Annotated in this window: 56 protein-coding genes, 2 riboswitches and 1 other annotated feature (2 of these 59 cut by a window edge); of the genes, 37 read left to right on the forward strand and 19 right to left on the reverse strand. The window is 38.6% G+C overall.

Annotated features, from left to right (window positions below; all coding sequences use genetic code 11):
- The 12 genes from NST76_RS02170 to NST76_RS02225 all read left to right on the forward strand — a co-directional run.
- Positions 1-903, forward strand: partial view of an AMP-binding protein gene (locus NST76_RS02170; protein ID WP_340810262.1) — the 3' portion only. Its footprint begins 732 nt before the window's first position; the window shows 903 of its 1,635 coding nt (coding positions 733-1,635); its start codon lies beyond the left edge, outside the window; it ends in the stop codon at positions 901-903.
- Positions 904-918: 15 nt separating this feature from the next.
- Positions 919-2,277 carry an acetyl-CoA carboxylase biotin carboxylase subunit gene (locus tag NST76_RS02175; protein ID WP_036117487.1) on the forward strand — a complete coding sequence of 453 codons (1,359 nt, stop codon included), beginning with the start codon at positions 919-921 and terminating at the stop codon, positions 2,275-2,277.
- A 65-nt stretch (positions 2,278-2,342) separates the two neighbouring features.
- Positions 2,343-2,555 (forward strand): acetyl-CoA carboxylase biotin carboxyl carrier protein subunit, encoded by a 213-nt coding sequence (locus NST76_RS02180; RefSeq protein WP_004225532.1) that lies wholly within the window; start codon positions 2,343-2,345, stop codon positions 2,553-2,555.
- Between the two features lie 15 nt (positions 2,556-2,570).
- The gene (locus tag NST76_RS02185; protein ID WP_036117483.1) at positions 2,571-3,488 is read left to right on the forward strand and encodes a hydroxymethylglutaryl-CoA lyase; all 918 of its coding nucleotides are present in this window, start codon (positions 2,571-2,573) and stop codon (positions 3,486-3,488) included.
- On the forward strand, positions 3,485-4,267 hold the full coding sequence (locus NST76_RS02190; RefSeq protein ID WP_058843612.1) for an enoyl-CoA hydratase: 783 nt from the start codon (positions 3,485-3,487) through the stop codon (positions 4,265-4,267). Before NST76_RS02185 ends, NST76_RS02190 begins: the two co-directional genes overlap by 4 nt.
- A 52-nt stretch (positions 4,268-4,319) precedes the next feature.
- Positions 4,320-5,858: an acyl-CoA carboxylase subunit beta gene (locus tag NST76_RS02195; RefSeq protein ID WP_058843613.1), complete on the forward strand. Its 1,539-nt coding sequence runs from the start codon at positions 4,320-4,322 to the stop codon at positions 5,856-5,858.
- A 123-nt stretch (positions 5,859-5,981) separates the two neighbouring features.
- Complete coding sequence (locus NST76_RS02200) at positions 5,982-6,557, forward strand: VanZ family protein (RefSeq protein ID WP_271913514.1); 576 nt, start codon at positions 5,982-5,984, stop codon at positions 6,555-6,557.
- Positions 6,558-6,854: 297 nt separating this feature from the next.
- Positions 6,855-7,580, forward strand: a complete 726-nt coding sequence (locus tag NST76_RS02205; RefSeq protein ID WP_330493608.1) for a hypothetical protein — start codon at positions 6,855-6,857, stop codon at positions 7,578-7,580.
- Between the two features lie 24 nt (positions 7,581-7,604).
- On the forward strand, positions 7,605-8,099 hold the full coding sequence (ybaK, locus tag NST76_RS02210; RefSeq protein ID WP_141903935.1) for a Cys-tRNA(Pro) deacylase: 495 nt from the start codon (positions 7,605-7,607) through the stop codon (positions 8,097-8,099).
- Between the two features lie 118 nt (positions 8,100-8,217).
- A complete protein-coding gene (locus tag NST76_RS02215) occupies positions 8,218-8,853 on the forward strand; it encodes a YitT family protein (protein ID WP_036117471.1) in 636 nt (211 codons plus the stop codon).
- Between the two features lie 101 nt (positions 8,854-8,954).
- Positions 8,955-10,031, forward strand: a complete 1,077-nt coding sequence (locus NST76_RS02220) for a nucleotide kinase (RefSeq protein WP_036117469.1) — start codon at positions 8,955-8,957, stop codon at positions 10,029-10,031.
- 58 nt (positions 10,032-10,089) lie between these two features.
- Positions 10,090-11,289 carry a glycine C-acetyltransferase gene (locus NST76_RS02225; protein WP_170829839.1) on the forward strand — a complete coding sequence of 400 codons (1,200 nt, stop codon included), beginning with the start codon at positions 10,090-10,092 and terminating at the stop codon, positions 11,287-11,289.
- Between the two features lie 130 nt (positions 11,290-11,419).
- Here the strand turns inward: NST76_RS02225 and NST76_RS02230 are convergent, their stop codons facing one another.
- The 6 genes from NST76_RS02230 to NST76_RS02255 all read right to left on the reverse strand — a co-directional run bounded on the left by NST76_RS02230 (position 11,420) and on the right by NST76_RS02255 (position 17,206).
- Entirely contained in the window at positions 11,420-12,616 is a 1,197-nt protein-coding gene (locus tag NST76_RS02230) for a CoA transferase (protein WP_058843615.1), read from the reverse strand.
- Positions 12,613-13,773 carry an alpha-hydroxy acid oxidase gene (locus NST76_RS02235; protein ID WP_342544567.1) on the reverse strand — a complete coding sequence of 387 codons (1,161 nt, stop codon included), beginning with the start codon at positions 13,771-13,773 and terminating at the stop codon, positions 12,613-12,615. Before NST76_RS02235 ends, NST76_RS02230 begins: the two co-directional genes overlap by 4 nt.
- A 14-nt stretch (positions 13,774-13,787) precedes the next feature.
- Positions 13,788-14,567 carry an enoyl-CoA hydratase-related protein gene (locus NST76_RS02240; RefSeq protein ID WP_058843617.1) on the reverse strand — a complete coding sequence of 260 codons (780 nt, stop codon included), beginning with the start codon at positions 14,565-14,567 and terminating at the stop codon, positions 13,788-13,790.
- Positions 14,568-14,580: 13 nt separating this feature from the next.
- The gene (locus NST76_RS02245) at positions 14,581-15,252 is read right to left on the reverse strand and encodes a methionine ABC transporter permease (protein WP_036117459.1); all 672 of its coding nucleotides are present in this window, start codon (positions 15,250-15,252) and stop codon (positions 14,581-14,583) included.
- The gene (locus tag NST76_RS02250) at positions 15,245-16,270 is read right to left on the reverse strand and encodes an ATP-binding cassette domain-containing protein (RefSeq protein ID WP_342544569.1); all 1,026 of its coding nucleotides are present in this window, start codon (positions 16,268-16,270) and stop codon (positions 15,245-15,247) included. Before NST76_RS02250 ends, NST76_RS02245 begins: the two co-directional genes overlap by 8 nt.
- Positions 16,271-16,375: 105 nt before the next feature.
- The gene (locus tag NST76_RS02255; protein WP_058843618.1) at positions 16,376-17,206 is read right to left on the reverse strand and encodes a MetQ/NlpA family ABC transporter substrate-binding protein; all 831 of its coding nucleotides are present in this window, start codon (positions 17,204-17,206) and stop codon (positions 16,376-16,378) included.
- 88 nt (positions 17,207-17,294) lie between these two features.
- Positions 17,295-17,399, reverse strand: a riboswitch (SAM riboswitch).
- Between the two features lie 122 nt (positions 17,400-17,521).
- Here NST76_RS02255 and NST76_RS02260 point away from each other — a divergent pair.
- Complete coding sequence (locus tag NST76_RS02260) at positions 17,522-18,025, forward strand: PPC domain-containing DNA-binding protein (RefSeq protein WP_058843619.1); 504 nt, start codon at positions 17,522-17,524, stop codon at positions 18,023-18,025.
- A gap of 120 nt (positions 18,026-18,145) precedes the next feature.
- Here NST76_RS02260 and NST76_RS02265 read toward each other — a convergent pair whose 3' ends face one another.
- Positions 18,146-19,315 carry a pyridoxal phosphate-dependent aminotransferase gene (locus NST76_RS02265; protein WP_271912301.1) on the reverse strand — a complete coding sequence of 390 codons (1,170 nt, stop codon included), beginning with the start codon at positions 19,313-19,315 and terminating at the stop codon, positions 18,146-18,148.
- Positions 19,316-19,411: 96 nt separating this feature from the next.
- Here NST76_RS02265 and NST76_RS02270 point away from each other — a divergent pair, with 96 nt between their 5' ends.
- Positions 19,412-20,206: a carbon-nitrogen family hydrolase gene (locus NST76_RS02270; RefSeq protein WP_342544573.1), complete on the forward strand. Its 795-nt coding sequence runs from the start codon at positions 19,412-19,414 to the stop codon at positions 20,204-20,206.
- 51 nt (positions 20,207-20,257) lie between these two features.
- Here the strand turns inward: NST76_RS02270 and NST76_RS02275 are convergent, their stop codons facing one another.
- A complete protein-coding gene (locus NST76_RS02275) occupies positions 20,258-21,826 on the reverse strand; it encodes a PucR family transcriptional regulator ligand-binding domain-containing protein (protein ID WP_342544575.1) in 1,569 nt (522 codons plus the stop codon).
- Between the two features lie 222 nt (positions 21,827-22,048).
- On the opposite strand from NST76_RS02275, the gene NST76_RS02280 reads away from it, so the two are divergent.
- The 8 genes from NST76_RS02280 to tnpA all read left to right on the forward strand — a co-directional run bounded on the left by NST76_RS02280 (position 22,049) and on the right by tnpA (position 31,698).
- On the forward strand, positions 22,049-23,461 hold the full coding sequence (locus tag NST76_RS02280) for an amino acid permease (protein ID WP_342544576.1): 1,413 nt from the start codon (positions 22,049-22,051) through the stop codon (positions 23,459-23,461).
- Positions 23,462-23,484: 23 nt separating this feature from the next.
- Positions 23,485-25,014, forward strand: a complete 1,530-nt coding sequence (locus NST76_RS02285; RefSeq protein WP_340833690.1) for a CoA-acylating methylmalonate-semialdehyde dehydrogenase — start codon at positions 23,485-23,487, stop codon at positions 25,012-25,014.
- Between the two features lie 21 nt (positions 25,015-25,035).
- On the forward strand, positions 25,036-26,388 hold the full coding sequence (locus NST76_RS02290) for an aspartate aminotransferase family protein (RefSeq protein ID WP_342545233.1): 1,353 nt from the start codon (positions 25,036-25,038) through the stop codon (positions 26,386-26,388).
- A 63-nt stretch (positions 26,389-26,451) separates the two neighbouring features.
- Positions 26,452-26,577, forward strand: a complete 126-nt coding sequence (locus NST76_RS02295; protein WP_268987977.1) for a hypothetical protein — start codon at positions 26,452-26,454, stop codon at positions 26,575-26,577.
- 12 nt (positions 26,578-26,589) lie between these two features.
- Positions 26,590-27,570: a BadF/BadG/BcrA/BcrD ATPase family protein gene (locus tag NST76_RS02300; RefSeq protein ID WP_342544578.1), complete on the forward strand. Its 981-nt coding sequence runs from the start codon at positions 26,590-26,592 to the stop codon at positions 27,568-27,570.
- Positions 27,571-28,070: 500 nt separating this feature from the next.
- Positions 28,071-29,741: a methyl-accepting chemotaxis protein gene (locus tag NST76_RS02305; protein ID WP_271912321.1), complete on the forward strand. Its 1,671-nt coding sequence runs from the start codon at positions 28,071-28,073 to the stop codon at positions 29,739-29,741.
- A 351-nt stretch (positions 29,742-30,092) separates the two neighbouring features.
- Positions 30,093-31,046, forward strand: a complete 954-nt coding sequence (locus NST76_RS02310) for an L-threonine 3-dehydrogenase (protein WP_141903905.1) — start codon at positions 30,093-30,095, stop codon at positions 31,044-31,046.
- Between the two features lie 178 nt (positions 31,047-31,224).
- Positions 31,225-31,698 carry an IS200/IS605 family transposase gene (gene tnpA / locus NST76_RS02315; RefSeq protein ID WP_271912593.1) on the forward strand — a complete coding sequence of 158 codons (474 nt, stop codon included), beginning with the start codon at positions 31,225-31,227 and terminating at the stop codon, positions 31,696-31,698.
- Between the two features lie 317 nt (positions 31,699-32,015).
- On the opposite strand, the gene trpB is transcribed toward tnpA, so the two are convergent.
- Complete coding sequence (trpB, locus tag NST76_RS02320; RefSeq protein WP_036117429.1) at positions 32,016-33,179, reverse strand: tryptophan synthase subunit beta; 1,164 nt, start codon at positions 33,177-33,179, stop codon at positions 32,016-32,018.
- 58 nt (positions 33,180-33,237) lie between these two features.
- Positions 33,238-33,437, reverse strand: a binding site (T-box leader).
- A gap of 71 nt (positions 33,438-33,508) precedes the next feature.
- Complete coding sequence (locus tag NST76_RS02325; RefSeq protein WP_141903903.1) at positions 33,509-33,991, reverse strand: QueT transporter family protein; 483 nt, start codon at positions 33,989-33,991, stop codon at positions 33,509-33,511.
- A 6-nt stretch (positions 33,992-33,997) separates the two neighbouring features.
- Positions 33,998-34,042: riboswitch (PreQ1 riboswitch) on the reverse strand.
- A gap of 320 nt (positions 34,043-34,362) precedes the next feature.
- On the opposite strand from NST76_RS02325, the gene NST76_RS02330 reads away from it, so the two are divergent.
- The 3 genes from NST76_RS02330 (at position 34,363) to NST76_RS02340 (ending at position 37,285) form a co-directional block, all read left to right on the forward strand.
- Positions 34,363-35,385, forward strand: a complete 1,023-nt coding sequence (locus NST76_RS02330; protein ID WP_089933040.1) for an ABC transporter substrate-binding protein — start codon at positions 34,363-34,365, stop codon at positions 35,383-35,385.
- 84 nt (positions 35,386-35,469) lie between these two features.
- Positions 35,470-36,498 (forward strand): ABC transporter permease, encoded by a 1,029-nt coding sequence (locus NST76_RS02335; protein WP_036117424.1) that lies wholly within the window; start codon positions 35,470-35,472, stop codon positions 36,496-36,498.
- A complete protein-coding gene (locus NST76_RS02340; protein WP_036117422.1) occupies positions 36,491-37,285 on the forward strand; it encodes an ABC transporter ATP-binding protein in 795 nt (264 codons plus the stop codon). The genes NST76_RS02335 and NST76_RS02340 overlap by 8 nt, the downstream gene beginning before the upstream one ends.
- Before the next feature lie 521 nt (positions 37,286-37,806).
- Here the strand turns inward: NST76_RS02340 and ilvA are convergent.
- The gene (ilvA, locus tag NST76_RS02345; RefSeq protein WP_058843265.1) at positions 37,807-39,069 is read right to left on the reverse strand and encodes a threonine ammonia-lyase IlvA; all 1,263 of its coding nucleotides are present in this window, start codon (positions 39,067-39,069) and stop codon (positions 37,807-37,809) included.
- Positions 39,070-39,336: 267 nt separating this feature from the next.
- Between ilvA and NST76_RS02350 the strand changes: the two genes are divergently transcribed.
- Positions 39,337-40,080, forward strand: a complete 744-nt coding sequence (locus tag NST76_RS02350) for a TerC family protein (RefSeq protein ID WP_036117400.1) — start codon at positions 39,337-39,339, stop codon at positions 40,078-40,080.
- 447 nt (positions 40,081-40,527) lie between these two features.
- Here the strand turns inward: NST76_RS02350 and bshB2 are convergent, their stop codons facing one another.
- From bshB2 to thiD, 4 genes are all read right to left on the reverse strand, one after another.
- Positions 40,528-41,217, reverse strand: a complete 690-nt coding sequence (gene bshB2, locus NST76_RS02355; RefSeq protein ID WP_036117397.1) for a bacillithiol biosynthesis deacetylase BshB2 — start codon at positions 41,215-41,217, stop codon at positions 40,528-40,530.
- Between the two features lie 13 nt (positions 41,218-41,230).
- Positions 41,231-41,581 carry a YojF family protein gene (locus NST76_RS02360; protein WP_036117395.1) on the reverse strand — a complete coding sequence of 117 codons (351 nt, stop codon included), beginning with the start codon at positions 41,579-41,581 and terminating at the stop codon, positions 41,231-41,233.
- Positions 41,582-42,130: 549 nt separating this feature from the next.
- Positions 42,131-42,412: a hypothetical protein gene (locus tag NST76_RS02365; RefSeq protein ID WP_036117393.1), complete on the reverse strand. Its 282-nt coding sequence runs from the start codon at positions 42,410-42,412 to the stop codon at positions 42,131-42,133.
- Positions 42,413-42,574: 162 nt separating this feature from the next.
- Complete coding sequence (gene thiD / locus NST76_RS02370; protein ID WP_036117391.1) at positions 42,575-43,405, reverse strand: bifunctional hydroxymethylpyrimidine kinase/phosphomethylpyrimidine kinase; 831 nt, start codon at positions 43,403-43,405, stop codon at positions 42,575-42,577.
- 175 nt (positions 43,406-43,580) lie between these two features.
- On the opposite strand from thiD, the gene NST76_RS02375 reads away from it, so the two are divergent.
- From NST76_RS02375 to NST76_RS02395, 5 genes are all read left to right on the forward strand, one after another.
- Entirely contained in the window at positions 43,581-44,258 is a 678-nt protein-coding gene (locus tag NST76_RS02375) for a uracil-DNA glycosylase (RefSeq protein ID WP_036117389.1), read from the forward strand.
- Positions 44,259-44,333: 75 nt separating this feature from the next.
- Positions 44,334-44,513 (forward strand): uracil-DNA glycosylase, encoded by a 180-nt coding sequence (locus tag NST76_RS02380; RefSeq protein ID WP_342504147.1) that lies wholly within the window; start codon positions 44,334-44,336, stop codon positions 44,511-44,513.
- Complete coding sequence (locus NST76_RS02385; RefSeq protein ID WP_036117384.1) at positions 44,510-44,776, forward strand: YwdI family protein; 267 nt, start codon at positions 44,510-44,512, stop codon at positions 44,774-44,776. Before NST76_RS02380 ends, NST76_RS02385 begins: the two co-directional genes overlap by 4 nt.
- Positions 44,777-44,802: 26 nt before the next feature.
- Entirely contained in the window at positions 44,803-45,183 is a 381-nt protein-coding gene (locus NST76_RS02390; RefSeq protein ID WP_036117383.1) for a DUF423 domain-containing protein, read from the forward strand.
- A 163-nt stretch (positions 45,184-45,346) separates the two neighbouring features.
- Complete coding sequence (locus tag NST76_RS02395; RefSeq protein WP_036117381.1) at positions 45,347-46,522, forward strand: M20 family metallopeptidase; 1,176 nt, start codon at positions 45,347-45,349, stop codon at positions 46,520-46,522.
- Positions 46,523-46,605: 83 nt separating this feature from the next.
- Here the strand turns inward: NST76_RS02395 and gerQ are convergent, their stop codons facing one another.
- Together gerQ and NST76_RS02405 are read right to left on the reverse strand one after the other, a co-directional pair.
- Positions 46,606-46,941: a spore coat protein GerQ gene (gene gerQ / locus NST76_RS02400; RefSeq protein WP_004227629.1), complete on the reverse strand. Its 336-nt coding sequence runs from the start codon at positions 46,939-46,941 to the stop codon at positions 46,606-46,608.
- A 22-nt stretch (positions 46,942-46,963) separates the two neighbouring features.
- Positions 46,964-47,389: a cell wall hydrolase gene (locus tag NST76_RS02405; protein ID WP_036117377.1), complete on the reverse strand. Its 426-nt coding sequence runs from the start codon at positions 47,387-47,389 to the stop codon at positions 46,964-46,966.
- Between the two features lie 246 nt (positions 47,390-47,635).
- Here NST76_RS02405 and NST76_RS02410 point away from each other — a divergent pair, with 246 nt between their 5' ends.
- Positions 47,636-47,806 (forward strand): hypothetical protein, encoded by a 171-nt coding sequence (locus tag NST76_RS02410; protein ID WP_170829838.1) that lies wholly within the window; start codon positions 47,636-47,638, stop codon positions 47,804-47,806.
- Positions 47,807-47,948: 142 nt separating this feature from the next.
- Positions 47,949-48,131, forward strand: coding sequence for a hypothetical protein (locus tag NST76_RS02415; protein ID WP_036117367.1), 183 nt, complete (start codon positions 47,949-47,951; stop codon positions 48,129-48,131).
- 42 nt (positions 48,132-48,173) lie between these two features.
- On the opposite strand, the gene hemQ is transcribed toward NST76_RS02415, so the two are convergent.
- A complete protein-coding gene (gene hemQ / locus NST76_RS02420; protein WP_036117365.1) occupies positions 48,174-48,923 on the reverse strand; it encodes a hydrogen peroxide-dependent heme synthase in 750 nt (249 codons plus the stop codon).
- 154 nt (positions 48,924-49,077) lie between these two features.
- On the opposite strand from hemQ, the gene NST76_RS02425 reads away from it, so the two are divergent.
- Positions 49,078-49,911, forward strand: a complete 834-nt coding sequence (locus NST76_RS02425; RefSeq protein WP_058844320.1) for a lipoate--protein ligase family protein — start codon at positions 49,078-49,080, stop codon at positions 49,909-49,911.
- Between the two features lie 41 nt (positions 49,912-49,952).
- Here NST76_RS02425 and NST76_RS02430 read toward each other — a convergent pair whose 3' ends face one another.
- Entirely contained in the window at positions 49,953-50,603 is a 651-nt protein-coding gene (locus tag NST76_RS02430; protein ID WP_036117361.1) for an RsfA family transcriptional regulator, read from the reverse strand.
- A 235-nt stretch (positions 50,604-50,838) separates the two neighbouring features.
- Here NST76_RS02430 and NST76_RS02435 point away from each other — a divergent pair, with 235 nt between their 5' ends.
- The 3 genes from NST76_RS02435 to NST76_RS02445 form a co-directional block, all read left to right on the forward strand.
- Entirely contained in the window at positions 50,839-51,066 is a 228-nt protein-coding gene (locus tag NST76_RS02435) for a DUF1450 domain-containing protein (protein WP_036117359.1), read from the forward strand.
- A 579-nt stretch (positions 51,067-51,645) separates the two neighbouring features.
- A complete protein-coding gene (locus tag NST76_RS02440; RefSeq protein WP_080717019.1) occupies positions 51,646-52,953 on the forward strand; it encodes an HD domain-containing protein in 1,308 nt (435 codons plus the stop codon).
- Between the two features lie 380 nt (positions 52,954-53,333).
- On the forward strand, positions 53,334-57,671 hold the 5' portion of the coding sequence (locus NST76_RS02445; protein WP_342544579.1) for a collagen binding domain-containing protein. It continues 852 nt past the right edge of the window; 4,338 of the gene's 5,190 nt are visible here — the first part of the coding sequence; its start codon is at positions 53,334-53,336; its stop codon lies off the right edge, out of view.

Genomic DNA, 57,671 nt, shown 5'->3' on the forward strand with positions numbered 1-57,671 from the left:
GGTTGTGTCATAGGGACATTAGCCATTATAACGAGTGGCGGCACGATGGTACCAGTACAAGAATTTTCACCTGAAGAAGTACTAAGGACCGTTCAGCAAGAACGATGTACCGCATTACATGGCGTGCCAACGATGTTCATTAGCGAACTTAATTTACCGAATTTTGCGTCTTTCGATCTGTCAACTTTACGGACAGGAGTAATGGCGGGTTCAAACTGCCCAATTGAGGTCATGAAAGCAGTCATAGAGAAAATGGGCATGAAAGATATTACAATCTGCTATGGCCAAACGGAATCATCACCAGTTATTACACAAACTAGAACGGATGACCCGTTAACATTAAAAGTGGAAACGGTTGGTCGTGCGTTACCAAATTTAGAAGTGAAAATTGTTGTTCCTGGTACGACTGAGGAGGCCCCAACAAATGAACAAGGGGAGCTATGTACAAGAGGCTACCATGTCATGAAGGGCTACTATAAAAACCAAGAGGAAACAGAGCTTGCTATTGATGAGGCTGGCTGGCTGCATACTGGAGATTTAGCAACGATGGATGAAGCGGGCTATATCCGTGTAACTGGACGGTTGAAAGATATGATTATTCGTGGAGGCGAAAATTTATATCCGAGGGAGATTGAGGAGTTTCTTTACACGCATCCGAAAATTTCAGACGTACAGGTTGCTGGTGTCCCTGACCCTGTATATGGAGAAGAGGCGGCAGCTTGGATCATTTTAAAAGATGGCGAACAGGCAACAGAGGAAGAAATTCGAGATTATTGTAGGGACAAAATTTCTAGACATAAAATTCCGCGACATATTTTCTTTATCGATAACTATCCTATGACTGCATCTGGAAAAGTTCAAAAATATAAATTACGAGAAGATTTTGTTATGACCGTAAAGTAAGGAGGGGCAGTGACTATGTTCAACAAGGTATTAATTGCAAATCGTGGGGAGATTGCTAGACGGGTAATCAGAACATGCAAGCGTCTAAATATTCATACGGTTGCTATTTACTCAGAGGCAGATGTTGATAGCTTACATGTAAAAGATGCGGATGAAGCTTATTGTGTAGGGAAGCCACCCGTTGCACAAAGCTATTTAAACATTGACCGCATTCTTGAAATTGCAAAAGAGAGTGGCGCAGAGGCTGTTCATCCAGGCTATGGTTTACTATCGGAGAATGTGAATTTTGCGAAACGTTGTACAGAGGCGGGTTTAGTCTTTATCGGACCAAGTGCGGAAGTCATTGCGTCAATGGGCAGTAAATTAGAGGCACGTAAAACAATGAAAGCTGCTGGCGTGCCTATTGTAGAAGGAGTAGAGGCTCCTGTGAAGGATGTTGCAGAAGCTACTGAAATCGCTGAACGTTTAGGTTATCCAATTATGTTAAAAGCATCTGCTGGCGGTGGTGGTATTGGGATGCAGCTAGTTGACAATGCTGAGGAGCTGGCTAAAGCATTTGAGGGAAATCAAAAGCGTGCGCAATCATTTTTCGGTGATGGCACGATGTATATGGAGCGTTTTATCGCTAATCCTCACCATGTGGAAGTGCAAATAATTGCCGATCACCAAGGCAATATAGTTCCGTTATTTGAACGGGAATGCTCTATTCAACGAAGAAATCAAAAAGTGGTGGAAGAAGCCCCATCACCGTTCATTTCACAAGAGACAAGAGATAAGATGCTAGAGGCTTCAGTGAAGGCTGTGAGACACATTGGATACGTCAATGCTGGAACGATCGAGTATTTGGTGGATAAAGATCAAAACTTTTACTTCTTAGAAATGAATACAAGATTACAGGTAGAGCATCCAGTCACAGAGGAAATTACAAAGCTTGATTTAGTAGAAGAGCAATTAAAAATTGCGGCAAAACTACCTCTTTCATTTACTAGGGAAAGTATTGCTAAAGATGGGCATGCGATTGAAGTACGTATATACGCAGAGAATCCCTCCACATTTTTCCCTTCTCCAGGTACCATTACGGTTCTTGAATTACCAACAGGCGAAGGGGTTCGACATGAATGTGGTGTAGAGACAGGTTCAGCAGTTACACCATTCTATGATCCAATGATTAGTAAATTGGTGGTGTGGGGAGAAACAAGGGAAATTGCCTGTGAGAGATTAATTCAAGCACTGAAAGCGTATAAAGTGGAGGGTATTCAAACGAATATTCCGATGCTGTTAAAAACCGTTACACATGAACAATTTTTAAAAGGGAATACAACGACTAAATTTGTAGAGCAATATTATTTACCGCAATTAGCAGAAACAAAATAACAACTTTCATACATTCGTGCTTCTTTGAAGGGCGAATGTATGACTAAAATTAGGAGTGAAGGATAATGGCAACAGTAAAAGCAAGTATGGCAGGTACAGTGTGGAAAATCGTCGTAACAGAAGGAGAGAAAGTGACGGCAGGCCAAGATGTAGCTATTTTAGAATCGATGAAAATGGAAATTCCGATTGCAGCAGAAGAGGATGGCGTGGTAACGAAGATCATTGCCAATGAGGGAGACTTCATTAACGTTGATGATGATATTTTAGAAATTGAATAAGAGGAGGCTTCTTTAATGCAGCTACCTAAGCATGTCATGATCAAAGAAGTTGGTCCCCGTGACGGTTTACAAAACGAAAAAACGCATATTACAACTGTTGATAAAATACAATTAGTGAATTTATTGAGCCAAACAGGACTAACTTACATTGAAGTGACTTCATTTGTTCATCCGAAATGGATACCTCAATTGGCAGATGCTGTTGAGGTTCTTCAAGCTATTAAACGGCAGAAGGATATTACTTATGCAGCGCTTGTACCTAATATGCGTGGCTTAGAACGTGCATTACAGGCTGAAGTAGACGAAGTAAGTATTTTTATGTCTGCTAGTGAAAGTCATAATCAAAGCAATATTAATAAAACCATTGACGATACATTTCCTATATTAGAGGAAGTAGTAATAGGGGCTAAGGCTGCAAAGAAAAAAGTTCGAGGGTATATCTCAACGGTTATTGGCTGTCCATATGAGGGGTATATACATCCTGACAAAGTACTACGTGTAACAGATAAATTATTGGAAATGGGTGTGGCTGAAATATCGCTTGGTGACACAATTGGTGTTGGCGTGCCAACGCAGGTTGAGTATCTTTTAGAGGCGTTATTAAAAAGATACGATGCTGAAAATTTTGCCATGCATTTTCATGACACACGTGGGACAGCACTAGCCAATATTATGAAATCCTTAGAGATGGGTATGACCAAGTTTGATAGTGCGCTTGGCGGATTAGGGGGCTGTCCATATGCTAAAGGAGCTTCAGGGAATGTAGCTACAGAGGATTTATTATATTTATTCGATGAGATGGGCATTGAAACAGGAATAGATCGACAGAAAGTGCTAGAGGCAGCACTCTTTATTGAAGAGAAATTAGGCAAAGCGGTTGCATCGAAGCAAATGGCTATTGTCCGTAATGAAAGGAGTGCAAACCAACGATGACACAACTTGTTCGTTTGGAATTACTAGAGGGCAGCATTGGACTGATTACCCTAACAAGACCAGAAGCTGCAAATGCTATGTCTGTTCAGTTACTTCGTGAGCTGTCCGACATGCTCGATCAAATCAATGGAGATCCAGCAGTGCGTGTTGTCCTACTGACAGGTGCAGGAGAAAAGGCATTTTGTGCAGGAGCAGATTTAAAAGAACGTAAAGGAATGGCTGATCGACAAGTGAAGCAAATCGTACAGTTGATTGGTGCGACTGTGGCAAAAGTTGAGACACTTGCTCAGCCTGTCATTGCTGTACTAAATGGGGTAGCATTTGGCGGTGGATTGGAGCTGGCATTAGCTTGTGATCTACGTATTGCCGCTACACATGCAAAGCTTGGTTTAACAGAAACATCACTCGGTATTATCCCAGGTGCTGGAGGAACACAACGACTTCCACGACTAATTGGCCTTGGCAAAGCAAAGGAATTAATTTATACAGCACGTAGGTTGAGTGCGGCGGAAGCCAAAGATTATGGCATTGTTGAGTATGTTTATGAGGAACATGAGGTAATGGAAAAGGCACAACAACTTGCGCTAGAAATGGCAAAAAATGCACCACTCTCTCTAGTGCAAGCTAAAGTCGCAATCAATCAGGGTGTTGAGGTAGATTTAGCTACCGGGTTAAAAATTGAATCACTAGCATATAGTGCACTGATCCCAACAGAAGACCGATTAGAGGGCTTGTTAGCATTCCAAGAGAAGCGAGCGCCACAATATTCAGGGAAATAAAGCGCTAAAAATGATTTTGGTGTAATTGATTGGGCAAAGGGAGGAAATAAACATGAGCAATATCTCGACAGAAAATACGCCACCTACAATGAAGGACAAAATTTTAACAGGTGGTTTACCAAAATATCATGATAAAAATGCACAACAGGGCAAGCTATTTGTACGTGAACGTCTTGAACTATTACTAGATGATGGTCTTCAATCAGAGGATGGCCTCTATGCAAACTGTTTAGCAGGGGATTTACCAGCTGATGGTGTTGTCACAGGTATAGGTAAAATTCATGGTCGCACGGTATGTGTGCTAGCTAATGATTCTACTATTAAAGCGGGCTCTTGGGGAAAACGCACAGTTGAAAAAATGATTCGTATTCAGGAAACAGCTGAAAAGCTGAATTGCCCATTACTATATTTAGTCGATTCAGCAGGTGCGCGTATTACAGATCAGTTAGAAATGTTCCCAGGACGCAGAGGAGCAGGACGTATTTTCTACAACCAAGTCAAGCTGTCAGGGAAAGTTCCGCAAATTTGCTTATTATTTGGTCCTTCCGCAGCAGGTGGTGCTTATATACCTGCATTTTGCGATATCGTTGTCATGGTAGAAGGAAATGCTTCTATGTATTTAGGATCACCTCGGATGGCGGAAATGGTTATTGGGGAGAAAGTAGATTTAGAGACAATGGGTGGCGCAAAAATGCACTGTTCTGTATCAGGCTGTGGAGATGTACTTGTCAAAACAGAACAGGAGGCTATTACGTATGCTCGTAAATATTTAGGTTACTTCCCGAATAACTATGCTGAGCGCAGTAAGATAGAGGCACCTAAACCACCTGCTTCATTTGATAAATCTATTGAAGAATTAATTCCACAAAACCAAAATGTTCCTTTTGATATGTATAAATTAATTGAACGTATTATCGATGAAGATTCATTTTGTGAAATCAAAAAATTATTTGCACCAGAATTAATTACAGGTCTTGCACGTATTAATGGGCAATCCGTTGGGATCATCGCTAACCAACCTCGTGTCAAGGGAGGCGTGCTATTCCACGATTCTGCTGATAAAGCAGCGAAGTTCATTTCACTTTGTGATGCATTCAATATTCCGCTGTTATTCTTAGCAGACGTTCCTGGCTTTATGATTGGTACTCAGGTAGAAAAAGCAGGAATCATCCGTCATGGTGCGAAAATGATTTTTGCCATGAGTGAGGCAACTGTTCCTAAGCTAACGGTCATTGTGCGTAAAGCGTATGGTGCAGGTCTATATGCCATGGCAGGACCTGCCTTTGAACCAGATTGCTGTATTGCTTTGTCAAATGCACAAATTGCCGTAATGGGACCAGAGGCTGCTGTGAATGCTGTTTATGCCAATAAAATTGCAGAGCTTCCAAAAGAAGAGCAAGCAAGCTTCATTGCTGAGAAACGTAAAGAATACCAAGAGGAAATTGACGTGTATCGATTAGCATCAGAGCTAATCATCGATGATGTCATTGAGCCGAATGAGTTACGCAAGGTGTTAGAAAATCGCTTAGAGCTTTATATGTCCAAATACTTATTATTCTCACAACGTAAGCATGGGGTAAACCCAGTATAAACATACTTATTGAAAGGCTGTCTCTGCTGTTAAGAGGCAGCTTTTTTTGAATGATTAATTTTTCAGCTACTTGCATGCCATAGAGCAGCATATTAAAATATGGGAAGGAATAAAGGGAAGTGGGTGTTAAGCTTGTCTAAAAACAACATAACGGATGTTCACGGTAATGCCAAGCTCCCATTACCGTATCGAGATGTCATTGATACATATTATTTGCCCCTCAAGGTCATGGGGTGGATCTTATTTAGCATCTATTCATTTATAGCTTTTTATAAATTGGTCATTGATCGCTTAGTAAATGTAGTAGTTGTTTTATTGCAAGGCGATTATTCTATCGGCGACTTAGGTTTGTTTGATTATAGTAGTTGGCGACTAACTACTAATTTTGTTCCCTTTGAAACGATTCTCCGCTATATAAACTACTCTCAATATTTTAATTGGGATATCATAATCGTTAACCTTCTTGGCAACTTATTAATTTTTACGCCAATGGGTTTTTTATTGCCATTATTGTCGAAAAAATTTCGCAAAGTATGGGTCATTATTTGTTTGGGCTTTTTTGCTAGTCTTGCTGTAGAAACCATTCAATTCATTTTTACAGTGGGTTCTGCGGATATTGATGATTTAATTTTGAATACGATTGGCGCATGGCTTGGCTATATAGCTTATAAAGGGATCTTAATTAGACCTAAAAAATGAGAAAGCAGTCCTGTTTTAAGGGCTGTTTTTTGCGTTAATAAAAATTTTGTTTAAAGAGTGCTTACTGTAAAATGAATGTATGGATTATACGCTTAAAAATAGAGTCTTTATACCTAGCACTAAAAATAATTAGTATCTCTTTAGGTGGTTAGTATTAATTTTTGCTTGAATTTAATAGTGAAAATTCCGATAATGAGTGTACAGAAACTGTTCAGACGGTATAGATATAGTGAAAGAAGATATTTTCATATCTAGTATCTTATTAGCATATGAAGATAGAAGGGCGAGGTGAAAACTATGAAAATATCAAATTTAAGGGAGCAAGAGAGAATTTCATCGCAATATAATCGTAAAAAAATCTTGCAACGAAAAGAAGCCGGAGAAGCTTATCGCAAAAATGCGATGTATTTTCAGCCAAAGAAAAACCCAGCATTGCTTGAACTTGAAAATCTACTGTTAGGGCGTACCGATCAAGACTTATTTGAGCAGCAACAAGAAAAGTCAAAAGAAGTTACTCCTCAACAGCAAGCCATAATGGAAGACTTGCGACAAACAGAAAAGAATGTACGTGCTCATGAGCGATCCTATAAAGAAGGTACTAGTGATAGCGCAGAATCTTCTACTGTCGTCAATCCAGAGCAAAATGACACATTGCAAATTTTAGAGCAGGTGCGACATGCCGCATTAGCATCGACAGAGCCTTCTCCTCAAGATTTACAGGTGGCACAAAGCGTGAATGCGCAAATACAACATATATTAAACGATTCGTATACTGAAGAGGGCAAAATAGGCGAAGAAGAGCCATCCTTTGTACGTGACATCATGGAAGTGAAGGTTCCTGAACGTTTCTCGAAGGAATTGAAATTGGATCCATTTGCAGATACAATTTTCGGTAAGAACTATGAGACTGCATTTAAATTAAGAACATTCCATCAGGTATCGGAAAAATATGCGGCTCATGTTCAAATGACGAAAAATGGCTATCGTCCAGACACGGACTCTATGTTCTCTTTGATAGCCTGATGCTGTAGATAGGAGATTATTGACATGGCAAAGGCAAAGCATGCGAAAACAAATGCAATTCGATTATTAGAACAACAAAAAATCCATTTTGATGTGATTGAATATGAAACGGGAGACGGTCAAGTTGATGGTGTCTCTGTTGCAGAAAAAATTGGTCACCCTGTCACGCGTGTGTTTAAAACATTGGTAGCAAAGGCAAGCGCACAAAAGCTATTTGTATTTATCATTCCAGTGGCAGAGGAGCTGGATTTAAAAGCTGCCGCAAAGGTAGTAGGGGAAAAGAAAATCGAAATGCTAGCGGTAAAGGATTTACTTGGTTATACCGGTTATGTACGTGGCGGATGTTCACCAGTGGGGATGAAGAAGTTATATCCAACAGTAATAGATGAATCTGCCCTAGGGCAAGATAGTATTATTGTGAGTGCGGGGAAAATAGGTATGCAAATCCATGTTCAGCTAGACGACTTGAAAAATATGACAAAGGCACAGCTTGCCCCTATTACAACTACCCATGTGTGAGAGAATGGGTAGTTTCTTTATGTATAATGGACAATCAAGTACAAGCGCAGTCTCTCAATTTTTTATAGAAAATGTGATACAGTTAGAGCAATATCATGCATAGAGAGAGGGATAGGAAATGCGTAAGATAATGGGGTGGCGTTGGACATTTTTTATTAGTGGCCTAATTGTGATGTCACTTGGCATCACGATGTCGATAAAGGGGAAAATTGTTGGCACAAGCCCTTGGGATGTCTTGCATGTTGGGTTATTTCAAAATTTTGGGTTAAGTATTGGGACATGGTCTATTATAACAGGGCTCTTTATAGTTGCTTCAACATCGATTGTGTTACGTGAATGGCCAAAGATAGGCACTTGGCTGAACATGCTGCTCATCGGCTCCTTCATTGATGTATTTAATTTGGTGCTGCCATCTACTGATGTTTATGGCTTGCAGATTACATATTTTATCATTGGTTTATTTGTTTTAAGTTTTGGCTGTGGGATGTATATTGCACCGAATATGGGTGCAGGTCCACGAGATACTTTAATGATGATACTTGTTGAAAAGTTTGGTGGCTCGATTAAAACAGCCAGAATGGGCATCGAAGTTCTGGTGACCATTGTTGGCTGGCTTTTAGGAGGACCAGTTGGCGTAGGGACGGTATTAATCGCTCTAACCTCAGGCTATATTGTGCAATATTCATTACCGTATTGTCGTAAAATATTAATGAAATGTATTGGGCATATAGAAGGAATGAAGCCATTCTATTAAACGATGAAGCTACTTAGATCTGTAAAAGATAGAAGTAGCTTTTCATCTTTTTTAGCGTTCTTTCATATAATGCAGGGCAGAAGCTAAAGGAGGAACGACATTTGAATGGAAATGTAACGTATTATTTTGGACACGCATTGACTGGGCAAGGTGTGAAACATTTATATAAAGAGATGATAGAAGAGGCGGAGCTTGTTTACTTTTTGCAAGGTGCCCCCACATTTAAAGGATCAGAGCTGTTAAAAGAGCTAGGGTATTTTTATGTGAAGCAGGGCTTTGCAGTCGAATGGTTTAAGCATGCTTTATTAGAGGAAGTAGTTGAGGCCGTTTATGTAAAGGGCTGTAACAGACTTTTTGTATGGGCCTCTGAATGGAATATCGAGCCAACTTTACTCGGTACAAAGCATCGCGTCATGTCCTTTTATGATTGTTTAGAGGAAGTACAGCTTGAAAAGGTTGGGGAGCAGCTTGCTGAGGCGATGCAGGAGCGTGCAACTTGGCGTGAAAAATGTATTGCAAAGCTGGATCAGGCAATCAAGCTTCATGATGACTGGGAGATTATCACGCAAAGCTGTATGAACTGGCAGGCATTAAATGAACAAGTGGAAAATTTAAAGACAGAAGTGTTCCAGTCAATTGTTTTAAATAAAACGGGTATACGGACACATCGTTTACTTGGAACACTAACGCCTAGAGGTGCGGAAAATACAGTTGAAAGTATTACAAAAAGTATAACGACTCGCTTCATGATTAAAGGTAAGCCTGGTACAGGTAAGTCTTCATTAATGAAGGGTTTAGCGGATGAGGCCAATGCTAGAGGTCTTGATGCACAAATTATATGGTGTGGTTTAGATGCAGGTTCAGTGGATATGGTCATTATTCCAGAGCTTAATTTCTGTATCTTTGATAGCACAGAGCCCCATGTCTTTGATCCACAGGATGGTAGATTAGGGGACAAAATTTTTGATATTGGGCAACATTGTGCACTTTCAGAGGAGGCAGAAACAGCAATTGAGGCAGTTCGAGCACACTACAAAGAAGCTATCCAGGATGCAATGGGTCATTCAAAGCGTTATGCTGAAGCCGAATATACAATCCGCCGTCTAGTGGATAATTGTCTATCCGCATCCTTATGGCGTGAAAAAACAGCGCCATTATTCGAAAGATTAACAAAGTAATGTAGCTAATGGCTTGCATGTGCTAAACTAGGAGCTAGAACAGTTTTCCTAGGAAAGGATGATACGCTTGTCAAAAGTATTGAATGCATTTTTAGATGAAAACCTACAAGCCTTACATGAACAAGGCTTATACAATGAAATTGATCCAGTAGAGGGAGCTAATGGCCCGATTATTCAAGTCCGTGGCAAAAATCTTGTTAACTTATCCTCTAACAACTATCTTGGCTTAGCAACAAATGAAGAATTAAAGCGTATTGCCAAAGAGACAATTGATAAATACGGTGTTGGTGCAGGTGCTGTTCGTACAATCAACGGGACACTTGATTTGCACGTTAAATTAGAAGAAAAGCTTGCTGAATTTAAAGGAACAGAAGCGGCTATTTCTTATCAATCTGGCTTTAATTGTAATATGGCAGCCATTTCAGCTGTAATGGATAAAAATGATGCGATTCTATCTGATCAATTAAACCATGCCTCTATTATTGATGGTTGTCGTTTATCAAAGGCGAAAATCATTGCGTTTAATCACTCCGATATGGATGATCTACGTGCTAAGGCAAAAGCAGCTAAAGAATCAGGATTATACAATAAAATCATGGTCATAACAGATGGTGTATTCTCAATGGATGGTGATATTGCTAAATTACCTGAGATTGTGGAAATTGCTAAAGAGTTTGATTTAATTACGTATGTCGATGATGCACATGGTTCAGGTGTAACAGGTAAAGGCAAAGGAACTGTGAAGCATTTTGGATTAGAAAAAGAAATTGACTTCCAAATTGGTACACTATCAAAAGCTATTGGTGTTGTGGGTGGCTATGTAGCAGGTAAGAAAAATTTAATTGATTGGCTGAAAGTTCGCTCTCGTCCATTCCTATTCTCAACAGCTCTACCACCTGGTGATGTAGCAGCCATTACAGCAGCTGTACAAATGCTGATTGATTCAACAGAGCTGCACGATAAGCTTTGGGATAATGGCAACTATTTAAAAGCTGGACTGGAGAAGCTTGGCTTTAATATCGGTGCATCTGAAACACCGATTACGCCTTGTATCATTGGGGATGAAAAGCTGACACAGGAATTTTCAAAACGTCTTTTTGAAGAAGGCGTTTATGCAAAATCAATTGTTTTCCCAACTGTGCCAAAAGGTACAGGACGTGTTCGTAATATGCCAACAGCGGCACATACAAAAGAAATGCTGGATGATGCGATTGCGATTTACGAAAAAGTTGGTCGTGAATTAGGCGTTATTCAATAAGAAAAAGGCTTCCTCATGGATGGGGAAGCCTTTTTGTGTGATAGAAAGTTGAAAGTGGTGGATAAAAGTGAAAAAATAGTCGATAGCAGCTCATAACTGATCGATAGCCACCTGAAAGTAGTCGATAGCTTTATTTCGAACCTATAATTTTGGCTGTTCTTAATTGCTGAATGTCTTCAGCGGAGATATTCAAAGCCTGTAAAATCTCCTCATTATGTTGTCCTAAAGTAGGTGCTGCACTTGTTAGGTGACCTGGTGTTTGTGAGAACTTGGCTGGGAAGCCTAATGTACGCATCGGTCCTGCAGTTGGGTGCTCATAGGACAAGACCATGCCACGCTCTAGAATATGTGGATCATTTAATGTTTGATCGTAGGAATAGATTGGGCTAGAGGGTACGCCGTGTTCATCCAATAGCGCTAGCCAGTAAATAGCTTGATGCTTGATTAATTCGCTCTCAATTTCTGCCTCCAGTACTTTCACATGTTGGGCACGTGAATAGTTGGTAGCAAAGAGGGGATTGTCTAACCAATCAGGTCGGTTGATAACTTTTGTTGCAAAAATCTCCCATAGCTTTTGATTGCCAGCACCTATTAAAATATAGTCGTCCTGCGTTTTGAAACCTTGATAGGGTGCGGATACCCGATGTGCTGTTCCAGTCCGCTCCGGTAGTTCGCCATGTCCAAAGTAAGCAGCGGCCTCCCATACAGTCCATGCTAGACCTGATTCCACTAAGGAAACATCAATATATTGCCCCTCGCCACTACGCAGCTTATAAATATAGGCCATTAAAATAGATTGTAATGCTGTTTGAGCAGCAGCAATATCATTCACGGCAAAGCCGACTTTTACAGGTCGACCATCCGCTTCACCCGTCATATGCATTAAGCCATTCAGACCCTGTGCCATAATATCATAGCCACCCTTTTGACTATACGGACCCGTTTGTCCATAGCCTGAAATAGAGCAATAAATAAGACCAGGATTGATAGCTTTTAATGTGTCATAATCAATACCAAGCTTTTTTGTGACACCTGGTCGATAGTTTTCCACAAGGACATCAACAGATTGGATAAGTTCTTTAAATAAAGCTAATCCCTCTGGCGTTTTTAAATTAATACAAACCCCTTTCTTATTGCGATTGACCATCATATACATATGGCTTTCTTCATTTATAAAAGGACCCATTGTACGGGTATCGTCTCCATTTGGATACTTCTCAATTTTGATAACCTCTGCACCCATATCTGCTAAGACCATCGTGCAATAAGGACCAGCTAGTACTTGCGATAAATCAACAACTCTTAATCCTTGTAATGCTTGTTTCATCTAACCTCAGTCCCATCATGTTTGACTAATGTGATGTTGCGTAATCCTTTGACAGAGGTCGCACCTGCTAAAGCGATGGAAACCTTTAATTCATCATAAAGATTGGTCATCACCTTTTCGACGCCCTGTTGTCCTTCAAGGGCTAGCCCATAGACGAAAGGGCGTCCGATTGCAACGGCATCCGCTCCTAAAGCAAGTGCTTTTAAAGCATCCATGCCACGATAGACACCACTATCTAAAATAATAGGAATTTGTCCATTCACAACTTTCGCAATAGCAGGAAGTGCATCAAGTGAACCAATAACACCATCTAATTGACGGCCACCGTGGTTTGATACAATAATGCCATCAATACCATTGTCGATAGCTAGTTTCGCATCTTCAGGATGTAAAATTCCCTTCAATAGTATAGGAAGGTTTGTACGCTTTTTTAATTCTCGAACATGCGCCCAATTAAGTGTTGGGTGGAAGACATTTTGCAAGACACCTTGTACGTAGGACTCGAATGAATCATCAGGTAAAGTGGCTGTAAAAACGGGATCATTCATATAATTGCCTCGTGCATAGCCTAGCTTCAATGGTGAAAATTGATTGCGGACATCTTCTTCACGCCAACCAAGCATTACTGTATCGACAGTTAAGACAATCGCTTCAAATCCGGCTGCCTCCGCTCGTGCCACCATACTAAAAGCGATTTCTTCATTAGTAGACCAATATAATTGAAACCATTTTGTTGCAGAACGAGCAGCTTGAGCAACTTCTTCAAGTGCATAAGTGGAAACGGTGCTTTGAATATAGGGCATGTTTAAATGCTCGGCAGCACGTACTACAGCAAGCTCACCTTCATCATGAACCATTCCGTTCATGCCGACGGGAGCAAAGAGCAATGGAGTTGGGTATGTTTTACCAAACAAATTAATCGATGTTTGAACATTTGAAACATCCTTTAAAAAGCGAGGAACTATAGAATACTTTTCGAAAGCTGCACGATTATTGCGCAGTGTTTGTTCACCACCAGCACCTGAACGGATATAGCCAAAAGGTCCAGCTTCGATTTTTTCCGCTACGGCCTTTTCTAAATCTGCAAAGCAAATGGGGAAGGGGGCTTGTGCAGTAATATTTTTTAAGAGTAGATCACCATCAGTTATGTTTGTCATCGTTACTACCTCACTTATTTATTGAAAATAGGCTTTCTTTTGTTTAAGAAGGCTTGAATACCTTCGTTATAATCATCTGAACTAAATGAATTAAGAACGATCTGTGCCAGCTCATCGCTTTCTTCGTTTTCACCATCTACAATTGCTTGGATCATTTTTTTGATGCCTGCGTTTGCAATGGATGATTTACTTAATAGATGTTCAGCAAAATGCAGCGTGGCACTTTCAATATCCTCTGGCTCATGTAAGGCTGTGATTAAACCGATGTTTTTTCCATCTTGTGCTGTAAAAATGTTGGCTGTGTATAAAATCTCTTTCGCCTTGGCAACACCAACAAGATTGATGAGACGCTTTGTACTTTCAAGATTATAGACAATACCAATATTCGCCGCTGTGATGCCAAGCTTACTCTTTGGTGTCGCCATTCTAAAATCACATGCGTTGGCTAGTTCTAAGCCACCACCAATGGCTAAACCCTGAATCATAGCAATCGTCGGGTGAGGAAATTTATAGAGGGTATCAATCGCCTTTAGAGCCAAATCATTATAGGCTTTGGCATTGTCCGCGGCATAACGAATATCTAAAAACTCGCTAATATCGGCACCAGATGAAAAGGCTACTTCATTAACGCCACGGACAATTAAGAGCTTAATAGAAGAATCTACACGTAACTGCTCAAGTTGCTCTACTATGTTCTGAAACATCGCCTTTGATAAGGAATTCCGTTTATCAGGTCGGTTTAACACTAACGTTGCAATATAACCATTTTTCTCTACATAAATTTCAGTTGTCATTGTCATTCTCCTCTTAATCCTTTTTCAATTTCGCAGCGAAGCGGTTGCCGATGGATTGAATGCTTTGCACAAGAATGATTAAGATAAAGACAGTTGCATACATAACATCGACCTCATAGCGTAAATGACCATAACGATAGGCGAGGTCACCCAAACCTCCAGCACCAACCATTCCTGCCATAGCCGTAGCACCGATTAAACCAATTGTGGCAATTGTTAAGCCTAAAATAATAGATGGACGAGCTTCACGTAATAGCACATGCCAAATAATATGGCGACGTTTAATACCCATTGCTGTGTAGGCTTCTACCACTCCCGAATCCACCTCTAATAGCGCAGATTCCATCAGTCGAGCAATATAAGGAGCTGTATAGACAACTAGCGGAACGATAACACCTTTAACCCCAATTGTTGTGCCGACGATCAGCTTAGTAAAAGGGAGGATGAAAAATAATAAAATGATGAATGGAACAGAACGTATAATATTGATGACTAAATTAAAAAATTGATATAAAAATTTATTGTCAAAGGATTGACCTGGTCGTGTTAATACGATTAATAGCCCCAATGGAATCCCAATGAGAATGGAAAACAATAAAGATATTCCGACCATTTGAAATGTTTCGATAATTGATTTGCCAATTACATCTGACCAATCTGTAAAAAAGCTTTGAATACTACTCATTGAATTCGCCTCCTAATTCTTCCACCGCGACGCCATTTTCCGTAAAATATGTGAGTGCCTTTTGGACAATGTGAAGTTCTCCATGTAAATGCACCACAATGTTACCAACAATGCCGTTTTTTAATTCAATAATATTTGCCGTTAAAATATTTGGTTGTACATCATACACTTTCGTAACTTCTGCTAGTAATGGCTTACCAGTACTTTCACCTAGGAAGGTTAAACGAATGACACTGCCTGAAACATTTAACTGCTCGATCAGGGAAGGGGATAAATTACGTTGTGAAATCGTATTTAAAAACTTTCTCGTTGTAGGATGCTTCGGTTTAGCAAAAAGTTCAATAGCCATACCAAATTCCACCACTTTTCCGGACTCAAGAACAGAAACCTCATCACATATTTTCTGAATGACATTCATCTCATGTGTAATCAGCAGGATCGTAATGCCTAATTCACGGTTAATTTTTAACAACAATTCAAGAATGGCTTCGGTTGTTTCAGGGTCGAGTGCACTTGTTGCTTCGTCACTAAGTAGAACCTCTGGTTCCTGTGCCAAGGCACGTGCAATAGCAACACGTTGCTTTTGCCCACCTGAAAGTTGGTTAGGGTAGCTGTCTAGTTTGTCTGTTAATCCAACAATTTCAGCATATTTAGCCACACGGTTTTTTACCTCTTTCTCGTTATAGCCAAGTAGCTTTAAAGGAACAGCAATATTATGGTAAACGGTTGCCGTTTTTAATAGATTAAAATGTTGGAAAATCATTCCGATTTTTTGGCGTGTTTGCCGTAATTCATGAAGAGAAAGGGCAGTAATGTCCACATTGTCGATTAACACTTTTCCAGCTGTAGGTCGCTCTAGTAGATTGACGCAACGAATGAGTGTACTTTTACCTGCACCACTATAGCCAATCACACCATGAATTTGTCCTTTTTTTACATGGAGATTGATTCCATCTACAGCCTTAATGATGTCTTTTTTCGTCTTATATTCTTTTGAGATATTTTGTAATTGAATCATCCGATTGATTGCTCCTTTCTCAAGCTCCTAAAAAGCAAGAATTTGCTCGTTTTCCATAGAGGAATTTCGGCAGATTCTTCAGCTACTAGAAGCTTCCTGAATGTATTACCAGCTAGGGATTACTGAACCTTTGAATTCTTCTTCAATGAATTGACGTACTTCATCAGATTGGTAAGCCTCAACGAACTTTTTAATTGTTGGGTCATTTTCATTTTCTGCACGTACCACAATATAGTTCACATATGGAGAGTCAGTAGATTCTAAAAGAATAGCGTCATCTTTAGGATTAATGCCAGCTTCCAATGCGAAGTTTGTATTAATAGCTGCTACATCTACTTCACTAAGCTGCTTAGGAATTTGAGCTGCCTCTAATTCGATGAATTTTAAATTCTTTTTGTTTTCTTCTACATCACGGATAGAGGCTGTTAAATCTGCCCCATCTTTTAATTTTATATAGCCTGCTTCCTGTAAAACAAAGAGGGCACGAGCACCATTTGTTGGGTCATTTGGTAAACCAAATGTTGCACCATCTGGAATGTCATCAAAGGATTTATATTTTTCAGAGTAAATACCCATTGGATTTAAAATCGTTTTGCCTACTGGTACTAAATCTGTATCATGATCTTTATTAAACGTATCGAGGAAAGGCTCGTGTTGATAGCTATTCGCATCAAGATCACCTTCAGATAAGGATGTATTAGGTAAAACATAATCAGAAAATGATTTAAGCTCTACTTCTAGCCCATTTTCTTTGGCTACTTTCGCTGCAACTTCTGCGATTTGTTCGTGTGGACCAGACGTGACGCCTACGACGATTTTATTTTCATTAATTGCTTCAGCTTGACCTTTACTCTCTTCTTTAGAGCCACAACCTGCTAGAGCTGCTGCTAATGTAAGACTTGCTAAACCTACTAAAAATTTATTTTTCTTTTTCATGAAAATTACCTCCAAGATTGTTTTTATCGGTTTTTGAAAATAAAAAAACTCTCTTACAAACTAAGAGAGGCTCATGAAAAAATGTCCTCTCTTATCTATCAAACGATAATCGTTTGCAGGATTTAGCACCTTCCTTCTAAAAGGAGGTTGCCGAGCTTCATAGGGCCAGTCCCTCAGCTACTCTTGATAAGAGATTTATCATATTTTTTTGTAATTCCGATAGAACTAATATAATTTATAGGTTATAGTAAGTCAATAAATATTTTTTAAATTTTTTATATTATTATAATATTTCGTCATGAAAGAGGGATAGCAATGTCTGTAAGAGTTAATTATGGTATAGGTTCATTTGGCAAGGTTGTGAGTGCTCGATTGCTAATGGGTACAGACATTATTGAAGGAATGGAGGCACTTTGTGAGGAGAACCATATTGAGTCAGCAACAATTGTTAGCTGTATAGGTAGCCTTCAAAAGAGTAGCTTTGTTTATTTAGTACCTGATGAAACATCACAGATTAACGTAAGTTTTAGCGATGTCATAAAAAAAGAGGGGCCACTTGAATTGATCCAAGGCTCTGGCGTAGTATGTAAGCGCGATGGGGGATATGAAACACATTTCCATGGTTCTATGAGTGATCAATGGGGCATCGTGTCAGGGGGGCATTTAATGAAGAGGGGGAACCCTGTTATTACGGCTGACATAGTGCTAGCTGAGGTTCAAGGCATCCAGCACTTTCGAAAATTTGATGAAGAAACAGGCCATGTTCAATTTTATCCATTAGAACACGGTTTACAGCAGCCAAGGAAAATTGAAAAATAGCGAAAATGTACTAACTTTTTCTTTTCACTGAGTTGCATGTTCCTTCCTGAATTAAAAAATGTTAGACCGAGCTTATAATCGGTCTAACATTTTTACTTTTGTCCCAGCCTCATGTCATGGTTAAGGGTTGAATAATTGTAATTGTTCGATTCTATGGATTGCTTCACGTAAGCGTTCCTCGCTAACAAGTAAACCAACACGGATATAGCCTTCGCCATATCGGCCGAAGCCATTGCCTGCTGCTACAGCGATATCAGCCTTTTCCAATAATAAATCGGCAAACTGCTCGCTAGTATAGCCGAATGGTACAGGGAGCCATGCGAAGAAGGAGCCTTTTGGAGCCGTTACATGCCAACCAATTCTTTGAGCTTCTTCAATGAGTACATTGCGGCGACCTTCATAGGTAGCTCGCAGTTCATCCACACATTCTTGGGAAGCTGTAAGTGCCGTTGCTGCTGCTTGTTGAATAGCAGGGAATTGACTACAAAACAGATGATCCTGAATTAGATTAATGGCAGCAATAATGTCGGCATTACCGACAGCGAAGCCTATACGCCAGCCTGCCATATTATAAGTTTTGGAGAGTGTGTACATTTCAATTCCTACTTCTTTTGCACCCTCAGCTTGTAGGAAGCTAATAGGTTTATTACCGTCAAATCCTATTGCTCCATAAGCAAAATCATGTGATACGATAATATTGTGTTCCTTCGCAAAGCGAACGGTCTCTTCAAAAAATGCAAGTGTTGCTGTACCACCTGTAGGGTTGTTCGGGTAATTTAGGTAAAGTAGCTTCGCCTTCTCTTTCACTTCATCAGGTAATGCATGATAATTAGGTAAGAAATCATTTGCAGCTAAAAGTGGCATCACTTCAAAATGGACATCACCTAATACGACACCTGATAAGTAATCTGGATAGCCAGGGTCTGGTAAGAGCATTGTATCACCTGGATTTAATACGGCTAAAGGTAGCTCAACGAGTCCAATTTTTGTCCCGCCAAGAATCGCTACCTCTGTGTCAGGATTTAGATTCACATTATATTCACGTTTATAATAGTCGACAGCTGCTTGGCGTAATTCAGCGATACCGCGAAATGGTGAATATTTGTGATTTTGTGGATTTTCAGCCGCCTCCTGTAATGCTTGAATGATATGAGGGGGCGTTGGTTGATCGGGATTTCCTTGACCAAGATTAATGACATCGCGACCTTCTTCTAAGGCATTATTTACTTTTTGAACTAACGCTGCAAAAAATTGAGTGGGTAGTTGCTGTAGTTTTTTAGAGAATTCCATGCATGATCACCCTTTTCAGAATATAATAATTATTATTGAAGAATATGAAGCAAATAGTATTACTTTTTTTGTTAATTGTCTAGAGGAGGAATGGCTATGAAAATCGGTTGTATTCAATTAAATGTTGGCTTTGGCAAAGTAGAAGAAAATTTTGCACGAGCTGAGGACAAGATTCGAGAAGTGGCAAAAAAAGGAGCAGAAATCATTGTGCTGCCTGAAATGTGGAATACAGGCTATGCGTTAGAGAAGCTGCCTGAACTAGCGGATGTCGATGGTAAACGTACGAAATCCTTCTTGGCTGAATTAGCACAGGAACTTGGTGTACATATTGTAGGTGGTTCTGTTTCAACGAAGAAAGGCGACAAATTTTATAATACGATGTATACATTTGATCGCAATGGAGAACTTGTAGGGGAATATAGCAAAGCACATCTTTTCCGTTTAATGGATGAGCATCTCTACTTAGAAGCAGGGGATGAAATGAATCGATTTGCTCTAGGAGATATTGAAGCTGCTGGGGTCATTTGTTATGATATTCGTTTCCCAGAATGGTTACGTGCACACGCATTACAAGGAGCAAAGGTATTATTTGTACCAGCCCAGTGGCCAACACCAAGGATTGATCATTGGAAAACATTGCTGCAAGCTCGTGCGATTGAGAACCAATGTTTTGTAATAGCAGTTAATCGCATTTCAAAAAAGGTAGAAAACTTTAATGGCCAATCGATGATCATACAGCCTTGGGGAGAAGTACTTTGGATCGGTGCAGAGGATGAAGAAGTAGCGGTGATTGATGTAGATTTTTCTATTGTCGATGAAGTACGTGGAAGAATTCCAGTTTATGACGACCGTAGACCAGGACTATATCATGATGTTGTCGTGAAAGGCTAATAGAGGGGCACGCTCAAGAGGGAGTAATCTTTTGAGCGTGCCATCTTTTTTCTAGCCCTTATCCTCAATCAATGAATTTGCCAATAGCATAAATTCTAATGTAATGCGGTTATGTCCTTTCATGAAATTTTCACCTAGTAAACCTTCAAGCTTTCTTAAGCGGTGATAGAGTGTTTGACGAACAATAAATAATTGGTTGGCTGTTTGCTGCTTGGAGCCATTTGTTTGTAAATAAACCTGTAATGTTTCAAGAAGCTTGCTATTGTATTTTTTATCGTACTCAATAACGGGCTGTAAATAATCGTAAATCACTTCCTGTAAATTCACTTGCATTTGTAATTTATAGATTAAATGATATAAATGCAAATCATCATAAAAGAAAGAGGACGTTTGCACTTTGCGGCAAATATATAAAGTTTCTAAAGCAGTTTGATAGCTTTTAGGAATTTCTTCTACATCGCAAACAACCTTTCCAACGGCTATTTGAAAACCTTGTGCTTGCTGCTTTTTATAAAAGTCGGTATTGGGCAGTGTGGAAAAAATGCTATTCAATATGTCACGAATAGCTTTACTGTCTTTCGTATGAAGTAAAATAAAAATAATATAGCTTTTTCTTTCGAATAAAAAGGGCATAAATCCATGTTGCTCAAAGAGATTTCGATAATAAAGCTTACTATAGACCATATCCTCCTGTGTCTTTGTCATTGTAGTAGGAGAGGATAAAATAAAGACAGCTCCACTAGATTGTGTATAGCCCGCGTAATGTGTAACGATAAATTTATAGATTTCTTCCTTAGATAATTTTTGATCAATCCAATCGACTAAAATTGTAGCATCCTCAATATTCTTTTTTTCCTCAATATAAAACTCTCGCATTAATAGCTGTGCCAGCGCCGTTGCTGTACGATCTAATATTAATAATTCAAACTCTGAAAATAGTCCATCCTCTCGATAGAGTGTTAAATCTGCATAATGCTGATCAAAGATAAAAATAGGCCCATGTTTAAATTGCTGAGCAGACTTGTTCAATGTTAATAGCTGCTGACGTTTTTGGTGTGTCGTATTGGGGAAAAAGATAGGATTGCGTCCCTTAATGGAAAACATGATTTGTGTTTTTAATTCATTATACATATTTTGTAAAATATCTTCTGTATTTTGTCCTAAGACAGCATTTTTGTTCAAAGCTTGTGCATAAGATTCTAGCGAAGAAATCATTAAATATTGCTGATTGATAATTTGGCTATGTAAATCCTGCGTAATACGAACAAAAGGAACTGCCTCATGAAAAACAATAATGGGAAACTGATGCCGGTTTGCCAGTGCTAGTATTGCTTTTGGAACGGTCTGAATATAAGAGCCATACTCAATACAAAGAGCAGCACAATTTTTTTGAATGATGGCTTCTACAAATGCGGTAAAATTAGCGATACTATGCTGGAGACTAATTCCTGTTGTTAATACTAACTCCTCACCAACTAAAAAATGATCAACTTGTACGATTTCAAGAACATGTACCCATTTGATAATCCTTGATAATCCTTCATGACCTGCCACAACCTCTGCCTTATGAAAATACTTATTTTCCAAAACATCTAGTACTTTAAGTTGAAACGGACTCAATTTAGCCCCTCCCTTAGTTGTATGCATTGTATATTTTTTCTGTTTGATGATTTATATTTTCTTATAAATTCGTGGATATAGTATTTTAAGAATATTTAGTCTATTTTACATTATGTTTAAAACAAAAGTATATAATTTTACAGTTTGTCTATTACTTCAACGTTATGAAACATGTAAAATTTTTGTAAGCGATCAAGCAATCTACTAAAAGGGGTGACAGATATGGAGCAACAAACGCATTTACAAAGAGGGTTAAAGAAGCGGCATATGACGATGATTGCTATTGCAGGAGTAATTGGTGCTGGCCTATTTATGGGGAGTGGTTCAGTTATTAATTTAGCTGGTCCAGGGGCCATTTTATCGTATATATTTGCAGGAATTATCGTTATTTTAGTTATGCGTATGCTAGGCGAAATGGCAGCTGTTAATCCAACGAGTGGCTCATTTGCACATTATGCGCATGAAGCCATTGGCCCGTGGGCAGGTTTTATGATTGGATGGCTGTACTGGTTTTTCTGGGTCATTGCGATTGCACTAGAAGCAACAGCAGCGGCAGCCATTATTCAATATTGGTATGACGGGATGCCTTTATGGCTATTAAGTTTGTTACTAACCGCAGCACTTACTTTAACGAATGTTCTTTCTGTCAAAGCATTTGGTGAGTTTGAGTATTGGTTCTCTCTTATTAAGGTTGCAAGTATAGTGGTTTTCCTTGGTCTTGGTGCCTTCATTATTTTTGGCATCGCCCCAAACTTTAATGCTGTAGGTATGACCAATCTAGTCGGGCAAGGTGGTTTTTTACCTAATGGTTTTGGTGCTGTTCTAATGGGTGTCGTCATTGTTATTTTCTCCTTCATGGGAACAGAAATTGTGGCCATTGCTGCTGGTGAATCAGATGAACCATTAGCTGCTGTAACGAAAGCTACCAATTCCATTACTTGGCGGATTTTAATTTTCTATGTGGGTTCTATTGCGGTTGTTGTAACGCTATTGCCTTGGCATTCCTCCGATATTTTAACAAGTCCTTATGTAGCAGTACTCGATTATATTGGAATTCCTGCTGCCGCACAAATTATGAATTTTGTTGTGTTAACAGCGGTGCTATCGTGTTTAAATTCAGCACTTTATGCAACATCACGCATGGTATTTTCTTTAGCAGAAAAGGGAGAAGCGCCAAGAGCATTTTTAAAATTAAACAAAAAGGGTGCACCTGTCAATGCCATTTTAGCAGCTACATTTTTCTCGTATATTGCAGTCATTATGAATTATGTTTCACCAGATAAAGTTTTTATGTTTTTACTGAGCTCTTGTAGTGCGATTACTTTAATACTTTATTTAATCATTGCCTTTTCACAATTAAGAATGCGACGCAAGATTGAACAAGAAAATTTAGAGCTATTAAAGGTGAAGATGTGGTTATTCCCTTATTTAACGTATTTCACAATACTCGCTACAACAGCTTTATTAATGGCGATGTTCTTTATAGAGTCTATGCGCTTACAAATTTTATTTACATGCGTTGTCGTCGCTATTGTGATGATTTTCTATGTACTTACTCAAAAGAAAAAAACGATTAAACAACCCGATGAATCAAGTTCTATTTTTAGCAAAGAAGAATTCGATTTTGAACAATAATACGATAAAGGAGTGGTCTAATTATGACAGTTCAGCAAGAAATGAAAACGCTCACACATTTTATCCAAGGGGAAGAGGTAGCTGGTACAAGTGGCCGATTTTCAGAGGTTTATAATCCATCAACAGGAGAGGTTATTGCAAGAGTACCACTTGCTTCAAGAGATGAGGTAAAGCATGCTATTCAGCTTGCAAAAGAAGCCTTTCCAGCATGGAAAAAACGATCAATTGGTAAACGGGTAGAAGTGTTACATCGATTCCGTCAGTTGTTAGTAGAAAAACAGGAAGAGCTTATCGATGTGATTTGTCAGGAAAGTGGTAAAACAAAGGACGATGCAAAAGGTGAAATCGTTCGTGGTATTGAATCCGTTGATATGGCGATCAGTGCACCGCAAATGCTAAAAGGAGAGTACTCAGTCAATGTAGGTGGTAATATAAATGCCTTTTCTGCCAAATCACCACTCGGCGTAGTGGCAACTATCGCACCATTTAATTTCCCTGTTATGGTACCGCTTGCGATTACAAGCATGGCTGTGGCAGTAGGAAATGCCGTTATATTAAAGCCATCAGAGCGCGTACCGATGTCCGCTCTCTATATAAGTCAATTATGGAAAGAGGCAGGTTTACCAGATGGCATTTGGACTGTTGTCAATGGAGATAAAGAGGCTGTCAATGAACTATTAGAAAATAAAGAGATTCAAGCTATCTCATTTGTTGGCTCAACACCTGTTGCTGAATATATTTATCAAACAGGAACAAAGCACAATAAACGTGTTGCGGCATTTGGTGGTGGGAAGAACTTTATGATTGTGATGCCAGATGCCAACCTAGAACAAACGGCGAATGCCTTTTTAGGAGCAGCGTATGGTGCAGCATCACAGCGCTGTATGGCGATTTCAGGTGCACTTGTTGTAGGCAAAGATACCGAACAACGGTTTACGGAACTATTAAAAAATAAAATCTCTCAACTAAAGGTTGGACCCTATACAGAAAAAGACGTCGATTTCGGACCAGTCATCACTAAAGAGTCGAAAGGAACGATTATTCGTTCTATCGATGAGGCAGTCACTGAAGGGGCAAATCTTGTGATTGACGGAAGAAATCCGAAAGTATGTGAAACGTCAAATGGCTTTTATCTTGGCCCAACCCTCCTTAATAATGTCACATCGGAAATGAAGATCTTTAAAGAAGAGGTCTTTGGTCCAGCACGTATTGTTGTAGGGGTGGACTCATTACAAGAGGCAATAGATTTAATCAATAACCATGAGCTTGGCAATGGGGTAACCATGTTTACAAGCAGTGGAGCAGCAGCACGGAAATTCCAAGAGGAAATAGAAGTCGGCATGGTAGGTGTGAACGTACCTATACCAATCCCTGTTGGCTATCATAACTTTGGTGGATGGAAACGTTCTAAGTTTGGTGAAGGGCATATGTTTGGCCCAGATCAGGCAAGGTTCTTTACAAAGGCCAAAACGATTTCTGAGCGCTGGCCAGATGAAACGGAGGATACAACAAGTTCCTTTGCGTTCCCAAGTAATAATGATGCGAAAAACTAATATAGTGAGGGGTGTTTGATGATGACACAGACAAATCTTAAAAGTGATGTATTATCCAAGGATGAGCAATATGTTTGGCATTCTATGAAACCATATAATCCGCAAGCCACATATGTAGTAGAAAGGTCTGATGGTGCAAGAATTATGGATACAGATGGTGTGGAATATATTGATGCAATGGCAGGGCTTTGGTGTGTCAATGTTGGCTATGGACGGAAAGAGTTAGCAGATGCGGCACATGAGCAAATGATGAAAAATGCTTATGCACCATTATCTCAGGGTCATTTGCCTGCAGTGGAATTAGCTGAGAAGCTAAATGAACTACTTGGTGGAGATTACGTTATTTTCTTCTCCAATAGTGGATCAGAGGCGAATGAAACAGCCTTTAAAATTGCTCGGCAATACCATCAGCAAAAAGGACAAAGCTCACGCTATAAAATTGTCTCACGCTACCGTGCTTATCATGGTAACTCCTTTGGGGCTTTAGCGGCAACGGGGCAGGCGGAGCGCAAATATAAATACGAGCCACTATCTCCAGGTTTTATCCATGTCGCACCACCTGATCAATATCGTGAGCATGAAAGCGATGCTATTGCGCCATTGGATTTAGCGAGTGTAAAGGCTGTAGATAAAACGATGACATGGGAACTGAGTGACACAATTGCGGCTATGATCTTAGAGCCTATTATTACAGGTGGCGGTGTCATTATGCCTCCAGAGAATTATTTAAAAGGCATTGAGGAAGTGTGTAAAAGGCATGGTGCTTTACTGATTGTGGATGAGGTTATTTGTGGCTTTGGTCGAACAGGTAAGCCTTTTGGATTTATGAACTACGGTGTTAAGCCAGATATAATTACGATGGCTAAAGGAATTACAAGTGCCTATTTACCATTATCAGCAACAGCCGTGAAGCGTGAAATTTATGAGGTGTTTAAGGGCTCAGATGCATACAGCTATTTCCGCCATGTGAATACATTTGGAGGCTCTCCTGTGGCATGTGCAGTTGCATTAAAAAATATTGAAATTCTTGAGCAAGAAGCGTTGTTTGAGCGTTCCAAGGAAATTGGCGCTGCAACACTACAAACATTGCAGCAACAATTGCAGCATCATCCAAATGTAGGAGATGTGCGTGGCAAAGGTTTATTAATTGGGATTGAATTAGTTGCAGATAAAGTCTCGAAAGAACCTTTACCAGTGGAGAAGATGAATGCTGTCATTGCCAAATGTAAAGAACAAGGGGTTATCATTGGAAAAAATGGAGCAACTGTTGCAGGGTTTAATAATGTCTTAACGCTATCACCACCACTTAATATTGTACAAGAAGATCTTGATCGTATACTCGATGTGGTTGTGGATAGTGTAAATAAGCTGTAAAGAATATTGTTATGGTTCTAAAAGCCTTGAAGTAATTAGCGGTGGGTGGTAGATGTCAACTAGATGGAACAAATTCAGTATACAAATCAAGAAACGATTGAGCGTATTAAAGCCTTGTCTCCTGCATTTGTGCGTAATGACGCAGGGCAGGAAGTAGGAGAAATTGTTTCTACAATTAAAATCGTATAGAGGTGAAGGTACTTGTATGTTTTGGCAATTGACGGTGGTGGAACAAAAACAATTGCGACAATCTCAACATTTCGTGGGCAAGTTATAGCACTAGCAGAAACAGGTAAAAGTAATCCCACATCTATGAGCTTAGAGCAATTTACGCAGACGATAACAGAACTAATAAATGATTTAAAAAGACAACAACCTTATGATTTTCATCAAATTACGAAGTGCCATGCGGGACTATCTGGCGTAACGGAAAATAATAATGAGGAGATTACCCACACACTACTAACCTCGCTATTACCTGAAGGCTGTCAATTATCACTGTCGAATGATGGGTTGAACGCGCTGTATGCTGGTACATTAGGTCAGTCTGGCATTGTACAGATTTCTGGTACAGGTGCAATTACATTAAGTATAGATTCGTCTGGCAGAGTTGAGCGTACGGCAGGATGGGGCTTTATTTTTGATGATGAAGGCAGTGGCTATGATATTGGTATTCGCACATTAAAAGCGGTGTTTAAAGCATTTGATAAAAGAGGGCCAGAAACGAGCCTCACATCCTCAGTATTAAATTATTTTCAATTACAATCCATTCCACAAATAATTGAAATTGTTTATGGAAAAGGACATCCGAGAGATACAATCTCTCCTTTAAGTAAGATTGCCATTGATTGCGCTAAAAGAGGTGATGCTGTAGCGAACACGATTCTGGATCAAGTGTGCCATGTTTTTTATCAAAGTATAGATGCTTGTTACAAAAAAAATCCGTTTTCAGATACGCGTGTCAAAGTCGTGCTAGCTGGTGGAGTTTTTAATGAATTGACGTTATTTATTGAAAAATTAGCCTCCATTGATAAAAATAATAGCAATCAGTATGACTTTATGGGTGCTTATAGCCTACCAGTTGGCGGTGCCGCATTAGCCGCATTAAAACTACCTAATAATGAAGCGAAAATATTTATCGATCAATATAATGCTAGTATTAAGGAGTTTTTAACTAATTAATCCTCCCTTTTAATTTAGCAAGTAGAGAATAGGAAGGTCTTTTCTCTACTTGCATTTTGTTAGTCCTCTACTTTAAACATATTACCTTTATAAGACTTATGAATAGTCATAACAATTCCCATAAGCATGATGTTCGATAATATTGATGATGAAGGAGCTTAATTTACACTACTGGAGTGGACAAAAAGACAGCTAATCCCACCTAGTAGAAGAAAATGAACTACTAAACTTACATCCAACCTCTTGAGTTGAGACAAATATAATACCTCCATTCTTTATTAATACGATAAACGTTTGGAATGCATGGAAGGTTACGGTGGCAGAAATAGTATAATTAAGGATCAATGGTAGGGAGTTATTTGTGTGGTAAATTACCTATATAAAACTAGATAATGGGCATAAATTCTTAATTCTTCTTGCAATCTTTACAAAAACATAACACTGGCTTTATATCTTCATACTATCATTATTGGTAAGAGTTGGAGGAGGAGCCAAGGATCATGCATTTTTTCCGTTTCATAAAGGTGAAGGACAAGTTACTTGTACTCATGATTGTTTGTGTATTATCGAATGTATTGCTGGGTGTATTTAGTGTGGATTATTTAAGGAAGATGTCGTGGCATGCAAGTGAGAGTTACACACAGGGACTTGTCCCAATCGGTTGGCTGAATGAGCTAGAAGAATCACAGCGTCAATTAGATTTTATCGTAGATGCTCAGGGTGACTATCAAGAAATGACGGTTATTTTAAAAGAGATGGCACAGCCTTTAAAGCAATTGGATAGCCAAGAAATTGATAAAAAAATGAGTCATCAAATTAAAAAATTTAAATCCTTGCTGAAGAAACAAGGAGAATTGATTGAGAGTTATAAGCAATTGAACCAAGGTGAGCTAGAGCAGTTCTATTCGCTGACATTTCTACCAATAAGTCAGGAAAGCCATACATTATTAGAAGAAACACAAAATTATTTGGTTGAAAAAGCGAAGGATCAACAGAAGTATTATCAACAAGATGTGCAATTTGGTTATTGGTTACTAGGTGGCGTATGCTTAGCAGTGGTGTTGCTTGTCATTCTGATAGGATTTATCGCAACTAAGGCAGTCAATGTACCAACACGTCAATTGAAATCATTATTAAAACGAGCAGAACAAGGCGATTTCACTGCGAATGCAAGTTATGTTGCCCATGATGAGCTTGGTGAGGTAGTACTGTCTTACAATCAAATGGTCACAGAGGTAAAACACCTACTCCATACTGTAACGGACAGCGCCTATGAAGTAGAAGAAATGACAGGTAAATTGCAAGGATCCTCAGAGCAATCATCAACAACAACGTTAAAAATAGCAAAAGATGTACAATCTATTTCAGATTCAACGGCTGCTTCTACTAGTAAATTGGCTTCCAATACTGCTTCTTTAGAGGAAGTTTTAAATGATGTACAAGTCATTTTAGAAAAAGTGCAGGTCGTGGAAAGCTTTGCGCATCAAACAGCAAGAGATGCTGAGAGTGGAACTGAAATTGTACAGGCTAATTTAATGCAAATGCAAGTGATTAAGCAGGCCGTAGAAAAATCGAATACAGCTATCTTTAACTTGGTTGAGCGTGCCTCATCAATCGATCAAATGATTGAGGTCATAGAAAAAATAACAGCACAAACCAACTTACTAGCGTTAAACGCATCCATTGAAGCAGCAAGAGCAGGAGAACATGGAAAGGGGTTTGCAGTTGTAGCCAATGAGGTGCGGAAGCTTGCGGAACAAACAGTCCAATCAACACAAACGATTACATCCATTGTACAAAACATCCATTTAGATTCGAGCTATGCAGTACAAATGATGGAGGGCGTGTTGTTGGCTACTGAAAAAGGTGTTGCCGTAACAGGACAAACAGCGACAAGTTTTGATCAAATTTTAGAAAAAGTACATACAATCAAGCCTTATATGATGGAAGTATCTGCTACAGTTCAAGAGATAGCCACTCACACCCAAAAGGTGAGTGAGGATGCGGTTATGTTAACAGCTATATCGGATACGAATGCTGTATCCACTAAGCATGTTGCTACATTAACAGCAGATCAATTAACAGCTCAACAACAATTCCATAATTACATTAAAGAATTGCGCAAAGTATCAAAAGTTTTGCAAATTGCTGTTAAACGTTTTTCAATCTAATTTAATATTAAAGAATAATGTTGAAAAGGAGTCTTTTTTGCGGAAATTAGCAAAGAAGGTTCTTTTTTTGCGTGGTTACAAAACTAGTTTATGAAAGATTTAATTTTTTGTATTTTTGAGGTGTACAATTGTATTTTGTATATTTTTGTAGCACAATATTTTTTGAGTGCTCATATACTGGAAGTAAGGGATTATATGTTCCTTTTAATGAATATTATTAATATAATTGTTGTATTTTCAAAACGAACACATTATAATGAGTTTCATTGAAAGTGTTATTAAATCAATGTTTATCAATATATATTTGTACTTTCAGCAAGTACAATTGTTCATATGTGGAGGTTTTGAGAAATGAAAAAGATTATTGTTACTGGGGCACTTGGTCAAATTGGTTCTGAGCTTGTAGAAAAACTTCGTGGTATTTATGGAGAGGACAATATACTTGCTACAGACATTAGAAAGCTTGAACATACTAAGGGCCCATTTGAAATATTGGACGTGACAGATGGACAAAGAATGCACGATTTAGCAAAGGACTTTGGTGCAGATACGATGATGCATTTAGCAGCATTACTATCAGCCACAGCTGAAAGAAATCCATTGTTAGCTTGGAATTTAAATATGGGCGGTTTAATGAATGCATTGGAAGTTTCTCGTGAGTTAAATATGCAATTTTTCACGCCAAGTTCAATTGGAGCATTTGGTCCATCTACACCGAAAGAAGATACACCGCAGGATACTTTGCAACGTCCAACAACTATGTATGGTGTAAATAAGGTAGCGGGTGAATTATTATGCGATTATTACTTCAATCGTTTTGGTGTTGATACACGTGGTGTACGTTTCCCTGGATTAATTTCTTATGTAACACCTCCAGGTGGTGGTACAACTGATTATGCAGTAGAAATTTTCTATGAAGCAATTGAGCAAGGTAAGTACACATCTTATATTCAGGAAGGTACGTTTATGGACATGATGTACATGCCAGATGCCTTACAAGCTATTGTAGATTTAATGGAGGCAGATGGTAGTAAGCTCGTTCATCGCAATGCCTTTAATATTACAGCGATGAGCTTTGAACCATCACAAATCGCAGCTGAAATCAAGAAGCATTTACCAAATTTCACGATGGATTATCAGGTTGATCCAGTGCGTCAAGCGATTGCAGACAGCTGGCCAAACTCTTTAAATATTGACGCAGCTCAAAAAGAGTGGGGCTTCAAAGCAGAGTATGATTTAGCCAAAATGACGATAGATATGTTAGAAAAACTAAAAATGAAACTGCATAAAAAGGCAATTTCCTAATCGTTAAAGGAACGGATGTAGAATTAGTCTACATCCGTTTTTTTATTTGTGTGCTTTGAAAACCCCCTGCTATGCAGGGGGTTCCGGAAAGCTTTTAGCTATGGACAATAAAAAAACTCCAAACGTACAATAAAGTCAGGTCTAGTCAACCGACTTCGTACGAAAGGAGCCACCATAAATGGATAACAAAAGTTTAGCACATACAACGTGGAATTGTAAGTATCATATCGTCTTTGCGCCAAAGTATAGAAGGCAGATTATTTATAGTCAAATTAAAGCAGATGTTGGAAGAATATTGCGCCAATTATGTGAAAGAAAAGATGTAGAAATCATAGAGGCAACAGCCTGTCCTGACCACATTCATATGTTGGTAAGTATTCCACCGAAATTGAGTGTATCTGCGTTCATGGGTTATTTAAAAGGGAAGAGTAGTCTAATGATTTTCGACCGACATGCGAATTTAAAGTATAAATACGGTAATCGTCAATTCTGGTGTCGAGGATACTATGTGGACACAGTCGGCCGAAATAAGAAAAAGATACAAGAGTATATAAAAAATCAATTACAAGAAGATATCCTGCAAGATCAAATGACGATGAAAGAATTCATTGACCCATTCACAGGAGAAGAAATCAAGAGAAAGAAAAAATAAGTAAGCCGCTTTAGCGGTTTGTGTGAAAACGGAGTGCGGTTGGCAGACCATTCAGAATGTCTTTAGACATGGGCCAGTACCCCAGCGTTTCACGCGCAGAGCAAACCACCAGTTATACTGGTGGTTCTGATTTATGTGTCTGTAAAAGAGAATTGTTGGCATACATAGATTAAATTACTTAACTGAAATATATTAGTGTTCTGAATATTGACAGTTCCTAAAAGCTAAACTTTGTGATAGTATTGCCGAAATATACCTAGATCATTGATATAGTTAAAAGAGCGATTTCCTTTTATGAAAGTTGCTCTTTTATTGAATTATTTAGTTAACATGTGGAAAACCTGTTCCACGTCTTTATCACCACGACCTGAGATATTAATAATAATGCTTTCTTCAGATGATAAAGTTGGTGCTAATTTTAGAGCATGTGCGACCGCATGTGAGCTCTCAAGGGCAGGAATAATCCCTTCAACCTTCGAAAGTACTTGAAATGCCTCAAGGACTTCTTTGTTTGTCACAGTCACATACTCAGCACGGCCAATTGTTTTTAAATGACTATGTTCTGGACCTGCTCCAGGGTAATCTAAACCAGCAGCTATTGAATAGGTTGGTAGTGGATTGCCGTCTGCATCCTGTAATACTAAGCATTTGAAGCCATGTAGCTCTCCGGGCGAACCTTCGTTTAATGTAGCAGCTTGATCTGGCTCTATTCCAATAAGACGAACCTGTTCATCTGCAATGTAGTCTGCAAATGCTCCAATGGCATTACTGCCACCGCCAACACAGGCAAGGATCGCTGCGGGTAGCTTTCCTTCTTTTTCTAAAATCTGTTCACGACTTTCGCGACTAATCACAGATTGGAAGTGTTTAACCATTGATGGGAAGGGATGTGGCCCAACTGCTGAACCTAATAAGTAAAACGTTGTTTCATAGTTTTCGACTAAGTCAGCGAATGCTTCATCAACTGCATCCTTTAAACGTCCTTGCCCTTTATCAACAGCTACTACTTTCGCGCCAAGAAGCTCCATGCGAAACACGTTCAATGCTTGACGTTTTGTATCCTCTAAGCCCATATAAATAGTGCAATCCATTCCAAACATGGCACAAGCAGTCGCAGTTGCTACACCATGTTGACCTGCACCTGTTTCGGCAATAACGCGATTTGCCCCCATACGTTTGGCTAGTAAAATCTGTCCCAATACATTATTAATTTTATGTGAGCCTGTATGGTTAAGATCTTCACGTTTTAAATAAATTTTTGCGCCACCCAATTGCTTTGTTAAATTTTCTGCAAAATAAAGTGGGGATTTACGACCAACATACTCACGGAAATAGTAATCCAATTCTTTTTTAAATTCTTCATCATCTTTAAACTTTTGGAAATGCTCATCTAGAATAGTTAAGACATTTTGAAGCTCCTTTGGAACAAAGCTTCCGCCAAATTCTCCGAAATAACCTTTTTTCTCTACTACTTTACTCATCTTTACTCGACTCCTCTATGCTAATTTTTCCATAAAAAAAAGCCACTCTAATCCTCTTAAAAAGGACGAGTAACCGTGGTGCCACCTTCATTCGCAATTTTTGCGCGCTTTCTTACTCCGATAACGGGGAGTGAATCGGCCTTACATTTAATAAGGCTGCTCTGAAGTCCATTCACAAGTATCTACTACTGGTTTGCACCATTCACCAGCTCTCTGAAAGTAACCATGCTTGCTACTACTCTTCTTCCTTGCATTTATATTAGAAAGAATTGTAGTTTATTTTCAGAATAGTGTCAAGAAAAAAAGACGAATCTAAAAAGACTCGTCTGTTAAATCAAATGATGAAAGTGAAGGCGTTTATTGAGTGCATACATAATCGGTGCACCAACAGCTAACACAATAAATTCACCTGCCGCCACTGTTAGCCAAGTCCAGAAGAATGGTAGTTCTAAGGCCAAATTCAACTCGAAGGCAATAATAAACATTGTGCAAGTAAATAATAATGTATTAATAATTAAACGTGCCCAAATATTTTTGACATATTTACAGATTAAAATGAACAGTCCAAGTGTAATCATCGAATGACCAACACCAAACACTAAATCGTAAATGCCAAGTGGTGAAAATAGATTAGAGATCAATACACCAATAATGATCCCTACGGCAAAGCGTGGGTTAAAGGCAACCAAATGGTTAAACATTTCAGATACACGGAATTGTACCTCTGTAAAACCAAACGGTGCAACAAGCATTGTCACCGCAATATATAGCGCTGCAATAATACCACTTGCTGCTAAAAATTTTATCTTCATATTCATTTCTCCTTAGTTTTTTTGCGTGGGATGGTTACGAACCACGGTGCTTTCACACAAGATAATATTTTATTATAGATATCTAGCAGAAGTCAAATGTCAGACTTTTTGTCTATATGACACACTTCGTAAAATTGTCATAAATATTTTTTACTATTTTTTAAAAAGAAAGCAATTAACTAAAATAGCGTAGTTTAGCGGTTTAAAGCGGCGAATTGAATGAAAAACTAAAATGTTTCGTCAGTTTTAAAAGTCAGAACATTCATAATGTTGTTGACGGAGCTTGATAATAACGATAATATAGCGATACATTCACACTTTGTTTGGATAAAGTGTGATAGATATTGAGAATATAATCGGGGGGATTATTTGTGAAGAACAGTGTAAAAAAGCTTTCATTCCTTCTTTTTGGATTAGTGTTACTACTTGCTGCTTGCGGTAGTGGCGGATCTAGTTCAACAAATTCAAAAGGGAATGAATCAAACAATGCAAGTGAGAGCGGGAATACAGAGGATAAAACATATAAAATCGGGATTACTCAAATTGTAGAGCATCCATCATTAAACGCAGCAACGGAAGGCTTTAAAAAGGCAATTGAAGATGCTGGCTTAAAAGTTGACTACGATCCACAAATTGCACAAGGAGATAACAGTCTTAACACAACGATTGCTAACAATCTAGTAAGTGCAAACGTAGATTTAATTTTTGCTAACTCCACACCTTCTGCACAAGCAGCGGCAACAGCCACAAGTGATATTCCAATTATCTTCACATCTGTCACAGATGCTGTTGGTGCACAGTTAATCGAATCAATGGAGAAGCCAGGAAAAAATGTTACAGGAACAATTGATTTACATCCTGAAACGATTTCTAAAACAGTCGCATTCCTAAAAGAGCTTGGCGCCAAAAAAGTAGGGATGGTCTACAATGCTGGTGAGCAAAACTCTGTTGCACAAGTTAAAGAAGTGAAAAAGGTGATGGATGAACAAGGCTTAACAGTAGTAGAAGCGTCAGCATCTACTTCGGCAGATGTAAAACAAGCAACAGAATCACTAATTGGTAAGGTAGAGGCTTTCTATATTATTACTGATAATACAGTAGTTTCTGCTTTAGAGTCTGTTATTGATGTTGCCAATACAAATGAATTACCACTTGTTGTGGGAGAGCTAGACTCTGTTGCACGAGGCGGTTTAGCTGCTTATGGTTTTGAATATTTCGATATTGGTTATGAGGCTGGTCAAATGGCTGTGAAAATTTTAAAAGGTGAAGCAACACCTGCCGAGACGCCAGCACAATATCCGCAAAATCTGAAACTATTAATCAATAAAAAAGTAGCGGATGATTTAGGAATTGAAATAAAAGATTCTTGGGGTGCAGAACTTCTAGAAAAATAAATGGAAGCGGGGGAGAACTATCCCCGCTTTATCTTCATTTATAAGCAGTAGAAATAATAAAAAGATTTAGGAGATGATTCAACGATGTTTTTAGCATTATTTGGCGCAGTGGAGCAAGGAATCATCTATGCAATTATGGCACTTGGTGTATATTTAACGTTTCGGGTGTTAGATTTTCCGGATTTAACGGTTGATGGAAGCTTTGTAACAGGGGCGGCAACTGCAGCAACAATGATTTTGCTTGGCTACTCCCCAATCTTAGCGACTTTAGTGGCAATTGTTGCTGGATTTATTGCTGGATGTATGACAGGAATTCTTCACACGAAAGGAAAGATTAATCCACTATTATCAGGGATTTTAATGATGATTGCGTTATACTCGATTAACCTGCGCATCATGGGGTTAACTGCAGAAAATACGATAGGTCGCCCGAATATTCCACTACTAAACTCAGAAACGATTTTTTCAAAGTTTCAAGCATTTTGGAGTGATTTAGGGATCGATGCTGCTCTCAATAACCTATTAAAAGGCATGGGCTTTCAGCATGTACCAAATACATGGAGTGTGCTGATAGTCGTATTAATCATCACGATTTTAATTAAGTTAATAGCAGACTGGTTCTTGAAGACTGAGGTCGGGCTAGCTATCCGAGCAACTGGTGATAATAAACGAATGATTCGTAGCTTCTCTGCAAATACAGATACACTTATCATTTTAGGGCTTGGACTTTCCAATGCGCTTGTCGCATTTTCTGGAGCTTTAATCGCACAATATTCGAAGTTCTCCGATGTTAGTATGGGGATTGGTATGATTGTCATCGGTCTTGCATCGGTTATTATTGGTGAAGCTATTTTTGGGACAAAGACCATTATCCGTACAACTTTTGCAGTCATTGCAGGAGCTATCATTTACCGTATTATTTTAGCATTAGCATTACGTGTAGATTTCCTTGATTCAGGAGATATGAAATTAATTACGGCTATCATCGTTATTTTGGCGCTGATCTTACCACAATTTATCAATAAGAGTAAGGAACGTAAACGTAAGGCGAAGCGTGCTGCAGAGCTGTCACGAGTAAAAACAGTAGAGCAAGGAGGAAAAGGTCTTGCTTAAATTACATGGTATTAATAAGGTGTTTAATGAAGGAACACCAGATGAAAAAATTGCACTAGCAGAGATTAATCTACACTTAAAGCCAGGTGATTTTGTGACAATCATTGGTAGTAACGGTGCAGGGAAATCAACGATGATGAATATGATTTCAGGCGCCTTAACACCTGATTTTGGCACAGTTTCTATTGATGGTAATGATGTCACGAATTTGCCTGAATATAAACGCTCTCAATACATTGGTCGTGTGTTCCAAGACCCAATGGCGGGAACAGCTCCTACGATGACAATTGAAGAAAACTTAGCACTGGCCTATTCACGAAATAAGGGTAGAGGACTGCACATCGGTGTGGACAAAAAGCGTCGTACCTTGTTCAAAGAATCATTAGAAATGCTTGGTTTAAATCTGGAAGATCGGCTTTCTGCAAAAGTAGGCTTACTTTCAGGTGGGGAACGGCAAGCATTGTCACTGTTAATGGCTACTTTCACAAAGCCCTCTATTTTATTGCTGGATGAGCATACGGCTGCACTTGATCCATCACGTGCAGAATTAATTACCCGTATTACGAAGTATTTAGTTGAAAAAGATCAGTTAACGACATTAATGGTAACGCACAATATGCAACAAGCTTTGGATTTAGGGAATCGTCTTATTATGATGGACAAAGGCCAAATTATTTTAGAGGTTGCTGAAGACCGTAAGCATGAATTAACGATCCCAGATTTAATGGCCGAATTTGAACGCATTCGTGGGGAAAAAATGAATTCAGACCGTGCTTTATTAGGTTAATGACGAAACGCTCATACATTTGTATGGGCGTTTTTTATAGTGTTAAAAAAATCCATCAATAGCGTTTTTGTCAATGGTGAAAATGAATGTCCGTTGCAGGCTACTTGATTTCCTGTGGGGGAATGCCGATCTATCCGACGGGAGTCAAGTAGCCTTCCACTCCAACCTATTAATTGAGCAAAGGGGTTCACTACTGTTAGTATGAAAGAAAATGAAAAGACACATTTGCAGAATAGTTGATTGGAGTGGAGCCAGCGTCACTCCTAGGGGATTTAGCGTCATATAGGAGAAGCTGGAGCGAACGGAAGTGAGTGAAGCGGGCCTATCGGAAGCTGGCGGAACGGAGATTAACCCCTCGCATTGCCAGAATGTCACTTTCCGCAGGTAATATTATTTTTTTCAACAATATATATAACGCTCATGCACTAGTTTGAATGTTTTTTATTTAGGGTAATAAAAATGATTGATAAACTTTATCACAATAAAAAAGTCTCACTTGCTGAGAAGTGAGACTCTTCATTTTAAACGAGTAAGCCAAATAGTTGAATGTCGTTGTTTACTTCTTTGTATTTGAAGCCGAATTCATCCATTCGTGCAAGCAGCCCTTCATAATCCGCTTGATCGCCAAGCTCAATACCAACGAGGGCAGGACCACTTTCTTTATTGTTTTTCTTTGTGTATTCAAAGGTAGTAATATCGTCGTTAGGTCCTACAACGCTTGTGAGGAATTGACGTAATGCCCCTGCGCGCTGAGGGAAGCTGACGATGAAGTAGTAAAGTAAGCCTTCGTGAATAAGCGACTTTTCTTTAATCTCCTGCATCCGTCCAATATCATTATTACCACCGCTAATAATGACCACGACTGATTTCCCTTTAATTTCTTCTTTATAAAAATCAAGAGCTGCCACTGATAGTGCCCCAGCAGGCTCGGCAATAATGGCATGTTTATTATATAGATCTAAAATCGTTGTACAAACTTTGCCTTCTGGTACAAGAATAATGTCGTCTAAATAGCGGCGACAAACATCATAAGTGTGATGGCCGACGCATTTTACGGCAGCGCCATCGACGAATTTATCAATCCAATCAAGAGCCACAGCGCCCCCTTCAGCAAAAGCAGCTTTCATACTGCCAGCACCAGCGGGCTCTACGCCAATAATTTTAGTAGAAGGGGAGAGGTTTTTAACGTAGGCAGAAACGCCAGACATTAAGCCGCCACCACCAATACTGCCAAAGACGTAGTCGATTGGCTCCTCCATGTCATTCATAATTTCTACTGCAACAGTTCCTTGACCAGCAATGACATCGAAATCATCGAATGGATGGATGAATATTTTATCGTGTTCTTCGCAATAGCTTAAGGCGCTTTCAGCAGAGTCATCGAACGTATCGCCTGCTAAAATAATCTCTACAAATTCGCGCCCAAACATTCGCACTTGGTCTATTTTTTGCTTTGGTGTTGTTTGAGGCATAAAAATGCTAGCCTGGATTTTTAATTGAGCACAGGCATAAGCTACACCTTGTGCATGATTGCCTGCGCTTGCACAGACAACACCAGCGTTGCGTGCTTCTTCCTCGATTTTTTTAATTTTATAATAGGCACCTCGGAGCTTGAATGAGCGCACATGTTGTAAATCTTCGCGTTTAAAGTAAATAGTAGCTCCGTATTTCTCGGATAAATAATCGTTTTTTTGTAGTGGTGTATGGACAACTACATCTTTTAAAAAATGATGTGCAATCAGGACATTCTCCACTTGCACGGTTCTAGTATCAGCAACTTCCATAGTATTCATCCTCCGTTATACGTTTAAAACATTTATCTATGATAGCACACTTTATTTGCTTTTGGTGGTTAATTTTTAGTAAATTCTAAATTTTCCATGTCTATTTTATGATGTAAGCGTTTTATCGAATAAATGATGCCTCGAGCAATTGCTGAAACGTTACTTTTGGGACAAAAAGCATTTGCTGAATCAGGATAAATACAATTCTCATAACAAAAATGGTCAAGCATATACTAGATTAGCTGAGGACAAGTAGGAGGGTAAGTAGTGGAAATCATTCAAGGAATTCTATCTACATATTGGCAATTTTTTGATTGGGCGATGTGGCAGGAAGTATTAATGGACCCTGTATCCTGGGGGCTAATATCCTCATTAATTATTATAGAAGGGCTACTGTCAGCGGATAATGCACTTGTATTGGCAGTTCTTGTTAAACATTTACCAGATAAACAACGAAAGCGGGCATTAATGTACGGTATGCTAGGTGCCTATTTTTTTAGATTTTTATTTATTGGTATAGGTGTTTATCTTGTGGAATTTTGGTTTATTAAAGTGTTAGGTGCATTATATTTAGGCTGGCTCTGTGTAGCTCATTTTCTTCAAATTGGGAATGAGGATAGCGTGAAGGAAGTGAAAAAATCAGGATGGATGGTGCGACTCTTTGGAACCTTTTGGGCCACCGTCATTTCTGTCGAGCTAATGGATATTGCATTTTCGATCGACTCTATCTTTGCAGCCTTTGCCATATCAGATCAAGTGTGGGTACTTTTAATTGGGGGGATGTTAGGCATATTAATGATGAGGACAATTGCAGGTGTGTTTTTAATCATTATCGAAAAAATTCCAGAGCTTGAAGCAACGGCCTTTATTATAATAGGTGTTATTGGCTTAAAAATGCTAGTGAGTGTTGTTAATATTCATATCCCGCATTACTTATTCTTCCTATTCTTGGTGATTGCTTTTTCCATCACAATCATTGTGCATATGATGAAGAGGGTAAGAGCTGCCTAATTAAAAAGTACTGTTCTCCAAAAATGAGAACAGTACTTTTCTTATTGTCGAAAAACAGTCAATTGACAGATAGAAATGGATTTACGTTGCAGGCTACTTGCTTTCCTGTGGGCGAGCGTCGAGCTGTCCCACCGGAGTCAAGTAGCCTTCCACTCCAATCCACAAAAGTGTTACCTTTTTAGCAAAGATTTTCAAATAAAGTAAAGGTGTTCACTACTCTTTTATGAGATGTTGTCACTCATCACTTCTCTACATTGAAAATAAAAGCTTATCCCCTCTAAGAATAAAGGTAATGGGCGATTGGATCGCTATGCTACTACGAAAAAAAGTAAAGACACTTTGCAGAATGGTTGATTGGAGTGGAGCGGCACATCAGGGCGTTGGCGGAACGGAAATCAACCTCTCACCTTGCAAAGTTGCTTTTTCTGCCATTGACATCATCTTTTTTTATTTTACATATTTATCTGGGTCAACAATATAAAACTTTTCAACATTTAGCCAGCTTTCACTCATTGGTTCACCATCATCAATGCGCTTTTCAGTTTCCTGCATCATCCAACCAGTTTGGGATGAATGGGCTTGTAATGCTTTTAATTTGTCCATTTTCATTTCAGAAATATCATAGACAACATGTGGATCACCATTTTTTTCAATTGTATCATTGGCAAAGGCACAGCCTAATACTTGTGGTCGGGCAGCCTTAGGCATTCGACGAACAGCTTCAACTACAGCACGTGCTGTGGCTTCGTGGTCTGGATGGACAGCAAAGTCAGGTAAGAACGTGAAGATTAATGAAGGCATTAGCTCTTCGATTAACCCTTCAACTATTTTTACCATTTTCTCATCGTCTTCAAATTCGATTGTTTTATCTCGTAAACCTAGCATACGTAAATCTTGAATACCCATTGCCTCTGCTGCTGCTACCAATTCTTTGCGGCGGATTTCAGGCAAAGATTCGCGTGTTGCAAAGGGTGGATTACCTAAATTACGTCCCATTTCGCCTAATGTTAAACAGGCATATGTAACAGGTGTATTCATCTTCTTTGTATAGTAGGCGATTGTCCCAGCAACTGAAAAAGCTTCATCATCTGGGTGAGGGTACACAATTAAAATATGACGTTGTGGTTGTAAATTCAAATAGTCGTCCCCCTTAGTAAGTAAATGGCGTTTCGCTAATTTCAAGCGCAATCGCCAGTTTCCCTGAGTAGTCTAGTCCAGCCATTAATAAACGGCCTAAATCATCTAATTCAAAATGTGTAATGCCTTGTGCATAAACCCAGCCGTGAGGTAATTTTAAACCAACACGATGCGGTGCATGATCTACCACTTTAGCAAGCTCATAATTAATCTTAGCATTGCGAATAAAAGCACCTGCATTAAAGAATTTTTCATCATAGTGTGCTGCATAAGATCCATTTGTCGTCTCAAGATGAATATAAACGTCTTTGTTGGCGAAAGAATTCAGCAATTCCTGTAACGTCTCTACCTGTACTTCTTGCATCTTAACACTCCTCTCGATCATTTCTCCTTTTAGTATAGTAAAAAAAATTCGCAAAGGGAAATTGATTGCATTGTTATGACAATTTAATGACTCATGAAAAAATGAATCATTATCTATAATTCTATGATAAGTATTTAAGCAATATTCTTGAAAAAATTATTGTAATGTATCAATATAGGGAGTGTGAAAATAGTATGTACAAAATGTGTCGTTCTGTATTGTATCCGTTTTCACATCCGAAAAGATATTGCAACCATGACTTCTTCCTAATTCGTGTGTGTAGACAGCCCCGCCTGTTGAAGGGAGTATTATTTTAGTAATAACGGATTCTATCTTGGTACAATAGATGACGTTCCTTAGACAGGTGAAACAGGGTAGCTGTGAAAAGAGGAAGAAAAGTGAAGCTCATTATCATAGTATAGTAAAAAACCGCGATTCTCTTTTATGACGGAGAGTCGCGGTTTTTTGTCTTGATTCAGCAAATGTTTTTTTATACCAAAAGCGAAGCGTCCTATAAAGAGACTACCTCATCTATTGGTTATGTATTTATTAGTATCGATTAAGCTTTCGTTCGATTGTATCTAAACGGTTGTTGACATTTTGTAACTGTTTAAACATTTGCTTCATATAAAGATTTTGATCTTGTGTTTCAGTTGTTTTGGCTTGTGCCAATTCTTCCTCCTCCTGCAGAGCTAATATTGTGGCAAGGGTGGATAATGAGTAACCAAGTGTTAATATAATGGAAGCAATTACTTCAACTTTTGAAGCGGTGATATCCCCAGCTAATAAACCTGATTCTTCCGTTAAGTCCTCTGCCTTGTTTTTTTTCATCTTTTCCCCTCCCATACAGCTAATATATGGGATATGTAGCCCTAACGTATCTTGTCCACTTTTTATCTTTAGCAAGCAAATGATTCATCATGAACAGAGTGTTTACCATTGGTAATTTTTAAAAAGGATGTCTCCAAAATTCTTTGAGACATCCTTTCTATGTTAAATTTCAGTTACTGTTACTGGAGGAGCACCAAAGCGAGATTTCGCTCCATGCATGACTGGTCCTACATATTCATTTAGCGCCCAGCCATGGGCAATGGCAGCAGATACAAATTCTTTCGCTTCAATGACAGAATCTTTAATAGAAAGACCGTTAGCAAGGTTGGCTGTTACAGAAGCTGCAAATGTACAACCAGCGCCATGATTATAAGTAGACGCGACCTTTTCCGATTCTAATAAGAAGAATGTTTCACCGTCGAAGAAAAGGTCTGTTGCTTTTTCAGTAGCTAATGCTTTTCCACCTTTAATGACAACAGCCTTAGCCCCTAATTCGTGAATTTTACGAGCAGCAATTTTCATGTCGTCAATGTTTTTTGGTGTACCTGTGCCAGCTAATTGTCCTGCTTCAAAAAGGTTTGGTGTTGTTATAGTTGCTAGTGGTAGAAGATGTTGCACCATAGCATCAGTATTTCCAGGATTCAGTACTTCATCGTCACCTTTACATACCATAACAGGGTCGATGACGACATTTGAAGTGCCAGATTTTGCGATAGCTTCTCCAGCGATACGAATAATCTCTTCTGTTGAAAGCATTCCTGTCTTAATGGCATCAATTCCTGTTGAAAGGGCGGTATCAATTTGTTTTTGAAGAAGCTTTGTTGGCAATGGTGTGACGTTATGTGTCCAGCCATTCGGATCCATTGTTACGACTACTGTTAAAGCCACCATCCCATATGTACCGTGCTCCTGGAATGTTTTCAGGTCAGCTTGCATACCTGCGCCACCTGATGTATCTGAACCAGCAATTGTTAATGTTTTTTTTAGAGTCATGTGAAAGATCTCCTTTAGCATTGAGAGTTGTAAAATTACCATCTAGTATAATCCGAAACTGATTCTATAAAAATAGTCAGAATATGATATTTACATATGGTCAGTTTGAACTGATGCTTGAATTCATGTTTGATTTTTTGTACCGTTGTAAGAAGAGAAAGGGGCTTAAAGAACGATGAAACAAGTATTCCCGAATGATTGGCAAGAAATACTCGCAGAAGAATTGAAAAAACCATACTATCACAAACTACGTCAATTTGTAGCAAATGAATATTCGACGCAAATGATTTATCCACCAATGACTGATGTGATGAATGCCTTTTATACAACAGCTTACCATGATGTAAAGGTTGTTATTTTAGGACAAGATCCTTATCACGGTCCGAATCAAGCACATGGCTTAAGCTTTTCCGTTAAACCAGGTATTCCACATCCACCAAGCTTGCGAAACATGTTGCAAGAGCTGCAAGATGATTTAGGCTGTCCTATTCCTCCAAATGGAACATTAACAAAATGGGCAGAGCAAGGTGTTATGCTTTTAAATACTGTGCTTACTGTTCGAGCAGGACAGGCTCATTCTCATAAAGATCAAGGGTGGGAGCAATTTACCGACGCTGTTATCGACCAATTAGCAGCAAGGGAAGAGCCGCTAATTTTTGTACTGTGGGGTAAACCAGCACAGCGTAAAAAGCAATTGATACGTAAATATAAAACACCACATGTTATACTCGAAGCGCCACATCCGAGTCCACTCAGTGCTTACCGAGGATTCTTTGGTAGTAAACCTTATTCAAAAATTAATCAACAATTGGTGGAATGGGGCAAACAGCCAATTGATTGGTGTCTAGTATAGATTGGCACAAATCGTTTTCTTTATACACTTTATAAATCATGATACAGTTAATATAGAAGAAAGTGTGGGACAATAATGAAGGTGAATTGTTTCAAGTGTCAATTTTTCAAAGTAACCTGGGACACTCAAACGCCACGAGCCTGTGCAGCATATGGCTTTAAAACAAAGCAAATACCATCCGTTGTCGTGAAGCAATCTTCAGGCATGGAGTGTTTAAAATTTGTACCAAAAATAGAAGGGGGGAGAATGTCATGATTCCTTATCAAGCCGTGATACAGCAACTTGAAAAACAATTATCTGGCGCAAAAAATGCAGGAAATGATCAGCAAATTCGCGAGGCACTTACAGCTATTCGAGCATTATGTGATGTGGTATTAGATTCTCCAAACGATACGCCAGCCATCACAACACCTAAGCATATACCTCAAATGCTTGTGTCTGAGTCAAAACAAGCAACTTTATACACATCAAAAATTGAAGAAGATGGAGCAAATGGTGACTCCATTTTTGATTTTTAATCCATTTAAAAGGTAGGGTACGAGAAATGAAAAGATTCATCGTGACAGGTGCTCTTCATGGCCTATTAGCAGTGGCATTGGGTGCATTTGGTGCACATGCGTTAAAGGAAATATTAGATGAATATAGCCGAGGAATTTGGGAGACTGCTGTTCAATATCAAATGTTTCATGCAACAGGGCTGCTGGTCATTGGTCTATTAATGAGCTCTAAACTATTAGGTGAAGTAAAGCAATTAAATGTAGCAGGTATTTTCTTTAATCTGGGCATTGTGTTCTTCTCAGGTAGCTTATATGTACTGGCGATAAGTGGAATTAAAGTATTGGGTGCCATTACACCAATTGGTGGCGTCCTATTCTTAGCTGGATGGTTACTCATTATTTTATCTGCTTTAAAACATGCTCGCTAATTTAAAGTTAAGACTCTCTTACATTATTTGTAGGAGAGTTTTTTTGTTATAAACGAATTTTTTACGTTGGCGATTTAAATCCTATTCATTTTGTAAGAATTTATAGTACACTACTATTATTACTTGCAATATTTCGAAAATACAAAAAGAGAGGTTATGTAGTATGGAAAAACTATTTGCATTAATAGATGGGTACTATAATGAAATGGTAGGGATTCGTCGTCATTTACATGAATACCCTGAATTATCCTTTGAGGAAGTGGAGACGCCAGCCTATATAGCTGCTTTTCATAGAGAATTGGGTCATGAGGTTCGTGAAGGAGTAGGGGGACGTGGCGTAGTAGCTATATTATGTAGCGGAAAACCTGGTAAGACAGTAGCATTACGTGCTGATTTTGATGCATTAGCGATACAAGAGGAAAATGATGTACCTTATAAATCTAAAGTAGCTGGAAAAATGCATGCATGTGGACATGATGGTCATACAGCAACATTGCTTGGGCTAGCTAAAGCACTCAATGCGATGAAGGATGAAATAACAGGCAATGTGGTGTTTATTCACCAGCATGCAGAGGAAGTAGCACCAGGTGGCGCAAAGCCAATGATAGAGGATGGTTGTTTAGATGGCGTAGATGTTATTTTTGGTACGCACTTATGGGCGCCTACACCACTAGGAGAAATTTTAGTGAAGGATGGAGCCATTATGGCAGCTGCGGATAAAGTAGAAATCACGGTTCAAGGGAAAGGCGGTCATGGCGCAGAGCCACATCATTCCATCGATGCTGTTACCCTTGCCTCACAATTTGTGGTCAATGCTCAACAACTTGTTTCAAGACGCATTGATCCATTAAAATCAGCTGTTTTAACAATTGGTCATTTGGAGGCTATTAATCCGTTTAATGTGATTGCGGATCGAGTGATTTTAGCAGGAACAATTCGTACCTTTGAAGAAGAAGTACGTTCACAAATGGAGCAGGAACTAGAAGCAGTTTTAAATGCGACATGTCTGGCATTTGGGGCAAGCTATGAATATCGTTATACAAGAGGTTATCCGCCTGTATATAACCATCAAAAAGAAACAGAGTTTGTAGCACAGTTGGCGTCTACTGTTCCAGGTGTGGAGCAAGTAATAACATGTCCACCGTTTATGATTGGGGAAGATTTTGCCTATTATTTAGAAAAGGTACCGGGTACTTTCTTCTTCACAGGTGCTAAAAAGCCGGAATGGGAAACTGCCTATCCACATCATCATGCACGCTTTGATTTTGATGAACGTGCCATGCTAATAGCTGCGAAAACTTTAGGGAAAGCAACTTTAACGTATCTAAAAGAGCACTAAATATAGTGAATGATAAAAATCCGCCTACACTCATCGACTTTTGTCAGTGAGCGTATAGCGGATTTTTACATTACAAGATGGCATTATGGATTTTGATTAAAGTAAGCCATTTCCTCATCGTATTCAGCAAAATCGAAATAAATCATAGGGAATAGGAAGCGATGATTGGATTTTAGTTCACGAATAATGACATGATCACGACCAGCGGCTTCTACCACACCACGAACAGTTTTTGTATTTTTTCCCTGTTCCACAGCATGTTCGAAAGAAAAATGGAAGGTAGCTGGTTTTCCGCGATTCAAACGTAAAATATTTTCTATATAGGACTCCTCACGACCAGGTGGTCGTCCGCTCGGAAGAGTGACTGGAGGAGGAGTCATTTGTTGTTGCGTTGTTGGTGTCCAATAATAAGGCATCATCAATTATCAACCTACTTTCTTTTTAAATTTGAGGACAATCTTGTTCAGATGGCGAGAAAAAGCAATGAGATTTGAATCTGCCAGTATTCCATTGACCATACCATTGTGCGGGACAATCCCCCGCTGGCATGAAAAACCACAAGGAGCGAGTAGCTGGATGAAATCTTTCCCCTTGAATCACCCTTTTCGCTAAACGAATGTCTTGTTCACGGGCCCGCTGATAAAAATAACCCTTTTGTGTTGCTTCAAATCCTCCCGGACGCTGATAAACCATTTGCTCAATCGTTCGAATATCACCAAAATCTAAACAGTCACCTCTTACACGATTAACGCCAACATTCCCAACCATCAGCATGCCTAGCTCTCCTTCACCTTCTGCTTCGGCACGCATTAGCCTTGCTAGTAGGGCAGTCTGTGCATCATTCGTCTTGATAACAGCGATTTTCATACCTCCTCGCAGACAGTATATGCACGAGGGTATTGTAGACATGTTCAATTTTGATAAGAAAGACAATCACACATTAAAGTTACTATGCATATAGTAATCATAACGATAAGTGCCTAGAAAATAATTGAAAACGCTACAAGATCCGATAGTCTTTTAGTCAAAACGGGTAAATAGAAAAAGATAGAATTAGGGGAATGTGAGATGGATGATTTGCATGTGTATTCAATACATGTGAGGTGAGTACTTATGGAAATTGGAGTTTGGTTTGGAATTTTATTAAGTGCGGTACTGGCTTTTCTATTGGGCGAGTTTTATGGACAGCCGCTCCATTGGTATCTCTTTATTGTCATAATTGTAATCGGTTTTTTTATTCAAACTGTTATTTTGATTTTAAAAGTAAAGGACGAACACTCTTGAGGAAGTATGCAAAAGTTGAATGGATGAATGAACAAAGTGTCATCGCAGAGAGATGGCACTTTTTTATATTACAAGTATATTAAAGATAGAGCGAGACATACTAAAAGTGACTTTATTTTTGCTTTCAAGAAGGAGCGTTTTCATGCGTATTTTTAGTATGTTTGTAGCCATTATCATCAGTGCTTTTTTAGCAGTTGGGATAGCAGAATACTATCATCAACCATATAATTGGTATTTAGTTTTTCTCATGGTTCTTACTGGGTTCTTTATTCACATCATTATTTTAATATTTGAATCTGAGAATGCTGAAGAAAACGAAATTTAAAAATGCGAGTCCGTTGTGGAGGACTCGCATTTTCTATGTGTATTAAACAGTTAAGAACTTAACTAATTTATCGTTATCAAGTAGGTTTCCGACGAAGAATGCACCGAACTCACCATAGCGAGCAGACACTTCATCAAAGCGCATTTCATATACTAATTTTTTGAATTGTAATACATCGTCTGCGAATAGTGTTACGCCCCATTCGTGATCATCGAAGCCTACTGAGCCAGTAATAATTTGTTTCACTTTACCTGCATAGCCACGACCAATCATTCCATGAGAACGCATTAATGATTTACGCTCATCCATTGATAGCATGTACCAGTTATCGTTGCCTTGACGGCGTTTATCCATTGGGTAGAAGCATACATATTTGGCACGTGGAAGTTCTGGGTATAAACGTGCACGTACATGTGGGTTTTGGTAAGGATCCTCATTTGATTCGCCAGCTAAATAGTTTGAAAGCTCCACAACAGATACATAAGAATATGTAGGAATTGTAAAATCAGCAATTGCTAATTTATTGAATTCTGCTTCAATCTCTTGTAGTTCATCCATTGTTTCACGCAATGTCATAACCATAAAGTCAGCTTTTTGACCCACGATAGCATAAAAGGCATGAGCGCCTGTTTTAGCGATATCTGCTTCGTTCAATTTTTCTAAATAAGCAATAAATTCCTCTATTGCTGCTTGACGTTCTTCTGCAGAAACAAGTTTCCAAGAAGCCCAGTCGATTGAGCGGAAATCATGTAAAGCGTACCATCCATCTAATGTAATTGCTGCTTCATTCATTATTGAAACACTCCTTTATAAGTGAATACCATTCAAAATTAGTTTATCATAGTTTGTACAAAATCCCTAAGTTCATGACAGTAATTCACGAATTTGACACCAACTAAAGATGATGTATTCTAAGAAGAAGATATGTGACTAGAGGAGTACCAATATGAAAAGTATTTTACAACAGCCAATTTGGCGTTTTTATGATCAATCCATTAGTGCCAAGCAACGATCACCATTAGAATCGTTTGCAACGGATGATACGTTGTGCCAATTAGTTGGACAATTAACTTCTCCGCCAACTATTCGTACATGGGTCCATGAGGCATCCGTTGTGCTTGGTATTCAAGATCATCGTTTGCCGTATGTTCAGCAAGGTATGGATTTACTAGAGTCTAGAGGCTATCATCCAATCGTTCGTAACTCTGGTGGATTAGCAGTTGTGCTAGATGAAGGAGTCCTCAATATTTCTATTGTATTGTCTGAACAATCAGAGTCGCTTAGTATAAACGATGGCTATGATGTGATGGTAGACCTTGTGAAGGGATTGTTTCCAGAAGTAGCTGATAAAATAGAAGCTTATGAAATTGTAGGCTCCTATTGCCCTGGCTCTTATGATCTAAGTATTGAGGGGAAAAAATTTGCTGGTATATCCCAAAGACGCTTACGCCAAGGAGTGGCTGTGCAAATTTATTTATGTATTGAAGGAAGTGGCTCACAACGTGCGGCACTCATTCGTGACTTTTATGAAGTAAGCTTGCGACAAGAGGAGACAAAGTTTATTTATCCTCAAATCGTACCTGAAGTGATGGCATCATTATCAGAGCTTGTTGACCCCGATTTAACAGTAGAAGGGGTGGTTATTCGTCTACAGCAATTACTTCATCAGTTGTCCGAGGAAGTTCGTCCACAATCTTTCTATGATGAAGAATTAATATTATACGGTTTCTATTTACAGCGAGTATTTGAGCGTAATGCCAAAATGCTTGAACGAAAATAATAGGCTGATTATATGAAACATAAAAGGGAAAAGCGATGCTGCTAATTTAGCGCATCGCCATTTTCTGATTGATAAACTGGGCCACTTGTTACGAGATTTCCGTTTTTCTCCATTTTGAAAACGGGTGCAATTCGCTCTTCTTCTTCATCCAGTGTTACAAGACGTCGAGCACGATTCATAATTTGAACAAACTGCTCGTAATCTTTGCGGATTGCTCGATTTTCTTCCTCTAGTTTTGTAATAGTTTTCTCTAGTTTTTTATTTTTCTCAGATGTTACATGTACTAGCTGTCTCCATTTTGAAGATTCATTTCCTACTTCACCAGAATGCTGTAAACGTAGTAAATAAGCTATCACAATATCAAGAGAAAGAGCAGATAGCGGAATTGATTTTCCTTCCGCAGCACTATTATTCACGGTAAACATACTAGAGGCACGACGTCTCGCTGGTGCTCCTAACACTCGCATTCTCTCTTTTCTTTCTTTTTTAGCCTCTGCTAATTGTTCCTCATATTCTTTACGAACAACCGCATTCCAACGGAAACCACAGGCTGCAGCAGTACGATTTAATGCATCACCAGCTTCTTCAAAAGCATTGAGCTGTGTGCTACCTTCCGTCACATGACGAATAACCGCCTCTGCTAATAATTCATCGTTTTCTTGTAACCAAGCATCTTGTCTTATTTTACTCATCTTAAAATCCTCCCACCTTTATTTGGAACTTGTTATGTAAGACTAGCATGACCAATCTTTTAACCTTTTATTCATCTATGTAGAAGGAATTATGCTTGAATAGAAGGGGAAAAGTACGATACAATACCCGATGTAGGTTTGTGCACATGCTGCATACTTAAATATGTGAAGGTCATGTGTTCAATAGAGCGATATTTTGTTGAAAAAATACTATATAGAAAGGGTTGTTGACAAAATGGCAAACGAATTTAAAGTTTGCGATGAATGTCAGGCCGTTAACTTAAAGACGTTAATTCCAAAATTAAAGGAAATCGATCCTGATGCAACCATCGAAATTGGCTGTCATTCTTATTGTGGCCCAGGACGCAAAAAAACATTCACCTTTGTAAATAGTCGCCCTGTTGCAGCACTAACAGAAGACGAACTAATGGAAAAGGTTTTAGCAAAATTAAAGAATAAGTAAAATAAAAAGCTATCTCTATTTGTTAGGGATAGCTTTTCATGTTGTTGAAAAAAGATATTGTCATTAGTAGAAAATGACCTTTTGGCAAGGTGAGGAGGTGATTTCCGTTCCGCCAGCGTCCTTTCCAGGGAGACGTCACTCTAATCAACCGTACTACAAAAGTGTCTTTTTTGTCTTACATACTAGTAGTAGTGAATAAAATAGCCCATGATTTCTATTTTTAAAGAAAGGATAGCCTCTTAATTTTCAATGTGGAGAAGTGATTGATTTCAACAACCATCATCTTCGTTTGATTTGTAAAAGCTTTGCTAAATTTTGTTGAACGGAAAATCTTTCCCACCTCTCATCTTTCATAAAAATGCCATTGTTTTTCAACACTTTGCTATCTCTACATATTAGGTATAGCATTTGCTTTGTATATTTTTAAGTTGCTGTGAATATTAGATCAATAGAAATTTACAATAAATAGGCATATGGCGAAAAAAGGTTGTTAGTATCTATAGAAAAAAGTTAATAAGTATGCTAGTCCTAGATTTATGGCATATAATAGAACTATCACAAAATGGAGGTGCTATCCAAATGACATATGCAAACGCTAAATTACAAGAAGAGAAGGTATTTAAAGACCCTGTTCACCGATATGTACATGTTCGCGATCAAGTGATATGGGATTTAGTGGGTACAAGAGAATTTCAGCGTTTACGCAGAGTTCGTCAGCTAGGTACCACATTTTTAGTATTTCATGGGGCGGAACACAGCCGCTTTAGTCATTCACTTGGTGTTTACGAAATTGTACGCCGCATAGTAGATGATATCTTCGTCGGTCGTCCCGATTGGGATGAAGGGGAAAGACTATTAGTATTATGTGCAGCCCTTTTGCATGATTTAGGGCACGGTCCATTTTCACATGCCTTTGAAAATGTCTTCGAGCTGGATCATGAATACTATACAAGGCAAATTTTATTAGGGGATACAGAGGTAAATGCTGTTTTAAGAAAAGTAGCAGATGATTTTCCAGAAAAGGTCTCGCAAGTGATTGAAAAGACATATCCGAATAAGCAAGTCATCAGTTTAATTTCCAGCCAAATTGATGCGGATCGTATGGATTACTTACAACGTGATGCTTATTTTACAGGTGTCAGCTATGGTCACTTTGATATGGAGCGGATTTTAAGAGTAATGCGTCCACGTAAAAACCAAGTGGTTATTAAAGCAACAGGCATGCATGCAGTGGAAGATTATATTATGAGCCGCTATCAAATGTACTTGCAAATTTATTTCCACCCTGTGTCACGGAGTGCGGAAGTTATTTTAAATAATATTTTAAAAAGAGTTAAACAATTAAGCCAAGAAGGTTATACATTTAAGCATGAACCTACTCACTTCTTAGCATTTTTTCGCAATGCTATTACATTAGAGGATTATCTTGCTTTAGATGAGAGTATACTTTTTACATATTTTCAGCTATGGATGCAAGAGGGTGATGCTATTCTAAGTGATTTAAGTCGTCGCTTTGTTAATCGTAAGCTATTCCAATACATTGATTTAGATCCCGGTGTTGAGCTAGATAAATATCAAAAACTACAAGAGCTTTTCAAGCAAGCAGACCTGAATCCAGATTATTATCTTGTTCATGATACAACGGCAGATTTGCCCTATGATTTTTATAGACCTGGGGAGGAAGAGGTGCGTGTGCCGATTTTTCTAGAAATGAAAAATGGCGAGCTACGAGAGCTTTCGCGTGAATCCATCATCGTTGATTCCATTTCAGGTCGTATGAAACGAGACCATAAAATCTATTTTCCATTAGATTTCTTAGAGGATGACTCTATTCACTCAACTATTAAAAAACAAATCTTAACACTGTTAAGAGAAGATAGCAAATAAAATAAGAATAAACAAAGCAGTAAACACGTTCAAATAAGAGCGTTGTTTACTGCTTTTTTGTATGTATACATGATTTGTTTAGAATTTGTTCAGGACCCCTAGTTATAATGGAACAAAAATCCTAAAGGGGGGTGAGGCCAATTATTGTAGGTGTCACAAAAGTAGTGCTTATAAAATAAAAAGTGAAAAAGGCTATAATTTGTTAATTCTTATGACCTATGTTAGCATACAATTTGGCTTTTATTCACAAGAGTGACAAGTTAATTTTAGGAAAGAGGGAGCAACTGATTGTTTGTAGCACGCCTTTCCTAAACAGTGAAAGGAAGCTATCGTCATAGCAAACAATTCAAGCTCTCTATCTATTAGAAAAGAGGAGAGACATGAGGAAAAAAATGAACATTGCTATGCTGACCATGTTGTTAGTGTTCCAAACACTACTAAGTCCACTGTCAGCATTTGCAGCAGATGACCTTTCAACACCACCAGTCGCAAATGACAATGGTGCGGAGGCCGGAATGGCAGAAAACCTATCTACGCCTGTCGACGATGGCACAGATTTGACAGAAGACAACACAGGTGAAGAAGACCTTTCTACAACTCCATCGGAAAATGAAAACACGGAGCAAGCTCCTGAGGGCGAGGCTCCTGAAGAAGAAAAAGCAGCAGATGAGCCTGTGAAAACATTGCCAATGAATGAGGCACCATTAGCGGCTCAAGAAATTCCAGCTTCACTATCATCATTTGTGATGAAAATTGGTGGAACAACGGTTGGAGCAGGTGAATTTGGTACAGAGCTAGATCCAAATACAACAGCTAACTTCACTGTTAAATTTTCCGTACCAATGCAAGATAGTCAAGGCGAAGCATGGGGAGACGGGAGCTGGTTTGAATTCCAACTGCCGCAATCATTAATTGACTTTGATGGGGCATTTACAGGAAGCAGAACAGTGAACGGTATCACATATAATTATGTAACTACAGATAATAAAGTACGTGTAGAGTTAAGCGGTATGGAACCAGGCTCAGGCAGCTCTCAACCGGAGGAATTAAGCATTACATTTAATTCTGGATTTAACCTCCTTTCTGATAACATTGAGCAAGAGCTGGAAATTCCAGCAGCCACTGGTGGTAGTGAGATAATTAAAGCTCAATTTAGTTTTTTACCTTCAACGAGCAACAAAAAGGTAAGTAAGTCAAAACTAGGCACTCCTACACCAACAGCAAGTGGTAACCATGAAATGGAATGGCAAGTATGGGTTAATGAAGCGGGTAAATCATTAAGCAATCCAACTTTGACAGACGATCCAACATCACATGAAATTATGGCTAATTCCGTGAATGTATATCAATATGTGGTTGGTCTTAATGGTGTAAGAACAAGTACTGAAACAAATGTTCTTACAAATGGTAGTTGGAGCGATATTGAAAGTAAGTTGACTGGTAAATATGCATATAAAATTACGTACAAAACGTCTGTAACATTAGATGCTGATAAACGTGATGGTGCAGTTAACTTTCATAACAAGGTACTATTTACTAACAATGGGCAACTAGAAACTTCTAATACGGCTACTCACACCATTACGTATGGTAAAGCACTAGATAAAAAGCTAGTGAGCAATACAAACTATGAAACAAAATGGCGTATTGATTATAATCATAATCTGTTAAGTATCGATCAAGCTGATGCCTATATTGAAGATACAATCCAAGGTCCTCACGAAATTGATGCATCAAGCATTAAAGTATATAAAATGAATGATGCGGCTGGCAATGTGGCGACAACAGTTTCGGAAGCTAATAGAGTAACAAGTGGATTTACTATTACTCCTACTCCTGCAACTGGAGATGTTAAAAGTTTCACATTAACCTTTGATAACGGTATTTCAGATGCCTATACAATAGTGTATGATGCGAACTATACTAAACAGGATTTTTATGAAAACGAAGCAGGTCTGTTTAACAATAGTGTGACAAGTGGTTCAGGTAAAGAGAAGAATATAGACTATGCACTTACAGAAAACTTATTAAAAAAATCATATACAGTTGATTTTGATAAAAAAGTAATTACATGGACGGTCGACATTATATCTGATAATCCAACTAAACCAATTAACAACCTAAAACTAACAGATACATTTACAGCAGGTGCTGCAGATGGGGTGCATGAGTTAATAGATAACACTGTAAAGCTTAATGGTATAGCAACTACTTATACTCTAATTGATGGAGATAAGAAAAAAGGCTTTACAATTTCAGGTATTAATGTACCAGCAGGTAGTACATCAACTATCACTTATCAAACGAGCTTCGCAATTGGTGATGAGGGTACTGTACAAAAGCAAGGGTATGGCAATACAGCTGCTACAGAGTGGACTAGTGGCGGTAAAACATATAAAAAGTCATCTTCAACGAGTTATATCCCACAGTCAACTACTGTTAACAATGGCAGCAAATCGGGAACCTTTAACTACTCCACGCAGCGATTTACATGGGATGTGAAAGTGAATATCAATAAAAAGGATATTAATGGAGCCGTTTTAATTGATACAGTTGGTGAGGGACATAAGTATTTACCGGGAACAATTGAAGTATTACCTTTAACTGACTTAGGTGGTAGTGATACAGGTGGAACGATTGGTACTACACCGATTAACTCGAGTAATTACACAATCTCGGCTGAATCAGATAAAGGCTTTACATTAAAATTCAGTGATTCCTTAGCAGGAGACATAAACTACCAAGCATACGTTGTTCGTTATAACACAATGGATGACGATCACATTTTAGGTATTGGTTCTGATACGGCTACTGATAGAGGGAATGTTTACACGAATGATGCCACATTTAAAACAAAAGGTACGCAAGAATTTACGCTTGAATCAAAGCCAGTAACGATTGACGAGGATGTAGCGAATAATTTAGTGACAAAAAATACACCACAACAAAACGCGAATACAGAAACAATTACTTGGACATTAGATGTGAATAGATCTCATTCTAATTTAGGTCAAAATGTCATCTTAACAGATTTACCAGGTAATAATTTAATGTTATTGGAAAGTAGTATTCTATTAACACCATATACAGTATCTAAAACTGGTATTCAAAAAGGAACTACTTGGCAAACACCTTCGCAATTAGGGGTAACGGTCACATTCGATACACAAGGTGGCTTTAGCCTCGAATTTCCTGATTTAAATCAAAAGGGGTATCAAGTACAGTATAAAACAATAGGCTTTGGTCAATTTGGGGATGCATTGGAAAATACAGCAACATTGCATTATACGGGTCAAACAAAAGCTAATCAAAAAACAGAGAGCGACTATAAGGATAAATTTAGCTTTAGTAGCTCTGAATCAGATTTTACGTCAACACGAGGCAGTGCTAAATTTAAAAAGATTGGTATCGATTCAGCTACAGGCCAATTTAAAGAAAATTTAGCTGGTGTTGAATTCCAACTTATTAAAAAAACTGCAAAACCGAATGAATATATTATCCAAACAGCTACTACAGATGTAAATGGTGAATTCACATTTGAAAATGTACCGTACAACGATTATCTTATTCGTGAAGTAGCTGCACCAACTGGTTATAGTAAAATGTCTGACTTTAAATTTAAGTTAGATGAAAACACGACACTAGATAAGCAACCAGACTTCATTACACAACTTGTCAATACAACACCAATCATTGGTGGTAGTTGTACACAATTTGAAATAGCTATTAAGGATGTTGATGGTCATTCCATTACAACAGGCACAGTTACATTAAAGGATCACAATGGTATAGAAACAGCGCCGTACACAGTAACAAATGGCAAAGTGACATTACCGAATCATTTTACTGCTGGTGAGTATACAGTAACTCATTCAGTTGAAGGTGAATTAGGGAAGGTAACAGTGAAATATGACGGCGGATGTAAAGCTGAGGTTCAACCAGTACCAAAATGTGAAAACTACACAATTGTTGTGAAAGATGATCAAGGTAATATTCGTACTAATATTTTAGAATTAACATTAAAGCAAGGTACTACAGTAGTGACAAAGGTATCTCCTGACGCATCAGGTAAGTTTATTGTTGAATCCAATCAAAACGATCCTACTAATGGTGTAAAACCTGGTGAATATACATTGTATGAGGGTAATCAATTCTTAGGTACAGTCACACTAACGTACAAGAAAAGCTGCGATTATGAATTTACAATTATACAAGCACCGAAGTGCGAAACATTCGAATTAACGGTCAAAGATGTTGATGGAGAATTAGTAGCAGATAAAACGGAAGTAACAATTAAAGATATAGATGGCAAGACGGTAGCTACTGAAGAAACAAAAGACGGTAAAGTAGAATTAAAAGATTTAGAACCAGGTGTTTACGTAGTATTTGATAAGGATGGCAATAAAATTGGCGATTTCGCAAGTAATATTCATTGTCAAGCAACGGTTCAACCAAAACCGGCTTGCGAGCGCTTTACTGTAGCATTGAAAGATGAAAATAATGTGTTGGTTAAGGCTGGTAAAGATGTTGTCATTAAAGATAAACAAGGTAACATTATTTCAACAGTAATAGAAGCAGATGGTAGTATTACATTTATTTCTGAAGATGTACCTGCAGGAAAGTACGAGGTTTACGACAACAAAGTTTATTTAGGCGAAATTGAAGTTTCTTATAAACAAACTTGTAAAGCTGAATTACCTATTGCTCCAGCTTGTCCA

This window comes from Lysinibacillus sp. FSL W7-1291 (genome assembly GCF_038593415.1).
Lineage (GTDB): Bacteria > Bacillota > Bacilli > Bacillales_A > Planococcaceae > Lysinibacillus > Lysinibacillus fusiformis_D.

What these genes read in the sequence shown, in the direction of transcription:
- NST76_RS02205 (WP_330493608.1), top strand. Translation starts at nt 6,855, where the DNA reads ATGAAAATATCAAATTTAAGGGAGCAAGAGAGAATTTCATCGCAATAT.
- gerQ (WP_004227629.1), bottom strand. Translation starts at nt 46,941, where the DNA reads ATGATGCCTTATTATTGGACACCAACAACGCAACAACAAATGACTCCT.
- NST76_RS02255 (WP_058843618.1), bottom strand. Translation starts at nt 17,206, where the DNA reads ATGAAAAAGAAAAATAAATTTTTAGTAGGTTTAGCAAGTCTTACATTA.
- NST76_RS02375 (WP_036117389.1), top strand. Translation starts at nt 43,581, where the DNA reads ATGAAACAAGTATTCCCGAATGATTGGCAAGAAATACTCGCAGAAGAA.
- NST76_RS02410 (WP_170829838.1), top strand. Translation starts at nt 47,636, where the DNA reads ATGGAAATTGGAGTTTGGTTTGGAATTTTATTAAGTGCGGTACTGGCT.
- NST76_RS02405 (WP_036117377.1), bottom strand. Translation starts at nt 47,389, where the DNA reads ATGAAAATCGCTGTTATCAAGACGAATGATGCACAGACTGCCCTACTA.
- NST76_RS02310 (WP_141903905.1), top strand. Translation starts at nt 30,093, where the DNA reads ATGAAAAAGATTATTGTTACTGGGGCACTTGGTCAAATTGGTTCTGAG.
- NST76_RS02225 (WP_170829839.1), top strand. Translation starts at nt 10,090, where the DNA reads ATGATACGCTTGTCAAAAGTATTGAATGCATTTTTAGATGAAAACCTA.
- tnpA (WP_271912593.1), top strand. Translation starts at nt 31,225, where the DNA reads ATGGATAACAAAAGTTTAGCACATACAACGTGGAATTGTAAGTATCAT.
- NST76_RS02215 (WP_036117471.1), top strand. Translation starts at nt 8,218, where the DNA reads ATGCGTAAGATAATGGGGTGGCGTTGGACATTTTTTATTAGTGGCCTA.
- NST76_RS02180 (WP_004225532.1), top strand. Translation starts at nt 2,343, where the DNA reads ATGGCAACAGTAAAAGCAAGTATGGCAGGTACAGTGTGGAAAATCGTC.
- NST76_RS02360 (WP_036117395.1), bottom strand. Translation starts at nt 41,581, where the DNA reads ATGCAAGAAGTACAGGTAGAGACGTTACAGGAATTGCTGAATTCTTTC.
- NST76_RS02380 (WP_342504147.1), top strand. Translation starts at nt 44,334, where the DNA reads ATGAAGGTGAATTGTTTCAAGTGTCAATTTTTCAAAGTAACCTGGGAC.
- NST76_RS02390 (WP_036117383.1), top strand. Translation starts at nt 44,803, where the DNA reads ATGAAAAGATTCATCGTGACAGGTGCTCTTCATGGCCTATTAGCAGTG.
- NST76_RS02195 (WP_058843613.1), top strand. Translation starts at nt 4,320, where the DNA reads ATGAGCAATATCTCGACAGAAAATACGCCACCTACAATGAAGGACAAA.
- NST76_RS02425 (WP_058844320.1), top strand. Translation starts at nt 49,078, where the DNA reads ATGAAAAGTATTTTACAACAGCCAATTTGGCGTTTTTATGATCAATCC.
- NST76_RS02365 (WP_036117393.1), bottom strand. Translation starts at nt 42,412, where the DNA reads ATGAAAAAAAACAAGGCAGAGGACTTAACGGAAGAATCAGGTTTATTA.
- NST76_RS02435 (WP_036117359.1), top strand. Translation starts at nt 50,839, where the DNA reads ATGGCAAACGAATTTAAAGTTTGCGATGAATGTCAGGCCGTTAACTTA.
- NST76_RS02285 (WP_340833690.1), top strand. Translation starts at nt 23,485, where the DNA reads ATGACAGTTCAGCAAGAAATGAAAACGCTCACACATTTTATCCAAGGG.
- NST76_RS02240 (WP_058843617.1), bottom strand. Translation starts at nt 14,567, where the DNA reads ATGACAACTGAAATTTATGTAGAGAAAAATGGTTATATTGCAACGTTA.
- NST76_RS02290 (WP_342545233.1), top strand. Translation starts at nt 25,036, where the DNA reads ATGACACAGACAAATCTTAAAAGTGATGTATTATCCAAGGATGAGCAA.
- thiD (WP_036117391.1), bottom strand. Translation starts at nt 43,405, where the DNA reads ATGACTCTAAAAAAAACATTAACAATTGCTGGTTCAGATACATCAGGT.
- trpB (WP_036117429.1), bottom strand. Translation starts at nt 33,179, where the DNA reads ATGAGTAAAGTAGTAGAGAAAAAAGGTTATTTCGGAGAATTTGGCGGA.
- NST76_RS02250 (WP_342544569.1), bottom strand. Translation starts at nt 16,270, where the DNA reads ATGATTCAATTACAAAATATCTCAAAAGAATATAAGACGAAAAAAGAC.
- NST76_RS02260 (WP_058843619.1), top strand. Translation starts at nt 17,522, where the DNA reads ATGTCTGTAAGAGTTAATTATGGTATAGGTTCATTTGGCAAGGTTGTG.
- NST76_RS02295 (WP_268987977.1), top strand. Translation starts at nt 26,452, where the DNA reads ATGGAACAAATTCAGTATACAAATCAAGAAACGATTGAGCGTATTAAA.
- hemQ (WP_036117365.1), bottom strand. Translation starts at nt 48,923, where the DNA reads ATGAATGAAGCAGCAATTACATTAGATGGATGGTACGCTTTACATGAT.
- NST76_RS02230 (WP_058843615.1), bottom strand. Translation starts at nt 12,616, where the DNA reads ATGAAACAAGCATTACAAGGATTAAGAGTTGTTGATTTATCGCAAGTA.
- ilvA (WP_058843265.1), bottom strand. Translation starts at nt 39,069, where the DNA reads ATGGAAGTTGCTGATACTAGAACCGTGCAAGTGGAGAATGTCCTGATT.
- NST76_RS02190 (WP_058843612.1), top strand. Translation starts at nt 3,485, where the DNA reads ATGACACAACTTGTTCGTTTGGAATTACTAGAGGGCAGCATTGGACTG.
- NST76_RS02245 (WP_036117459.1), bottom strand. Translation starts at nt 15,252, where the DNA reads ATGAGTAGTATTCAAAGCTTTTTTACAGATTGGTCAGATGTAATTGGC.
- NST76_RS02385 (WP_036117384.1), top strand. Translation starts at nt 44,510, where the DNA reads ATGATTCCTTATCAAGCCGTGATACAGCAACTTGAAAAACAATTATCT.
- NST76_RS02175 (WP_036117487.1), top strand. Translation starts at nt 919, where the DNA reads ATGTTCAACAAGGTATTAATTGCAAATCGTGGGGAGATTGCTAGACGG.
- NST76_RS02185 (WP_036117483.1), top strand. Translation starts at nt 2,571, where the DNA reads ATGCAGCTACCTAAGCATGTCATGATCAAAGAAGTTGGTCCCCGTGAC.
- ybaK (WP_141903935.1), top strand. Translation starts at nt 7,605, where the DNA reads ATGGCAAAGGCAAAGCATGCGAAAACAAATGCAATTCGATTATTAGAA.
- NST76_RS02235 (WP_342544567.1), bottom strand. Translation starts at nt 13,773, where the DNA reads ATGACAAACATAACTGATGGTGATCTACTCTTAAAAAATATTACTGCA.
- NST76_RS02280 (WP_342544576.1), top strand. Translation starts at nt 22,049, where the DNA reads ATGGAGCAACAAACGCATTTACAAAGAGGGTTAAAGAAGCGGCATATG.
- NST76_RS02265 (WP_271912301.1), bottom strand. Translation starts at nt 19,315, where the DNA reads ATGGAATTCTCTAAAAAACTACAGCAACTACCCACTCAATTTTTTGCA.
- NST76_RS02430 (WP_036117361.1), bottom strand. Translation starts at nt 50,603, where the DNA reads ATGAGTAAAATAAGACAAGATGCTTGGTTACAAGAAAACGATGAATTA.
- NST76_RS02270 (WP_342544573.1), top strand. Translation starts at nt 19,412, where the DNA reads ATGAAAATCGGTTGTATTCAATTAAATGTTGGCTTTGGCAAAGTAGAA.
- NST76_RS02415 (WP_036117367.1), top strand. Translation starts at nt 47,949, where the DNA reads ATGCGTATTTTTAGTATGTTTGTAGCCATTATCATCAGTGCTTTTTTA.
- NST76_RS02325 (WP_141903903.1), bottom strand. Translation starts at nt 33,991, where the DNA reads ATGAAGATAAAATTTTTAGCAGCAAGTGGTATTATTGCAGCGCTATAT.
- NST76_RS02335 (WP_036117424.1), top strand. Translation starts at nt 35,470, where the DNA reads ATGTTTTTAGCATTATTTGGCGCAGTGGAGCAAGGAATCATCTATGCA.
- NST76_RS02305 (WP_271912321.1), top strand. Translation starts at nt 28,071, where the DNA reads ATGCATTTTTTCCGTTTCATAAAGGTGAAGGACAAGTTACTTGTACTC.
- NST76_RS02395 (WP_036117381.1), top strand. Translation starts at nt 45,347, where the DNA reads ATGGAAAAACTATTTGCATTAATAGATGGGTACTATAATGAAATGGTA.
- NST76_RS02440 (WP_080717019.1), top strand. Translation starts at nt 51,646, where the DNA reads ATGACATATGCAAACGCTAAATTACAAGAAGAGAAGGTATTTAAAGAC.